The following is a 54,817-nucleotide window of genomic DNA, read 5'->3' as shown; positions in this document are numbered from 1 at the left end:
GGCCGTACACGTCAAAGCCTGCGAACTTCGGCGATTGCCACGACACGTTGTTGCTCGATTGCGGCCAGTTGCGGCCACGCACCAGCGACGCCGACGACCAGTTCGACTGACCGAACGGGTCAAAGTCCCACACGCCGTTCGAGATGAACAGTTCGCGACCCAACAAGAAGGTACCGAACTGGTCGTTGGCGATACCGACTGTCGCCCAACGATTGAAGAGACCGTTGTTGCCCGGGCCCTGACCCGTCATGGTGTTGAAGCTGCCTTCCAACTGGAACACGGCCTTGTTGCCGCCACCCAGGTCTTCGACGCCCTTCAAGCCCCACAGGCTCGTACCCCAGTCGCCGCTTTCCGCACGGAAACGATTTGCGCTGCCAGTGGTCACGCCATTAGCGCCACCTGTAGGCGCGCCCGACATGTATTCGATACCGGCGTCGAGCCGGCCGTAGAGCGTCACGCTACTTTGAGCGTGTGCTGCAACGCCGACCGTCAGCAGCGAAGCCGCGAGCAAAGCTTTCTTCATCATCTCCTCCAACCCTGTCAAAAAATAGAAGCCCAAGTGCGGCGGTATTGGTTCGGCGCCAGTGCACCGAACCGGAAACTATTTAGAGAGATGACACGCAAAGGGGTGGTGTCCATGACATCAGGCGGGACGTTGACTGCCCCCTAACATCACAACCAACCCTTGGGATTGGTGTCTCCTCAGTTCTTTTTGAAGTAAAACTACTTTTAATGAACTTCGTTTCCGTACTTTGATTACTAATTTAGCAAATTACCTTTGTGCCGCCAAGAAAATTGTTGTCAACCCATTTTCTGTCTCGAAAATGCAATGATTGATGTGTTGCGGGTTTGCACGAGGTAGGTGAAAAATGGCGCAAACCCTTATGGGGTAAGGATGCGATGGATTTTTACTCTCTACGCTATGGATTGCCTCTATTGACGGACGATGCGCGCGAGGTTTATACACCGGCGGCTTAAAAACGTTTGCGTGTTTAGATATACAAACTAAAAAAGCGCCCCGAGGGGCGCTTTCAGTTTTGCAACGTGGCTGGGCTGTAGTTTTACTTCAGGCTGCCGGACAGGAATTGCCTGAGCCGTTCGCTGCGAGCATGGCCGAAAACGGCGTCGGGATGGCCTTCTTCTTCTATGCGTCCCTGATGCAGGAACACCACGTGATTCGACACGTTGCGGGCGAACGCCATTTCGTGCGTCACCACGATCATGGTGCGGCCTTCCTCGGCAAGCGTCTGCATTACCTTCAGCACTTCGCCCACCAGTTCGGGATCAAGTGCGGAGGTTGGTTCATCGAAGAGCATCACGTCCGGGTGCATTGCCAGCGCCCGTGCGATAGCCACACGCTGCTGCTGGCCGCCCGACAAGTGCGACGGATACTGTTGTTCCAGTCGCGGTGCGAGGCCCACTTTCTCCAGATAGGTGCGCGCGCGGTCGAGCGCTTCCTGCCTGGACAATCCCAGCACCTTCAACGGCGCCTCCATCACGTTTTCCAGCACGCTCAGGTGCGACCACAGGTTGAAGTGCTGGAACACCATGGAGAGCCGCGTGCGCATGCGCTGCAACTGTTTGGGTTCAGCCGCTTTCAGCGCGCCGTACTTGTCCTTGAGCGTGCGGATTTCCTCGCCATCGACAAAAATCCGGCCCTGGTTCGGCTGCTCCAGGAAGTTGATGCAGCGAAGCATCGTGCTCTTGCCCGACCCGGACGAGCCGATGACGCTGATTACATCGCCGGCTTTCGCCCTTAGCGAGACGCCCTTCAGGACTTCGTTGTCTCCGTACTGCTTATGCAGGTCATCGACGAAAAGCTTGGATGCCGCTGTGTTCATGATGTGCCGATCCTTGAGGCTTATTTACCCTGCGGCCGCAAGTAAGCGAGCCAGCGGTACTCAGCACGGCGAAACAGCCACACGAGCGCGAACGAGATGCACAGATAAAGCAGGGCGGCAATGCCGAACGCCTGGAATGATTGATATGTCGCGGAATTCACGTCGCGGGCAATCTTGAGGATGTCCGGCACGGTGGCGGTGAACGCGACGGTGGTCGCATGCAGCATCAGGATCACTTCATTGCTGTAGTAGGGGAGCGCCCGGCGCAGTGCCGACGGCAGGATCACGCGCCGGTAGAGCGTGAACGAGGACATCCCGTATGCGCGTGCCGCTTCGATCTCACCGTAAGGCGTCGCCCGGATCGCGCCGGCGAAGATTTCGGTGGTGTACGCGCAGGTGTTCAGCGTGAACGCGAGCAGCGTGCAGTGCATGCCGTCGCGGAAAAACTGATTGAGCAACACATGGTCGCGAACCACTTGCAGGCTGTAGAGGCCCGTGTAGCAGAGCAGCAGTTGCACGTAGAGCGGCGTGCCGCGGAAGATATACGTATAGACCCAGACGCCGCGCGACAGGAATTTGTTCTTCGATACCCGCGCGACCGACAACGGGATCGACAGGCAGAATCCGAGCACGATCGATACAACCAGCAGCCACATGGTGATGGCAAGGCCGGTGATGCGATAACCGTCGGTGAACAAATAGTTGCGCCAGTATTCCTGGATGATTTCGAGCATGGATTCCGCCGCGTGGGAGTTGCTTGGGTGGTGTCTGGGTTCGCTGGGTTCTTCTTCAAGCCAGGGCGTGGCGGGCGCAGGAACAGATGCGCCGCGTGCCGGCTATGGCTGCTTTCGGCAGCGTGTGGGTTCTCATGACTACAGGTCGGCCTTGCGCACGCCCGACGAGTAGCGCTTTTCGAGCCACATCAGCACGAGATTCGATACCGTGGTGATCACGAGATAGACCGCGCCCGCGAGCAGCGTGAAAAAGAAGAACCGCAGGGTGCCCTTGCCGGCGTCCTGGGCGGCCTTGACCACGTCCGCCAGACCGATGATCGACACCAGCGCGGTCGCTTTCACCATCACCTGCCAGTTGTTGCCAATGCCCGGCAGCGCGAAACGCATCATCTGCGGGAACATGATGCGCGAGAAGGTTTGCCACGGAGTCATGCCGTAAGCCGCGCCCGCCTCAAGCTGGCCGCGCGGCACGGAGAGGAATGCGCCGCGGAAGGTTTCGGTGAAATACGCGCCATAGATAAAACCGAGCACGATGACACCGGCCACGAACGGATCGATATCGATCTGATCCCAGCCCAGGAGATCGGTCAGGTGATTCAGCCAGATCTGGATGCTGTAGAACAGCAGCAGCATCAGCACGAGGTCGGGAACGCCGCGCACCAGGGTGGTGTAGATCGTGCCGGCGCCCGACGAAATGCGGTTTCTCGACAGTTTCGCCGCCGCGCCGAGGAGCCCGATCACGAATGCGAACACGAGCGACAAGACCGCCAGCTTGACGGTTTGCCATGTGCCCGAGAGGATAAGCGGCCCGTAGCCTTGCAGAAACATGGTGATCCCTTGATGACGTGCGCGTGTGCCGTGGCCTTCGCTGTTTTTGCTGTTGCCTGTTCAGCCGCGCTTTTTTTGCCTGAATTCGCATAACCGCTTTCTGGCGGCCTGCTTCGGGTGTTCGGTGAGCCCGGGCCTCTCGCCTCGCTTGTTGCTGGTTGCACCTCGGCGTACCTGGTCCTACCTTTCCCCGCCGTGCTGCTTTTGCCTGCCTCTATTCCTGGTCCTGTCTTTCCACGCACCACCAGCCCCTTCCGGGCACCGTCGTCTCGACCGCACCCGGGAGCACTGCTTCCAACCGACCGTCTTCGGCGGTGCTTATTCTAGGTGTCCAAAATTGGTGCGATTTGTCGACAAGGGCCTTTGATCCGAAAAAACGCGACATCGGCTGAAGCCCGTCACGGCGCGCCGTGCGGCTTTCCCCGCGTGGCTTTCCGGCGGGGTGTTAGCACCTCGGGCGCCCGTTGACCCTTGAAAAGGCCGGTATTCTACCCGAAGCCCACCGGTGCGCCAGGACGGGCGCCCGAGTCCCGGCCCGAGCCTCCTGTTGTCCCGACTCTCCCGGTCGTGCCCGGGCAGGGGTGCGATTGCAACCATTTTCAGGACGGTGTGGTGCCCGCGCGGGCGGTTGTCGAGCGGGGTGCGCGCCCTTACATTCTCTCCATCGCAATATCACCGGGAGTTCGATATGTTTGAAATTCGACGCGCCAATGAACGCGGCCACGCTAACCACGGCTGGCTTGATTCGTATCACAGCTTTTCTTTCGCCGGCTATGACGACCCGAAGCACGTGCATTTCGGTGCGCTTCGCGTGATCAACGAGGATCGCGTCGCGGGTGGCCAGGGTTTCGGGACGCACGGCCATCGCGACATGGAAATCATCAGTTACGTGCTCGAAGGCGCGCTGTCTCACAAGGACAGCATGGGGAACGGCTCGACCATCCGTCCTGGCGATGTCCAGCGCATGAGCGCCGGCACGGGCGTGCGGCACAGCGAGTTCAATGGCTCGGCCACTGAAACCGCGCATTTCCTGCAGATCTGGATCATCCCGGATGCCGCGGGCAATGCGCCGGGCTACGAGGAGAAGCGTTTCGACGACGCCGAAAAGCGTGGCCGGCTGCGGGTAATCGCGTCGCCGGAGGGACGGGACGGCGCGGTGAAGCTGGGTGCCGATGCTGAAGTCTACGCAGGTCTTTTCGACGGCGATGAACGCGCGGAATTCGACGTGCCGGCCGGGCGCAGGGTGTACGTGCACGTGGCGCGCGGCGCGATTTCGGTGAACGGAGAAGCGCTGGTGGCCGGCGATGCCGCGAAGCTGGAAGGGGTGTCGAAGGTCACGCTGGAGCAGGGCACCGGCGCGGAAGTGATCCTGTTCGACCTGGCGTAAGTGTTACTGCGGTTACTGCGTTACCGGCACGCCACTGGCTGATTTTTCCCGGCTTCGGCCGGGGAGGACGGCAAAACGACAAAAGGCCGCGGAAGTAATCCCGCGGCCTTTTGCGTTGGCTGGTGCGCTTCGATTGCCCCGGGTGTCCCCGGACAAACCGCTGCAAATTGCGCAATCGTGTCGGTCATGACTTCCACGCTAAAAGCAATACCGCCAAGCCGATGCAAAAAAAGGCCGCTCCAGGGTTGACCAGAGCGGCCTGTCCGGCGCGAGGCGATTGAACTGGCGGGCTACCCCGCCTCAATCACCGGCTCCGGGCTCCAACCTCAAACCATGCTCACGGATTAGCGGCGGATGCCCCAGCCGGCGCACCGTGCATGCCGCCGTGCTGACCCCAGCGCTCATGCATCTTTTCCCGGCGCGCTTCCATTCTTGCAAAGCGCTGCTTGAGTGCCGTGCTGACCGTGGTCTTCTGCTGGTCGTTCAGCGTGTTATAGAAGTTCAGCCACGCGGCGCTGGTCTGGTCGCGCAACTGGGCATTCTGCTGCTCGATCTTCTGGTGCGCCGCGTACATGGCGTTCAGGTCGAGAATGGGCTGCTGCTTCATTGATTCCATTTGGGCGTGCATCTGCTTGTGGCTCTCACGCATGGCTTCATGATTCTGCTTCATGGTGTTGAGCGCGGCCTGCCACGCTTTTTCCTGGTCTGCGTTGAGATTCAGCTGGCTGCGCAACTTGTCCAGCGCCTTCTTCATCTGCATTCCCCCACGATGCCCGTCCGGGCCCCCGGGACCGCCCATCATGCCCGGGCCTCCCTGCGGCGGCACGTCGGGCGCGGCGGCGCTCGCGGCGTTGACCGCGCCTATCGACAGGGCGAGCGCAGCGGCGGTGACGGCGAGGAATCGGGACTGCTTGAACATGGTCTACTCCTTTTTTGATTTCCAGAGCCGATCTGGCGGCGCCGTTTCGGTGGTCGCGCCTTCGGTAAGACACAGCGTAGACAGTCACAGCCAAGCGCGTGTTACGAGCGGGGATCACGTTATTACGCCGGTTTACTCTCGCCTTTCGCGGTAACACCTAGTAAACGTTTCCCGAGCATTTGCAACGTAGAGGCGGCGCGCAGGCGTTAAACTGCGTCGCATGGCTACTCAAATACTTGTCGTCGACGACGACGCTGAACTGCGCGACCTCCTGCGCGACTACCTGGTCCGGCAAGGCATCGAGGTATCGGTGCTGCATGACGCGGGTACGCTCGAACGGCGCCTCGAACGCGAGCGCCCGGATCTGATCGTGCTCGACCTCATGATGCCGGGTGTGGACGGACTGACCGCGTTGCGCAAGCTCCGTGCATCGGGCGACGACATCCCGGTGATCATGCTGACGGCGCGCGCGGACGACGTGGACCGGATTGTCGGATTGGAACTTGGCGCCGACGACTATCTCGGCAAGCCGTTCAATCCGCGTGAATTGCTGGCCCGCGTGCAGGCGGTGCTGCGCCGGCGCCGCACGATTCCGTCGGCGGCGCCCGAGCAGCGCGAACCGTTTTCGTTCGGGCGGTTCCGGCTCGACTTCCAGTCGCGCACGCTCCATCAGGACGAAACCCCGCTCACGCTGTCGGGCAGCGAGTTCGCATTGCTGAAGATTTTCGTCAATCACCCCATGCGCACGCTGACGCGGGAGCGCCTGCTCGAACTGCTGCATGGTCCCGAATACGACGGCACGGACCGGGGTATCGACGTGCAGGTGTGGCGTCTGCGCCGGATCCTCGAAACCGATCCGTCCACGCCGCGCTTCATCCAGACGGTGCGCGGGCGCGGTTATGTGTTCGTGCCGGACGGCGAGCAAAATGCGTCGGCCCATTGATTCCCTGTTCGGCCGGCTGGTTGTCCTGGTCATTGGCGTGTTGGTGTTGTCGCACGTCGCATGGTTCACGGTTATCCGGCTCGAGCGCGATCAGACGCAAACGCGCTACGCGGTAGAAGAGGCCGCGTTCCTGGTCGACGCCGTGCGCCAGCACATCGCGAATTCACCGGATCAGCCGCTGCCGTCGAGCGTTCGCGTGGTTGAGCCCAACAGTCCTGACGTTCCCAAACCCATCACCGACGCCGATACCAGCCGCGTGCCGCCGCAGTTCGCGCGGTTTATCGACGACTTGCGGGATCGTCTGCCGGACGGCACCGACGTTCGCATCGGCGAGCCGGGCGGCCCGCCGCGCCTGTGGGTGCGAGGCGCGAAGGACGCCAACTGGATCGTCGTACCGGTACAGCCTCTGCGTCCGCCGCGTTCGCGCGACCGGATGCTGCTCTGGCTCGCGATTATTTTCTCCACCGCCGTGATGGCCGCGTTGTTCGCTGCGTGGCAATTACAGACGCCGTTGCGTTCGCTGGCGCAGGCGGTCGGTCGCTTCGGTCGGGGCGAACCCACTCCGCCGGTGCCTGAGCGGGGTCCCCGGGAATTGCGGCAGTTGACCCACGGTTTCAACCAGATGGTGCGCGAAGTGGAGCAGACGGAAAGCGATCGCGCGGTCATGCTGGCGGGTGTTGCCCACGACCTGAAGACGCCGCTTGCGCGCTTGCGCCTGCGGGCTGAAATGATGGATGAGGCGAAACTGCGGGACGGCGTGGTGCGCGACGTGGATTCCATGGCGCATATCGTCGACCAGTTCCTCGTGTTCGCGCACGACGGCTCGGATCGCAGCGAGCCCGCCGAGGTGGATCAGCACTGCGAGCGGATTGCGCGCAGTTATCGCGCGGTCACGGTGGGGGCGCCGTCAGTACAGACCCGGCTCACGGCCGGGCGGGATTTTGCGTTGCCCGCAGCAACGCTCGACCGCTTGTTGTCGAACCTGCTCGATAACGCCCATGCCTACGGCGCGCCGCCCGTGGTGATCGAAACGCTGCGCGGCTCGAACGGCTGGGTGTTGCGCGTCATGGACAACGGCAAAGGGATCGCGGCGCAGGATCTGGTCAAGGCCAGCCGTCCGTTCGTGAGGCTCGATCCGGCTCGGGGCGGCAGCGGTCACAGCGGGCTCGGACTGGCGATTGTGGAGCGGCTGGTGCGGCGGGCGGGCGGCGAGTGCGAAATTGGCAATCGCGCCGAAGGCGGCCTGCAGGTCGTGATGACCTTTCCTTTTGACGTAGTGGCACGCTCGGCCGAGATGTTGCACGGCGACGTGCTGCATGAAGCGCGCGTGATGTGATCCGCGGTGTGATCCGTGATGTGATTCTTCTGCCCGGGGTTCTGCACCACCGCCAGAACCCCGCAGCGCGAGCGAACCCTTAGTCGAACAAGGTATTGAGCGCGGAAGCCGCTTCGCTGTCGACCGTGTTGTACGTCACCGTCGCGGCCTCGAAAATATAGTGCGTGGTGTATTTACCGAACCGCGCCAGAATTTCCTCCTGGATCACTTCGGGGGCGACATCAAGACGCAAATACCAGGCGGTAGAAGAGAGCCGCGTCTGGAACGCACCATACTCGGCCAGCAAGTGATCGAATGCTTCAGCGTCCTGATCGCGGCAGACAATGACCAGATTTCCCTTCATGCACCCCTCCTGATAACGGCAGATATCGAACTCGAAGATCGATAATACCTGCTGTCGTGCTGCTGCCGCAGTCCGCCTTTAAGCCAATGTTCCGCCAAATGCCGTTTTGACTTCGGGTCAGGCCGTTTCGGGATGTCGCGGCATGGGGGGCCGGGTGTCTGCCGGACGCACTTCGCTGCGGTCGCGCCCGCCCGATTTTGCCGCATACAACGCCAGATCCGCGCGCTTGAGCAGGTTTTCAGCGGTGTCTCCGTCGCTCAGTTCAGTGATGCCGATGCTCACGCTCAGCGTGGTGTCATCGGGGAGATAAGCGCAATGCTCCTGGTTGAAGCGCTTGCGAAGGCGTTCGAGAACCATGTGGGCATCGACGAGCGTCGTCTGTGGCAGCAGCAGCCCGAACTCTTCACCGCCCAATCGCCCGACACCGTCGCTTGCGCGCAGTTGCTCCTCGCACATGCGTACGAAATGTTCGAGCGCGCGGTCGCCGGTGGCATGGCCGAAGCGGTCGTTCACCTGCTTGAAGTGATCCAGATCCGCAATTGCAACCGACATCGGCACGCCCGCCGAGCGCGCCAGATCGACTTCGCGGCGCAAGGTATCGAGGAAATAACGCCGTGACAGCGCCCCGGTCAGCGCGTCGTGGCGAGCTTCGGCGGACAGCAGCGCATTGGCCGACTGCAACTGGTTGGCCAGATGGCGCGTGGCGCGGTGCAACCGCCGTTCGCGCAGGTATGACACGGTGATCACAATGGCCAGCAGGCTCACGCCTAGCGCCGTCAGGAACACCAGCAGCCGGTCGCGCCGTTGATTGCTCACGATTTCCGCCCAGTTCGGCAGCGGATGGACAATATGCGCGGCCAGTCCCGAGTTCAGGCCGGTACGTTCGTCGTAGAGAGCCGGCGCAGTGCTGTTGCCGGCGCTGAAAAATGTGCTCGCGATAGCAGGCGGCAGCCAGGGCGCATCCGCTCGCACCCGGTCCCCGATGTTCGTGATCGGCAGCGTACGAAAGTCGACCCGTCTATATGCATCCATCCGCTGCGCCCGCGACATCCGCAGCACGGGCGAATCTGGCATCACCTGGTTTTCGAGCCGGCTTTCGTGAGCCATGACGATCACGCCGTTGCTGTCTGTGACGAACGTGCCCGCGCGCGACACCCAGTGGCGCAAGCGGTCGACACTCACTTTCGCGATCACCGCGCCCACGAGGAAACCGTCGCGATACACCGGCGTGGCGATGAAAATGCCTGGGTCGCCGCTCATCCTGCCCACGCCGTAGGTTTCGTTGAACGCGCCGAGCAGCGCTTTCTGGATATAACTGCGCATGCGCATGTCGGTGCCGACGAAGCTGTTCGAGTCGATGCCATTGCTCGACGCCACGCAAAAACCGTCGCTATTGACGACCCACACATAGTCGAGACCCGTAAAACCGCGGGCGTTGCGCAGGAAGTTGTCGAGTTTGGTGAGCGCCGGCACGGCGAGCCACCTGGCCCGCCGCTCGGGCTCGGTCAGTGCGCTTTCTTCAGTGGAACTATGGGATTGGGCGAGCGCGAGCTGGATCATGTCCATTTCGGCGATGGTGGCCGGAATCGCCCGGGACATGGCGAGATCGCTGGCAATGATCTGCGCGGTGTTGTCGACAATCGATGCAGCTATTTGCTGCTCGACCCGTACTGACGTGGTCAGTTCTTGCTGTACCATTCGGTCCGACACCATCCCGGCGGCAACCCAGCACACGCATGCGAGCAACGCGAAGGCGAGCGTCGCGATGGCGCGGTGGAAGGTTGTCTTGTTCATCGATCCTCTGGCCTGTCTCACTGTGGCGCAACCTGGCGCAACGAGCATGTTATGAGTGTTTTACCTGCATGTGAGCATCTTACCGGGCAAGAGCCGCGCATACGCCGGTAGTTCGCCAAACGCCGTTGCCGAAGGCCGGAACCGGCGTCAGCCGCACCTCATGCCTTGTCCGCTGCGCTTGTGACCTGGTGTGACCTGTCCTGACCCGTTGTGATCTCACGCAGTCCGATTTGCCCGGGTTCGCTCCGGTTCACCTGCCCGGTCCACGCCTCTACGCCTCGATTGGACGACGTTTTTTCCCGGCCATCAAGCTGTTATCGGCGTGAGCGCGCTTTTCTGAACGGCGTGTCCACGTCTGCAGCGGGTTAGCCGTTTAGCCAGGGGAGTGCCGAGGTGGGACGCAGCGATATGAACAGGCTTCAATCCCTTGAGAGGAGGTTGTGCCTGAAACGAAGGTTGGTGTACTGTCGTGCGTTTCCGAAATGGTCAAGTTATAGGCCGGCCCCGGCCGCGGAGAACTCCTCCGGCTTAAAGGGTAGGCGAGGGGTAGGCGAGGGGTAGGCGAGCTTATTCGTACTCTTTGTACTCTTGCCGGCGCACGGCGGATGAAGGAAGAGCGGAGTATTCGCTTAAAACCAAGAACATAAGCGGCTAACATTGCCTCACGCGACGGTAGCCTGCTGCAACGAGCCTCAACGGGAAGGGCGTGGAATGGATTTTGGCTTTAACCTGACTCGAACGGCGAACGCTTCAGCGTGGCGTCTATTGCCCAATCGCTGGGACTTCGTCGCGTTCCCACTGATTATCTGCGTGCTCGCGCTGACCGTAGTCGGCTTCCACGAGACGCTCGCGCCCATCTCGACGCTACAGACGCAGGCCATCTCGCTCGACCCGGGCAACCTTCCCGAATACGCGTTGCGCACCACCTTGCGCATGCTCGCAGCCATGGTGGCGTCGCTGGTCTTCACGCTGGTTTACGGCACGCTCGCCGCGAAGAGCCGGCGGGCGTCCATGGTGCTCGTGCCGATCCTGGACATTCTCCAGTCGGTGCCGGTGCTCGGTTATATCTCGTTCACGGTCACGTTCTTTCTCGCGTTGTTCCCTGGCCGCGTGTTCGGCGCGGAACTGGCGGCGATCTTCGCCATTTTCACAAGCCAGGCGTGGAACATGACGTTCAGCTTCTATCAGTCGCTGCGCACCGTGCCGCGCGATCTCGATGAAGTCTCGCGCGGTTTTCACCTGACCAACTGGCAGCGCTTCTGGAAGCTGGACGTGCCGTTTTCGATGCCCGGCCTCATCTGGAACATGATGATGTCGATGTCCGGCGGCTGGTTCTTCGTGGTCGCCTCCGAAGCAATCGTGGTCGGCAACCGCACCATCGTGCTGCCGGGTATCGGCGCTTATCTGGCGACGGCGATCGGCGAGCGCAATCTCGGCGCAATCGGCTGGGTGATCCTGGCAATGACCATTGTGATCCTGGCCTACGACCAGCTCATGTTTCGTCCGCTGGTGGCCTGGGCCGATAAATTCCGCATGGAAAACACGAGCTCGGGCAACGTGCCGGAGTCGTGGCTGCTCGACCTGATTCGCCGCACGCGTTTGATTCACCGCTTGCTGGTACCGGCGGGCTGGATGATCGGCAAGATGGCGCGGGTGCCGCTGAAGCTGCCCTCGCTGCAAGGCCGCCTGCCGAAGTTCCCGATCGGTCGCGCCCTTGCCGGGTCACCCCCTCGGGCGCGCAGCAAGTCCGCCAATCCGTCCCGTGCCGGCGACATTGCGTGGGCCATTGTCGTGCTCGCGCTGACGGCGTTCGTGGTGTGGAAGGTGACGGTTTTTGTGAGTGCCGGCGTCACGTGGGGAGAAGTCTGGCACGTCATCTGGCTGGGATTGATCACGTTGTTTCGCGTGATGCTGCTGATTGCGCTGGCTTCGGTGATCTGGGTGCCGGTGGGCGTGCTGATCGGCCTGCGACCCGCGTTGGCCGCCAAGATCCAGCCGATCGCGCAGTTCCTGGCCGCGTTCCCGGCAAACCTGCTGTTCCCGGTGTTTGTCGTGGTGATCGTGAAGTTCGACCTGAATCCGGATATCTGGCTCTCGCCGCTGATCGTGCTCGGCACGCAGTGGTATATCCTTTTCAACGTGATTGCCGGAGCGACGTCGTATCCGAACGATTACCGTGAAGCGGCCACCAATTTCCAGATCAAGGGCTGGCAGTGGTGGCGCCAGGCCATCTTGCCTGGCATCTTTCCGTACTACGTGACCGGTGCGATCACCGCGTCGGGTGGAGCGTGGAACGCCAGTATCGTTGCCGAAGCGGTGTCGTGGGGCAATACGAAGATCGTGGCGCACGGGCTCGGCGCGTATATCGCGCAAAGCACGGCCGACGGCGATTATCCGAAAATCATTCTCGGCATTGCAGTGATGTCGCTGTTCGTAACACTGTTTAACCGGCTCTTGTGGCGGCCGATGTTCGCTTATGCCGAATCGCGTCTTCGGCTGGACTGAGTCGGAAGCCACTCATCCGACCGTTATCCGGCCGTTTATGCGGCGCGCACTGGTAACCGACTGAATCCCCGCCGCCAGCGGCCCCACCGTGAAATTTCCGTAATCAGCAACACGCGAGCGCCTATGTCAACGCAGACGAATACGACCACCCAAACGCCGCCAGCGCCGCCGCGCCCCGGCCAGGAAATCCTGCGGGTCCAGGACGTCAGTCGGGGCTTCAACAAGACGCAGGGCGAACTGCTCGTGCTCGAAGACGTGAACCTGACGCTCAACGAAGGCGAGATTGTCGGGTTGCTGGGCCGTTCGGGTTCCGGCAAGTCGACGCTGCTGCGGATCATCGCCGGCCTGATCGAGCCGACAGGCGGCGAGGTCACCTATCTGAACGAGCCATTGCACGGCCCGGCGAAGGGCGTGGCCATGGTCTTCCAGACCTTCGCGCTGTTTCCGTGGCTGACCGTGCTGCAGAACGTGGAAGCGGGGCTGGAGGCGCAGGGCGTGCAGGCGAAGGTGCGGCGCGAGCGGGCGCTGGCGGCAATCGACCTGATCGGTCTCGACGGTTTCGAGAACGCGTATCCGCGCGAGTTGTCGGGCGGCATGCGCCAGCGCGTGGGTTTTGCGCGCGCGCTGGTGGTCGACCCCACGCTCTTGCTGATGGACGAGCCATTCTCCGCGCTCGACGTGCTGACCGCCGAGAACTTGCGTACCGACCTGCTCGACCTCTGGACGCAAGGCAAGATGCCGATCAAGTCGGTGCTGATCGTGACGCACAACATTGAGGAAGCGGTGTTCATGTGCGACCGGATCCTGGTGCTGGCGTCGAATCCTGGTCGCGTGATGGCTGAAATCCGCGTGCCGTTCAAACATCCGCGTAACCGGCTGGACCCTGCGTTCCGCCGCCTGGTCGATGACATCTACGCCAAGATGACCGCGCGTCAGCTTGACGAAGGGAAGAAGAAGGGCTTGGAGCTGAGCAGCTGGCTGCCGCAGGTGTCGACCAACCTGATGGCCGGTCTGATCGAAACGCTGGCCGCCGATCCGTACCACGGCCGTGCCGACATGCCGGAGATCGCGCGGTCGCTGCATCTGGAAGTGGACGATCTGTTCCCGGTGGCCGAAGTGCTGCAGCATCTGGGTTTCGCCGATGTGCGGGAAGGCGACATCTTCCTGACCCCGCCGGCGCGCGTGTTCGCCGAGTTCGGCACGCAGGAACGCAAGATGATGTTCGCGGAGCATTTGCTGCGGCACGTGCCGCTCGCTGCGCGGATCAAGAAGGTGCTGAACGAACGGCCGGGGCATCGCGCGCCGCGCGTGCGCTTCGAGCAGGAGCTGGAAGATTTTCTCTCCGATAGCGCTGCCGAGGAAACGCTTGACGCGGTGATCAACTGGGGCCGTTATGGCGAGATTTTCTCGTACAACGACCAGACCGAAATTTTCAGCCTGGAAGACGTCGAGTCTTGATGCGGGGAAATTGAAGGGCGCCAGTCGGCGCAAAAAAACGCGGCTGATCCGGAAACGGGCGCCGCGTTTTTTTGTGCCTGTCGATAGCGGGATTCATCGACCGTGGTCGTGCGTGCATGGCGCGCTAACGTAAGCGCCGCGCGCCGCGCGTCGCGAGACAGCGGATGGCGACGCGCCTTTTTGCATCGACGACGGTTAGCTACTACTGCAGGTTGCCCCAGCGCTCGACTGCCGGTTCCGCCGATGCCCACTTCCAGCCGCCGCTATCGTCATTGCCCTTGCACGCCTGGGCGAGGAACCAGTCCTCGTGCGCGTCCGGCTTATCGCCGTCAGCCACCGAGAACGCGAACTCACGGCACGTAGCCAGTGCGCTGCTGAATTCACGCAGCACCCGCACGTCGCCATGACCGTTCTCTACCGGCAGCGTATGTTTCACGCTCCAGGGTTTCGTTTCTCCGATCGGAAGATCCCCGGCGGTCGTCGCAATGGCGATCTGCTGGTCGCTGTGCAGGCGCTTCATCAGGCGATTGACGGCTTCGTCGGTGGCGGCCTGGACCGCGATACCCACGCCGAAACCAATCGCCGGATTGCTGGTGACCGCACCGGTGGACACACCCGCGACCGCGCCGGCCGCAGCGCCAATCGACGAGCAGCCGCTCACCAGAACGCAGCTCGCCGCCACGCCGGCCGCGAGCATCAGGCTGAGGCCGGGCCTCATTGCAGCGCACCCCAGCGCGGCGTGGCGGGTTCCGCCGACGCCCACTTCCAGGTCTGTCCATCCCGGCAGATGGACGCTACGTAGAAGCCGCTGTCGGAGGGATGATCCTTGGTGGCGTCGGTATCGACGGAGAAGACGATTTCCTTGCAATCGAGCGTACCGGTACTGATGACACGGCTGACCGTCACGCGGCCTTTCTCATCCGGTTCGATAGGCACGGTATGCACCGCGGCCCATGACGCCACCGCACCTACGGCAAGCGGCCCGGCTGCGCCGGCGATCCGGTCTTGCGTATAGGTGTGCATCACGCGCTCGCTGTACTGAACGCCGGCTTTCGCCGCAGCGACGGCGCCAAGACCGATACCGGTCGCCACCGCGGCATTGCGGGTCACGCTGCTCGCGATAGCGGCGCCGCCTACACCGGCGCCTGCCACGGCACCTTCGGTATATAAGGAGCTACACCCCGAGAGGGTGGCGCATGCGAGTGCTCCAATCAGGAGCGTTGTCAGTGCAACGGCGTGGGGGGGACGCCGGTGAATCGTTTTCTGCATAGTGCTGTACCTTCCTCGCCTTTCCTTATTCTTTCGATAACGGCAACCGGCTTGTCTGTGCCTGCACTGAAGGAACACTAAGCAATCGGAGCGCCCGCGCATTTTGAAGGACGCAGAGAGATGACGGGCAAAGAAATTTGCAAGAAATTGCAAATGCGGGGAACGTAGTGCGGAAAATGAAAAACTACCGTGACAATCATCGCTGATGAGCGCGTCGCCGGGGGATAAGCCGATGAGTCGAACCGGGGCTCATCGACTTGTTTGAGACTTAGCTTTCCGAGCCTGCCGACGTCGATGAATCCGCGTCGCCGCCTTCGTTCTCGTACATGCCGAGGCGGTTGTACAGCGTCTTGAGGCTCACGCCGAGCGCCTTGGCGGCGCGGCGTTTGTCTCCTCCGCAATGCTTGAGCGTGCCGAGGATGATTTGTTTCTGCGCATCGGCGAGTGGCGTGCCGACCCACACGTTCATCGCATCGCCTTGCGTGACCGGCTTTTTAACCCGCGATGCCAGGTGAGGATGCGCGATCTCCACCGTCTTCTCAGCCAGGATGAACGCGCGATACACGGTGTTCTTCAACTCGCGCACATTGCCCGGCCATGAGTACGTGCGCAGCATGTCGAGCGCGCGTTTGCTGAAGGATTTGTTCGTGCCTTCCTGCGCGTTCATCTCCGAGAGGAAGTGCTGCGCGAGAAACTCGCGGTCGGTATCGCGTTCACGAAGAGGCGGTGCGCGCAGGGGAAACACCGCGAGCCGATACATCAGGTCCTCGCGCAAGCCGTTCTCCTTGACCGCCACGATAGGATCACGATTGGTCGCTGCAATCACGCGGACATCGGAGTGAATCAGGTCATTGCCGCCCACCCGAAAGAACGTTCCTGTTTCCAGCGCGCGCAGCAGCTTGACCTGTCGAACCGGCGACATCTCGGTCACCTCGTCGAGGAACAGCGTGCCGCCGTTCGCGTGCTCGAAGTAACCGAGGCGTCCCTGCACGGCGCCCGTGAAGCTGCCTTTCTCGTGACCGAAAAGCTCGGGTTCGATGAGGTTATCGGGGATCGCGCCGCAATTCACGGCAACGAACGGGGCATCGCGACGGGCGCTCTGGTCGTGGATCGTGCGGGCAATCAGCTCCTTGCCCGTTCCCGACTCACCAATGATCAACGCGGTGGCATCGGTTGCCGCAACGCGCTCGATTTGGGAATACAGCTCCATCATCACGGGCGATGAGCCGTACAGAAGTCCATACGATTTCAGCCCGGCAATTTCACCCGCGTTGCGTTTTTTCTGCGATGGCGTGTCGCCGGAGGCGACGGCCGGCGAGTCCAGATCGGTTGACGCCATGAGTCTTTTGTCCTGCAAATGTGGTTCGGGCGACAGCTTCGCCGCTGACTGAAGACAAGGCGGTGCCGCTAGGTCGAGGCGGTCACCGCCAGTCAGATGGCAGGCCGGTTTGACTGCCGCTCGAGTGGGGAGCATCGTTCGACGGGCACCTGTCCCGTTATTTCGGGGGCCGGCGCGTGCATGCGGCTTATCTCATAAACCGTATTTAACCATCCGTAAGGACCCAGCGGCAATGTGCTTTGCATGGGCTTTGCCCTTCTTTGTCCTTTGTCGCGCAATTGCATCCGCGAATCTGCATACGAATTGAAAGCGCTGGCGAGAAGCCGGAAAGCTTCACCGATATCGTCTGAAATTGCGGGCGCCAGACGTAATTGTTACGCGTCAGACGTGTTGTCCAGCCGGTCTGCTTGCGTACAAGCGGAGGGCCAATGTCACCGCCGTATGCGCTTGACCGGGATGGAACGAAACCTGCGTCCATGGGTGGCATCTGCAATTGAAAGGCCGGTTTCCGGCACCAAGCCATGGAAGATTCCCTTCATTTCGACATTCCCGTGCAACAGCGCGTGCGGCCCGTCCGCCGGGCTCGAGTGCCGCAGCGCGCGGCAGGACGTCCGGAACTCGTGGCGGCCGAACCGATCAATCTTTATCACTGGGCCGCTGTCGCGCTCGTGACTGCGCTGATGTGCACGGTGATGGCGTGCGCTGCCGGCACACCGGCGCTGACGCGGGCAGCGAGCATCACCAGTGCGGTGTTCGCAGCGCTCGGTGGCGCGCTTGTGCTTGGCGCCATGCTGCGCGCAATGCGGCTGCGGCGTTCGGAACATCAGGCGCCACGGGATACCCGGGCATCATGATGCGAGCGCACCCGACGGCACATTCATCAGAGATATTCGACGTTAATGGCAAGGGGTTTCATAACATGAGTCAAACCACGGCCCAGATGTCGCTGGGCAAGCAAAAGATCATCGAAGACATCAAGGTCTTGCTGAACGATTCCGAAGAGCTCGTCCGGCTCAGTGCGTTGTTGCCCGCCGAAGGGGTCGACGCGCTGCGCACGCGCCTGCGGGATCACGTTGATGCAGCGCGCAATGCGCTTGAAACAGCGCAGTCCAGTGCGCAGGAGCGGTATCGCGCGAGCCTGGACGGCACCGTGCAATACACGCGCGACAACCCGTGGCAGGCGCTCGGCATTGCCGCGGGCATCGGCTTTCTGGCCGGCATCCTGGTTTCGCGATAGCCGCCTGAGCGTCGTAAGCGCTCTAACTGCTTTAACCGCTCCAACCACTCCACCCGTTCCAACCGCGATAAACGGAGGAAACACAATGGCACGACCCAAACTCGGCCTGTTCGGTGCGCTGTTCGCCATAGGCAGCGTCCTTGCCTGGCGATGGGCGCAAGCGCAGCGCGATGCGGCAAAACGCGGTACGCGTGAACTACATCGTTGGGAAGGCGAGGGCGGCAAGGTCGTCACGCCGGCCAGCGCTTCAAGTGCTACGCCTGCGGCGCCGGTCAAGCCGTCGAACAGCCCGGGCAATGGCGCGCTCGGCAGCACGCCGGAAGCGTGGCATTTTCCGCATAGCTGATACAGGCACGCATCTGCCCGATCAATTGCGCCTTCGGCACTCAGCCGGAGTCCCGGCTCATGAGGTGAATGGGTTATTCGAAACGCACGCCCCGGCGTGCGTTTCATCTTGATAAAGCCTTATAATCGACTAACTCATAGTAATAAGTTCGCTATATGGCAATAATTGCGCGATGCAGCCAGGCGCCATTCGCGAAACCGGAAAGACTTTCATCTTTCGGCGTACTTGAGTTTCTCTCAGTGCGCATTCGGCCTGGCGGCGTACTGCTCTCATAAGCACCGTCCCAGAGATCTCCACGACGCTTTCTGCGCCGTGTGACCCTCAACGCTTTGGATAAATTCGAGACGCATGCCACACGTATTGATTGTCGATGACGATCCCAGTACCCGCGAGGCACTAGCCGCGATCATCGGCGAAGACGGACTGACGACGGCTACGGCGGGCGACCTGCGCGAAGCGCGGATTCAGCTTGTGCGCCAGACGCCGGATGTCGTATTCACCGACCTCAAGTTGCCCGATGGTTTGGGCGTGGACCTGTTCGAGGATCTCGATCCCCGATCCGGCGTGGAAATCATCGTCATCACCGGACACGCCACGGTGGAGTCCGCGGTCAGCGCGCTCAAGATGGGTGCGACGGATTACCTCGTCAAACCCATCAACATGCAACGCGTGAAGGCGATCCTGAGCCGTCTGCCGCGTCCCGGCGACCTCAAGGCGGAGATTGGCACGTTGCGTGGCGAGCTGCGCCGCATGGGCCGCTTTGGCCTCATGCTCGGCAATTCGCCCGCGATGCAAACGGTCTACGACCAGATCGGCCGGGTAGCGCCCACGGCGGCTTCGGTCCTGCTGATCGGCGAATCGGGTACGGGCAAGGAAGTCGCGGCGCAGACGCTTCATGAATTGAGCCTGCGCCGCAAGCATTCGTTTATTGCGGTGAACTGCGGAGCCATCTCGCCGAACCTGATCGAGTCCGAGATGTTCGGGCATGAGCGCGGTTCGTTCACCGGCGCGGATCGTCAGCACAAGGGGTACTTCGAACGCGCGAACGGCGGCACGCTGTTCCTCGATGAAATCACCGAGATGCCGATCGAATTGCAGGTGAAACTCCTGCGCGTGCTCGAGACCGGCATGTTCATGCGGGTAGGTACGACGAAAGAACTCGAGACGGATGTACGCCTGATCGCCGCGACCAATCGCGACCCGGAGCAGGCGGTACTCGAAGGCAAGTTGCGGCTCGACCTGTATCACCGGCTCAACGTGTTCCCGATCAACCTGCCGCCTCTGCGCGATCGCGGCACGGACGTCGAATTGCTGGGCCAGGCGTTCCTAGACGAGCTCAATTCCCGCTACAACACCAAGAAGACGTTTCCGGCTTCGGTGCGCGACATGCTTGCGTCGTATCCGTGGCCGGGTAACGTGCGAGAGCTCAAGAACTACGTGCAGCGCGCGTACATCATGTCGGGCGCGGAGTCGGACAGTACCGCTACCGTGCCGCTGCAGATCTCGCTGGCGAAGCCGTCGGCGGGAACAGCCGTCACCATCGCCTTCGGCACGTCGCTCGCCGAAGCGGATCGCCAGTTGATCCTCGCCACGCTTGAACAGTGCGGCGGTGTGAAGACACGGGCGGCGGAGATTCTCGGGATCAGCCTGAAGACGCTGTACAACCGGCTGGTCGAGTACGGCGAGGACGCAGCGAACAAGGCGGCGATAAGCGAAGCCAGCGAAGTAGGCGATGCCGACGCGGGTCGCTCCTGAGCGTCAGGGTTGATTGGCGATGTAATCGCTGACGTAATTGCCGGCGACGTTTAGTGGATGAAGTGAGACGCCCGTGTCATTGGGACTTCGAAAGATGTCCGCTTTGGACGGGCGATTTTCGTTGGTGTGCGCGAATGCAGCGCCGATAATGTTTTAAGGCCCGTGGGTTGAATGAGAGAGACTTGAACCTGGGGAATGGCCTTTGCTGTGACGCAATGGCCTGGTTCGCGGGCGGAGCGCTACCTCGCCGGCATAGAGCCCGGCCGAGAGTCCTTGGCCGGATTGGCCGCTGCGCCCGAGCCGAACGAGTGTCATCATCATAAGATCCAGGGGGCCCGCCATGACCGATCTCGTCTCGCATCAACGCCAATCCCGGAACGTACTGCATGTGTCGCGTGTTGTGTGGCCGGCGTACTTCACGCCAGTCCGCGCTCAGACACCGCAGCCACCCGACCCGCCATTCAATCCCGATACGCCGCCGCCACCGTCGCCGCAAGAACCCCCGGACACCACTCCCGAACCGACGCGCGAGCCGCCGTCACCGCCGAGTCAGCCGATCGGCGATCCGCCTCCGGGGCCGAACGAAACGCCGCATTTTTCGCCGCATGTCCCGGGAACGCTGCATTGAAACCGCTCGTTAGCGGAGACTTTGAACATATTTCATCGCCGCTGTAGGCATTACAACGCATTAGGCAAGAATGACCGGATTTAAACATTGGGTCCGGTCGTTTCTGCAGGATTTTGTTAGTAATTCGCCGCCGAACACTTCTCCGACGGCCTTCTTTTCTGGAGGCACCCATGAGGCACCCCGCACTTCGTCGTTCAGCACGCCATTCATCGAAGCGTGAGCCGCGGCCCGATCCAGCCAAAATGATCCCGCCCGACGTTGCTGCTCCAGCCGATCCGGCCGATCCAGGCGCCTTGCCGCCGTCCCATGATCCAGCCGGGCAGAACCGCCCGGCGCCGGGCGTGCCGCCGGACGGCGACCATAACCAGGGTGGCATCCGAAAGGAAGGAATCGACTACCAGCGGGATCTCGGGTCCGAGCAAGACGCCTGAACCGGCCCTGAAGCAGCCGGATTGCGCGATGTGCGCCACCATGAAAATCTTCTGCGTGGCGCGTTATCGCCGCATGTTTTCGTTCGCCTGTCACATTTATACACAATTTTTATTTTCCAAATTGTAAAAAAGGCACGTGTCTTGCATTGCTATGTCGGTCAATTCGAACGAGCAACGACAACTGATGAGGTGAAGCAGTAATGAGCAGATTGATCGTGGTATCGAATCGCGTGGCGCCGATCCAGGAAGGCAAACCTGCCGCAGGCGGTTTGGCGATCGGGGTTCTGGACGCGTTGAAGGAGACAGGCGGTGTGTGGTTCGGCTGGAGCGGCGAGATTGTGGGTGAGGCCTCGGCGCCGGTCATCGAGAAGCGTGGCAACGTGACGTATGCGACCGTCGGGCTCACCCGGCGCGATTACGACCAGTACTACCGCGGCTTTTCCAACGCGACGTTGTGGCCGACATTTCACTACCGCAACGACCTGTCGCGGTTCGATCGTGAGGAATATGCCGGCTACGCACGGGTCAACGAGGCGCTGGCCAAACAGCTCAAGCCGCTGCTCGAACCCGACGACATCATCTGGGTGCACGACTATCACTTGCTGCCGTTCGCGCAGGAATGCCGGGCGGCGGGCATCATGAATCCCATCGGGTTTTTCCTGCATATCCCGTTTCCGGTGCCTGAGATCCTGCGTACGGTGCCGCCACACGAGGAGCTGATCAAGGCGATGTGCAGTTATGACATCGTTGGTTTCCAGACCGAGTCGGACAAGCAGTCGTTTGTCGACTACATCGAGCGCGGGCAGTTGGGGCATCTCAGCGAAGACGGGATGCTGCAGGCCCACGGGCGCATGCTGAAGGTCGGGGCCTATCCGATCGGCATTTATCCGGACGCCATTGCAAAGGCCGCCGAGCAATTTTCGAATCGCAAGCCGGTGAAGAGCCTGCGCGACAGTTTGCGCGGCCGCAAGCTGATCATGAGCGTGGACCGGCTCGATTATTCGAAGGGGCTTGCCGAGCGTTTCCAGGCATTCGAACGATTGCTGCTGCACGCGCCGGGGTGGCACGGGCGGGTGTCGATGGTGCAGATCGCACCGCCAACGCGTTCCGACGTGCAGACGTACCAGCGCATCCGGCAGAACCTGGAAGGGGAGGCTGGACGCATCAACGGCCGTTTTGCCCAGCTCGACTGGACGCCAATCCAGTATCTCAATCGCAAGTACGATCGCAGCTTGCTGATGGCCTTGTTCCGGTTGTCGCAGGTTGGGTACGTGACGCCCTTGCGCGACGGGATGAACCTCGTGGCGAAGGAATATGTGGCGTCGCAGGACCCGGCCGATCCGGGGGCGCTGGTGCTGTCGCAGTTTGCCGGCGCGGCGGATCAGTTGCCGGGCGCGCTGGTCGTCAATCCGTTCGACCTGTCGCAGATGTCCGAGGCATTGGAGCGGGCGCTGTCCATGCCTCTCGCCGAGCGGCAGGCGCGTCATACGGACATGATGGCGCCGCTGCGTGAGAACAATCTGTCAGTGTGGCGCGATTCGTTCCTGAGCGATTTGCGCAGCGTGGCAACGGCTGCGTCGGTCACGAAGAAAGCGGTGCGGCAAGTGACGGAGGCGAAACGCCCGGCGCGCGCGTCGAGCTAAATGCAGAGCTAAAAACGTAAGACGAATCCAGCCCCGCGCCGATAAAACGACGCGGGGTTGTTTGTTTACGGGAAATAATAAGAAATACTAAATAAACTGGCAGGAATCTCCGCCAATCCGACAGCCGCGGCCAAACTTAAAATTCGCGCTACCATCGCGGAAGCGATATATGCGGGAGCGCCAAGCCTTGAACACAGCAGCCAAAGACCAACGACTAAAGTCCTTCTGGTCCTGGATACAGGACCCGATCGTCCAATGGTCGCAGGACCACGGCGCGATGTTTTCGGCTGCAATCGCATTTTTTGCGGCTTTCTCCCTGGCGCCGACGCTGGTGATCATCATTGCGGTGGCAAGCATCTTCTTCGGCGCCGACGCGGTCCAGGGGCGTCTGTTCGGTGAAATTGCCGGAATAGTAGGCGCCGACGCCGCGCACGGCCTGGAAGCGATCGTCGCCAACGCCTGGCATGCGGACATAGCCACGCGCACTGCAATCTTGTCGGGGGTGGGCGTGCTGATCGGGGCGTCGGCGACCTTTTCATCGCTTTACACCGCGCTCAACGTCATCTGGCCCGCGCCTATCACCGGCACTCGCGCCAGCATCATCGCGCTTCTGCGGGTCCGGGCGATCTCCTTCGCGTTTGTCCTGGGGGCGGCCTTGCTGATTGTCGCGTTGCTCGTGCTCGACGCCCTTGTAGTCCTGGTCGGTCAATGGGTGCTCGGCACGAGCGGCCCGTCCTACCTGATCGCGGCGGTGGCGCAGCGCGCCATTTCCTTGCTGATGATGGTGCTCGCTTTCGCGGTGCTGCTTAAATTCCTGCCAAGCGCGCGTATGCAATGGCGTGATGCCGCGCTCGGCGCATTGACCGCGGAGGTGTTGTTCGAGGGAGGGAAACGGCTCTTCGCGTTCTATCTGCAGCACGCGGGCACGGCGAATACCTTCGGTGCGGCGGGGTCGCTGGCGATCATCCTGATGTGGCTGTACTACTCGGCGGCGGTCTTCCTGCTGGGCGCGGAGGTATCGGCAATGATCGCGCGCAGACGCACGCAAAGAGTCTCCGGCTGGCGATAAAAAAAGCCCCCGGAAGTCTTCCGGGGGCGTTTTTTACAGGCCGTGCAGACGGACGTTTTTACTTCAACCGCGACGCAGTTCCGCCGGCGGCACCTTCATCAAATGGCGGTACTTCGCCACGGTCCGGCGCGCCACAATCACGCCCTGATCCGCAAGCATCTTCGCGAGGCTCACGTCGGACAGCGGGTCTGTGCTGCTCTCCTTCGCGATCATTTCCTTCAGCAGGGCGCGCACGGCAGCGGCCGAGCAGGTGCCACCGCTTTCGGTGCTCAGTTCGCGCGGGAAAAAGTGCTTGAACTCGAAAATGCCTCGTGGCGTGGACATGTACTTGTTGCCTGTCGCGCGGGAAATGGTCGACTCGTGGAGTTCGAGTTCATCGGCGACATCGCGCAGTACCAGCGGCTTCAACGCGATTTCACCGTAGTCGAAAAACGCCTTCTGATGCGAGACGATGCATTCCGCCACGCGCTGGATCGTCGTAAAGCGTTGCTGCGCGTTGCGGATCAGCCAGCGCGCTTCCTGCAGTTGCTGAGCAAGCGGCGAGCGGCTTGTGCCAGCCGACTGCGCGAACAATTCCGCGTACATGCGATGAATACGGGCGCGGGGCAGCACGGCCGGATTGATCGTCACGACCCAGTTCTTCTTGACCTGGCGCACGATCACGTCGGGGACCACATAGTTGTCTTCCGCCGCGCCGTAGTTCGCACCCGGCTTCGGGTCGAGCTTGCGCACAAGCGCGCAGGCAATGCGCAGTTCTTCCGCGCTGCAGCCGATCTTCTTTTGCAACTCGGCTTGCTCGCGTCGCGCAAGCCGCTCGAGATGATGCGTGACGATCTCGAGTGCGACTTCGCGTCCGGGCGTTTCCGGATCCAGCGCGTCGAGTTGCAGCGACAAACATTCGGACAGGTTGCGCGCCCCCACGCCAGGCTTGTCGAGCGATTGCACGAGCTTCAACGCAATACTCAACTCTTCTTCTGACAGCGCCGGCTCGATATCCACAAGCTCCGACAGTTCCTGGAGATCCTGACGCAGATACCCGTCGTCATCGAGTGCTTCGATGATGAGCTGCGCCACTGCCCGGTCGCGATCATTGATGGGATAGAGCCGCAGCGTATCGTGCAGCGTTTCATGCAGCGACGGTTCAATGCGAACCCAGTCAGCCGGGTCGGAGCCTTCGCCATCGCCGTTATTGCGTGTCGATGTCCGGCCGAACGGGTCCGACGAGAACTCGTTCATCGAATCCTCGTGCGACGACGAGTCGCTGCTGTCCGATGTGTCGGTGTTGCTCTCGGCGCTCATGGGGGCGTCGACAGGCGCGGTCTGGTCGCTGGCCACAGGCGTGTCGCCCATGGAGTTGCCGTTGTCGGTGGAGAGCGCGTTGTCTTCCGCTTGCGTCTCGTCGTATTCGAGGAAGGGGTTCGTATCAAGCGCGTTGCGCAATTCCTGCTGAAACTCGAGCGATGAAAGTTGCAGCAGACGGACCGATTGCTGAAGGCGCGGCGTGAGCGCAAGACTTTGCTTGGTGCGTAGTTCGAGGGAAGGCGGCATTGCGTGTTGTTCCTCAATGTTGGGACTTTCGTGGGTCCTTTAAGAGCAACAGTCATGCCATGCACACTGCAGAGTGCGTGAGCACTAGATTTCAATACGATTTTCGTTCGTCGGCGGCATGCCGAGGCGTTCGATCGGCGGCCAAATGCGCGCACTTTTTACACGCGAACAGGCAAAAGCACTGCGGGTATGAAGGGTCAGGCCGAGTCCTCCTCCATGAATAAACATTGCATCGATAAAAAAGCGGCCAGGCGTTGTCGCGCGCGGTCTCAACGCGCTTTCGGGTTACATTTGCCCGTTGCAGCGGACCATGCGGCACGCTGATTGCGTATGACCTATCACTACCGGTAGCGTCCTGGCGCTACCGGTATGAAAACGAGCAGGGCTTTGCAGCAAGGATGCTGCGGCCGTACGAGGCGGCCTGCGCTCGAATAAGACAGCGGTAACGCCGCAGTTTTTTTAAATCACTCTAGAAGGAGAGCAACGATGAAATCGACCCAAATCCTGAAGGCAGCCTGCGGTATCGCGTGTGTCGTGTTCGCACTCAACGTCAGTGCACAAACCGCCACGACGTCGACAGGCGCCTCCACGTCGATTGGCACAAAGGTCGATGACACGGCAATCACCACCAAGGTCAAGGCGGAATTGCTGGGCGCGAAGAACGTAAAGTCGACGCATATCCATGTGAAGACGCGTGCAGGCGTGGTGTCGCTGACCGGTACGGTGCCGTCGGCTGAAGACAAGAGCGGCGCGGAAGACGTGGTGTCGAAGGTGGACGGCGTGGCGTCGGTGCGCAATCACCTGAAAATCGTAGAGTAAGTGTTGTAGAAAAAACGGGCAGCGTGCTCGCTGCCCGTTTTGTTTTTGTCTGGTTGCCAACCGGGCTGCGGCAGGAAGTAATTAGTAAGAAGTACGAATTTTCATAACGACGATGTCCGTCACTCGTAACTGCTCTGGTCTCGATTCAATATCAACGAACCAGATCCTCAGGAAAAGGTGATTCCCGTGACTCGGACGAAAAATATTGCTGTGTCTGGTGCGCTGTCTCTCGCGCGGCGAGTCGGTCATCCGAGAATTTACTACGTATAACGAATCGGTATATGAACATGCGCTCCAACAAAAAAGCCGCCGCGGATTTCAACGCAGCGGCTCGATGGTGGCATACGACCAATAACTACGGCTTGGCGACGGCGTATTGGTCTCGCAGATTGCGGATACGGTCGTGATTTTCAATTACGCCCTGGTATTGGCGCTCGACGATAGCGCGCACGTCCGCCGGTAGTTCCTTGTCCAGAGCGTCACGATAGTTTTTCTTCGCGACGTCTTCGCCGCGCTCGCATTCCTCAAGGATTGCGTGATCGGTACGATGGGCCACCGCCGACTTGATGTCCACCCAGCCGCGATGCAACGCTCCGCCCACCGTGCCGCCGGTCTGCGGCTTTCCGCCCAATCTTGCGACCACATCCTGCAACTCGTGTGCACCCCGCGCGCAGTCATCGGCGCGGTCTGCGAAGAGTTGCTTCAGGGTCGTGTTCTTGGTGTCTTCCGCGGCCTTCCGGAAGCCCTTTTCGCCGTCCTTCGACGTTTCAACCAGATCGTTCAATACCGATACGACTTTTGTGCTCATATGAACCTCCTGTGAGTGATCGAAGATAGCCCGCGGACCTCTGAATCCCTGCATCGCGGTCCACAGGGGAGTCGCAACGGCCGTGCCCGATATCGCCTGACCGACGGGGCCCGACGTCGCGAATCGGTACAAACAAGCCGCGACAAGCCGCGCTTCGTGCTCACGCATTGTCTTGAAGGAGAGAGCCAATATGTAGCATGTGCTTTGCGTGAAAGTGATCCAGGCCGCCCGGGAAGCGACCTGAATCACCTGACCTTATGCACCAACTACCTACCAACTGACGCACGCGGTTCGGCGAACTCGCGAACCGGTTCCGGCGGCTTGACCGGATCGAAGTCGGCCCAGCGGCCATTGCGCCATTGGCCCGATGCACGTTCGACTTCTATGCCGCCCGCGTCACGAAGAATGGCTGCTGCCTGCGCCTGCAATTCCGGTCCGACATGCACGGCTACGACAACACCGGAATGCCTCGCGTCAAGGGCGTTGGCCGACCCGTGATTCTCTGCGCTAGTCCACTGGGCGGGATCGCGTTTGCCCGAACGCGCATGCGACATGGCACCCATCAGCGACCCCACATAAGCGCCTGCTCCGGCAGCAAGCACCGCGGCGAGCCAAGGCGCCTTGGTCAACACGAAAATGCCTGCACCGACAATTGCGCCGAGCACCGCGCCAATCGTGACGCCCTTGCCCGCTCCCTTCGATGCGTCCTTGGCACCTGCGTCGGCGTGGTGGTCGCCGCCCGTTTCGATCAGTGCGTGCTGGCCGCTCGGGGCGACATAAAAGAGCGTGACATCTTCTTCGACAAACCCGTTCGCGAACAGGCGCTGGGCTGCGGCTTCTGCTTTGGGAAAGGTTTGAAACCGTCCTGCAATGATCAGGGACATGAGGACCTCCAGGAAGCGTTTGTTTCAATGAAACGCGTTGATGAACCATGACGGACGAAGCGCGCGCTCACTCCGGTTCCATGCCCGCCACGCGGAACAATCCGCTACGTAATACGACGCTCTCTCCGCCATTGCTGTCAAGCGCTTCCGCACACACCGCGCGGATTCTTGCGCGGCCCCGTTCGAACGCCGGGAGCAGATCGTCTTCCCGTGCGGAAGCGGCGCCGAAATGATCCTCGAGCGCTTCAGCGGTGATGGAACACACGACCGGCTGGGCGTCGATCAGCGCAGTGAAATGAAGCGCCAGATCGTCGCCGTCGTAGGTGGGGGCGTCGTCGGAAAACCGGATATGCATGGTCGAGTCCTCGTAGGCCGGCCGGGGTTGCGGAAAGGATGAGGGGGTGAGCGAAGCGGAGGAGGCCGTCATGGCGTCACCCCGTTGAGCCTGTCGAGTTGCTGCGCCATTGCGTAGTGATGCTTGATAATCGGCAGCGCGTGGACGTCGACCTTGACCATGTCGCGCTTGTCGGTCTGCACGAAACCCTGAGTTTGTCCCGGCTTTTGCGAGATCGCGCGGACTTGCGTGCCGTTTGCTTTCAGCGCGTTCCGCGGCGCGACGGGTTTGGCTTGTTCGAAGCCATCCACAGCGAGAATCACGACCCTGCAACTGGCGAGGGAATCAGCCATGAATAAGCTCCCTGATGCATTGAACAAAGCGGCCCCCAGGTGCGGGGCCATGTTCGTTCAATTCAGCAAAGGGTGTGCCTACAAAGCTGTAATGCGAAGCTGTAGTGCAGGTCTGGATAAGAGAAGCGGATGCGATAGCTTCAGGCGGTCGCGGGCGTCCCGCTGCGCGAAATGCGCATCAGGCTGACCATCGCCGCCGCGGCAGCGAAGCCCGCCGCGACAACCAGCGTAATGGTCGTGCCGTGCTGCGGTGCAATGCCGAAGATCAGGGCGACGAGCGCCGCACCCAGTGTCTGTCCGGAGAGCCGTGCAGTGCCGAGCATGCCGCTTGCACCGCCGCTGCGATGACGCGGCGCCGCCGACAGCATCTGGCGATTGTTCGGCGACTGGAACAAACCGAAGCCGAGGCCGCACAGCGCCATGCGCCACGCGATATCGAAGGGCGCAGGATGCGCACCGGTCGTCGCGAGGAGCAGCAAGCCAAGCGTCATGATGGCCAGCCCGATGCCGCCGAGCATGCCCGCCGAATACCGGTCGGACAACATGCCGGCGAGTGGCGCGATGAATACGATCACCAGCGGCCACGGCGTCATCAGGAATCCTGTCTGCACCTGGCTCATGCCGAAGGTCTCCTGCAGCAGGAACGGCAGCGAGACGAACGTCAGCATCTGCGCGGTGAACGAGCAAAAAGAGGTGGCGATCGACAGCGCGAACACGGGGATTCGCAGCAGATCGATAGGCAGGAGCGGCGCGGCCTGCGTCAGTTGGCGCCGCACGAAAAAGTATCCGATCGCGCCGGCCACCAGGAACTCGGCGACCACATACAGACGATGTTCGCCGTGGCCGAGCCCATCGACAGCGGTGATCGCGAGGCCGAACACCGCCGCGTTCATCACCGCGCTGAGATAGTCATAAGGCTGCCGGTGTCCCAGCGTGCGCGGCAACGCTCGCCAGCCAACGGCGCATGCGGCAACACCGATCGGCACGTTGATCGCGAAGAGCCACGGCCAGGGTGCAACCGCGAGGACGCCGGACGCGACCGTGGGTCCTATGACCGACGAGATCGCCACCACGGAGGCGTTGATGCTCACGCCGCGGCCCAGATGCTCGGAGGGATAGATCATGCGCACCAGCGCCGTGTTGACGCTCATGATTCCCGCCGCGCCGAAGCCTTGTATCACCCGTGCAATGGCGAGCGACGTGAGCGAGCCCGAGAGCGCGCATCCGAACGACGCGATGGTGAATAGCGCGAGTCCGGACATATACACCCGCCGGTAGCCGATCCGGTCGCCGAGCGAGGCGAGCGGCAGCAGCGAGACTGTGATGGCGAGCTGATACGCGTTGACGACCCAGATGGAGTCGGCGGGACTGGCGTTCAGATTGCGGGCGATGGTCGGAAGCGCGACGTTGGCGATGGCGCCATCGAGTACCGCGAGCGTAATGCCGAGCGCCACGACCAGGATGGCCCAATAGCGCTGGGGAAGAGGAAGACCGCGTTCTGCGTCCATCGGTAGGGAAGAAGAGGGGAGCGGCGAAGTGTAAGGCTCGCGCCTTTCAGACGGGTTACTGCAAGACGCGCAGGGCCGCGCGCGGCCAGGCTAGCCAACGCGCGGCCCCGTGTTCCGGCGCTTATTTCAACTGGTACAGGCCGGTGTAGGTCGCCGAATCGATCTCATTCAGATGCGTCATGAAACGCGCGACTGCATTGGTCGCGGAGGCATCGAGCGACAGGTGATCTGCCTTTAGCGCATGGATCCGGAAAATATACCGGTGCGGTTTGTCGCCGCGCGGCGGTGCGGCGCCGCCGAAGCCGACGGTGCCGTAGTCGTTGCGCATTTGCAGCGCGCCGGCGGGCAGCAGGCTGCCGTCGGCCTTGCCGGCGTTTTGCGGCAGCGAGCGCGTGTCCACCGGAATGTTCACCACGATCCAGTGCCAGAAGCCGCTGCCGGTGGGCGCGTCGGGGTCGTAGACGGTGACGGCGAGGCTCTTGGCCTCGGGCGGCACGCCGTCCCATTGCAGCGCGGGCGAGACGTTTTTGCCGTCTACGCCGAATGCTTGCTGATCGAACTCGTGATTCTTCGTGAGATGTCCGTTGGCCGCGAATTCATCGGACCAGATGCGAAAGTCAGCCATGGAAGGGTGTCTCCTTTGACGGGGTTTAACGGAGTTTGACGGGGTTTGAAACCCCGGCGCCTGGCCGCGTTCAGTCCGTTCGCGCGGGCGTTTGGAGGCCGCATGGCCTGCGGCCGTTCAGCGCCTTCGTGCAGCAAACATGCCTGTAGTGCATCCATTGTTGCTCAACGTTGCCGCGAGTGTGTCGCCTGCGCTATTTCGTTCAGCTTTTTTCCGCCACGTCTGCGCATAAAATGGCGGAACCGGACCATATCAAGCTGGATCATCGGAAAAGGATGGACATGCCGAGCAACCAGGGGCGCGTTTTGCAGACTGTGGCAGCGGCATTGACAATGGCGTCGAACGCACCGGCGGACGATGCCGATATGTTCGACCTCGCGCCCGTTTCGCTGTGGCTCGAGGATTTCAGCGCCGTGCGCGAGATATTCGAAGGCTGGCGCGCGCAAGGCATTGCCGATTTACGGGCTTTTCTGCTTGAGGACCTGGCCCGGGTTGCCGAATGCTCGTCGAGTATCCGGGTGATCAAGGTCAACCAGCGCACGCTCACGCTGTTCGGCGCGAAGGATGTCGACCATCTGGTCAGCAATCTCGGCACCGTCTTCCGCGACGACATGCTGCTGACTCACGTCGATGAACTCGAACAATTGTGGTCGGGCCTGTCGGCCTTCACCAGCAAGACGGTGAACTACACGCTCGACGGCAAGCGGCTCGACGTGTTGCTGAAAGCGGTGATCCTGCCGGGCCACGAAGCAACCTGGGACCGCGTGCTCGTGACGGTGGAGGACATTACCGAACTGGAGAATGTGCGCCGCAAGGCCGCGCTGAGCGAGCTTTATGCGCGCGGCCTGTTCGAGCATTCGCCCGTTTCCCTGTGGGTTGAAAACTTCAGCACCGTGAAGGCGCTGCTTGACGATATACGTGAACGCGGGATTGTCGACTTCCGGACCTTCACGAATGTGCATCCGGAATTCATCGAGCGCTGCATGCAGGAAATTCATGTGCTCGACGTGAACCAGCACACGCTGACCATGTTCTGCGCACCGGATAAAGCCGTTTTGCTGTCTCGCCTCGGCGACGTCTTCCGCGACGAGATGGTGGGCCATTTCCAGGAGCAGCTCATCGATCTATGGGAGAACCGGCTTTTCCATCAGCGCGAGGTGGTCAACTATTCGCTGGAAGGGCAGCAGTTGCACGTGCATCTGCAATTCTCGGTGTTTCCCGGTCACGAGGCCGACTGGGATCTCGTTCTTGTCGCGCTCACCGACATTACCGCGCGCAAGAAGGCGGAGGCGTACCTGGAATTTCTCGGCAAGCATGACGCGCTGACGAAGCTCAAGAACCGTTCGTTCTACATCGATGAAATGAACCGGCTTGAGCGCAAGGGGCCGTTCCCTGTGACCGCGGTAGCCGTTGATTTGAACGGTCTCAAGGCCGTCAACGATCAACTCGGCCACGCAGCCGGTGACGCGTTGTTGCGGCGCGCGGGCGAAGTACTCAGCAAGGCGGTGGAGAAGCCGAGCCACGCCGCGCGTATTGGCGGCGACGAGTTCGTGCTGCTCCTGCCCGGCATGGACGAACGCGGCGGCGCTGCGGTGATCGAAAGCATCCGGCAACTGCTTGAGGTGAATAACCAGTTCTACTCGGGTATGCCCTTGAGTTTTGCGATGGGGGCGGCTACCGCGCAGGACGGCGAGCGGCTGGAAGTCATGCTGCAGCGCGCCGATGCCGTCATGTATGCCGAAAAGCGCGCTCATTACGGCGCATCCGGCTAAGCCCTCGCGGCGTCACTTCGTCAGGTCGTCGATACCCTGGGTCAGCGCCGGGCACGCCTCGCCGATCTCTTTTGCATACTCGGTGGGGTTATTGGTTTTCATCGCCGCGAAGCGATCGACGGTCGATTGCGCTTCCTTGTAGCCGAGATTCCACTCGCCGTCGAAATCGGGTGCGGCGGGAAAATTCTTGCGCGTCAGCACCTTGAACCGATCGATTTTCTTGCGGTCGATGTTGCAGATATCTGCTGCGCCGCGCGCAATGTTGGCGCTTGTCCGTACGCCTTCGGCCGCGAGACTTTGCGGTGACGGCTGCTGCACTCCGGGATGGCCCGGCGGCAGCGCCTGAGCGGGAAACGGCTGCTGGGCAGGCGCGGTTTGTGCGTTGGCATTCAACGCCTTGGCGTACGCGCTACCTGCGATCACGCATGTAATCAGCGCTGGCCTGAGCATCGAGTTGAAGGCCGACGCAATGCGCGGCAGGGCTTGCTTGTGAGTCATTCGGGTCCTTGTGGGGGCGTGCAGCCGGGGTCTGCAAAATTCTGCGGAAGTATAGCGAAACCCCGGAGAAACCCCTTGAAACAAGGGTTTGCGTGAAGAATTCCCCCGCGATCAATGCCCAAATGCCCATGCTAAAATCTTTTCTACCCCAAGGCGCTCTGCACAATAAACGATGAAAAAAGCAAGCAAAGTGGCAGCGCCGGTTCGTTCGAGCAAGGTACGGAGCCAGGCACCGGACATCAAACGAAAGTACGACCCGGAACAAACCAAACGCAACATCATCGACATTGCCACCGAGGAGTTCGCGGCAATGGGTTTGAGCGGCGCACGGGTCGACGCTATTGCGGAGCGCACCAATACAACGAAGCGCATGTTGTATTACTACTTTGGAAGCAAGGAAGGGCTGTACGAAGCGGTTATCGAGGAGGCGTACGGCAGGATCCGCGCGCTTGAACAGTCGTTGCATCTGGACGCCATGGACCCGCGCGAGGGCTTGCGCGAGCTCGTCGAATTCTCGTTCGACTTCCACGATAAAGAGCGCGATTTCGTCCGTCTCGTGACGATCGAAAACATCCATGGCGCGAAGTACGTGAGCCAGTTGAAGACGTTCAGGGCACGCAACGCAAGCGTAGTGAAAACCATCGCAGACCTGATCGCTCGTGGCGTCGCGGCGCGGCAATTTCGCAGCGACGTCGATCCCGTGGACCTGCATCTGTTTATCAGCTCACTGTGTTTTCATCGCGTCTCGAACCGGCATACCTTCGCCGTCGCTTTCGGGCGTGATCCATCTGGAGCGAGATCGCGGGCCCGGCATCGCGAGATGATTGTCGAGGCCGTCATGCGGTTCATGCAGCGCTGAATCCAGCGCCGCCGCGAAGACTGTTCGATGACACGCGACGTGCGGATCAAGTCCGCGGTCTGCGCCCCCAATTACGGGCGCTTGACCTATGCTTGAATCATGGCAGTCGACCGACATGGAGGGCGCCATGGAGGGTTTAGCGAATATCCTCGTTGGGCTTGCGGCTCTTGCCGTGCTTTCGATCGCGGTGCTGGCGCCCGACTGGCGTGGTGGATTCCGCAAACGTATGCTGGGCCGCCGCAGTCATGGCAGCTACGGCACGTTACGCGACTGGTGGCTTCGGCACCGGCACTGAGCGCCTGGAACCTGCTTACGAACCGTCGTTTCCTGAGGGACGTGCCGGGTTCGGCTGCAGAACCATACGTGGCACGGGAAGTATTGGCGACGTGAGATTGGGCGTGAATTCGGGGGCAGTGTCGCGCGTCCGGTTGCTGGCTTCGTGTGCATCGATCTGCAAATACAGCCGGTGAACCGTCTGGATCTGCGTGTGCGTAAGATGCGAACTCCGCGCGACCAGTGCAAGCCTCTCGCGCCAGTAGGTCGGCGGCATGATGGGGCTCAGGGCATCGTCGATCAATGAACGCCGCATCACCAGTTCGAGGTGCGTCAGTTCCTGGTCCGCAAACAGCGCGGACGGCGTGCCTTGGAGTTTGATGTCGATGATTGAGTCCATCAATGCCTAACGGTAGTGGTGGAAAAAACTTTAGCGAATTTCAGGTCGGTACAAACCCGAATTGGCGGCTTATCGAATGGGCCTTGCCATTGCCCGGTCCAGATCTGAGCGCGCACGCTTCACCTTGCGTTCCCAGGCCGCAATGTTGAGTTGATCCGTGCCTTTTTTCCTGGCCCGCTCCAGTTCGGCTTCCCAATCACGCAAGCGATTCCTGGCCTCGGCTATGGCGCTGTCGTGGCGTCTCAATGCATCCGCACGTTTTTGCGCAATGGCGTCGGGCGTGCATTCGGCATTGGTCTTGTTGAGTTCGGCTTGCAGTGCGTCAAGTTGGCCCGAGTTGTCCTGTTCCAGCGCGGTGGCCATTTGCCTTTCGAGTGCCTGGCGATGGGCATCGCAGGCATCGGTTTCCTGCGATGCGCGTGCGGTCGACAAACACAGGCTGAAGGCGACAGCGGCAAGCAATTTCATATCGGAATCCGTGGCTGACGAGATTGGGCAGGGGCAAACGGTGTCTAATCCGACACGAGGTATTTTCTCGTTCGGTCGCGACGGGGCGGGGTATTAATAAATAGCCCTCGCTTATCCGTTCATCCCGGCAGAGTCGGCGTATTTTAACGAGTTTATGGGGACCGATGGGGCCAATACGATAACCGTGTGCGGGCCAGTAATGCACGTGATTGCGCGTCCATGCGGAACGCGTCTTGCGCGAACCTGCTGGAACCTGTCAAACGTTCACATTTTCGCGAGGAATACGCCGATGCGTTTCGATTACAACGGTTTTCACATCGACTGCCGCTCTCGACACGATCAGGATGGCTTGTATTACGCGCAGGCTCGCCTGATCCGTATGCCGGCAACGGGCGAGGGGCATCCGGAGAAACATGAGTCGGGCGACATCGACGCGTTCGATAACGACGGTGACGCCATTGCATGCGCCCGGGCGTGGGCGCTCGACTGGTGCGAGGCGCATGGCGCTTGATGGCGAGCCCGAACGCACCATCATGCTAGGATCGCGCCCTGCCAACGGGAGACATCATGCGTTATATGCACAATGAACATGTCATCGACGTGTTCGTCGAACAACGCGGCACCCGCTGGGACTGGTCCGTGCAGGCGGGGAGCTTGCCGCTCAAGACGAATGCGGGCGAGATGGCGCCGACCAGCAATGTCGCGGAAAACGAAGCGCTGCACTGGGCGAAACGTGAGTTGAACCGGCGTTTTCCGGTGGAACCGGAGTGACCGCTTGATTGACTCGACGTCGCTCATGAACACTGCCCGGTGCTGCCGTTCAGGTAGTGGCTAATACGGGCTTAAAGTTCCTTGCGTCGACGCCGTTAGTGTTGGCATGGATACCAAAGAACCCACTCCCGAAGCCTCCCGCGCCCTCATCCGGGCTGCGGGTGAAACCCTCGAATTGATCTGCCGCCTGCGTGGGGTTGATATCGAAGAACTCTCCGATGACGAGTTAGGCGAATTCTTTTCCCATGCGCTCGGCGATAACATCGTCGGCCCCTGGTGATTGGGATCAGCGGTTCTTCAAGCTTCAGCGAGACATCAAAGTCCGATAGACGTGCGCCATTATTCCGCTCATGAACCTCGACAAACTGGCTTATACCGATACCCGCAGCGCATTGAATGCGGCCGACGAAGCGTTGGAATTGTTTTGCCGCTTGCGGCAGATTCCGCTCGACAGTTTGTCGGACGCCGAATTGGGCGAGTTCTTTTTTAATGCACTTGAAGACGAGCTCGGTGGGGCCGCTTATCTCGGCGATCGAACTTAAGGATCGTATTGGGACCGATGTGACGGCGTTTGCAATGGGCGCCAGGATGTTTTTTCGCGGAGCGCCAGGGCGTGGACTGCTTACGTTTTATTACGGTGGCACGTCAGGATCCGGTCTGGCGTGGTTAATCGAAAATATCACGCATCTGGGTCTAAAGTTTCGTTCGCAGAGGCCGTTAGCGGATGCATGGACACGACCAACCCCACTGCCGCCGCGTTTAGGAATCTCGTCATTGCCGCCGACGAGACGCTCCACGTGCTTTGCCGCATGCGCGGCATTACGCTCGACGATTTGTCGGAGGACGCACTGGAAGCGTTTTTCTTCCAGGCACTCGATGACGAATTCTGGGTCGGCGCCCGGTAGATATCAGCGCACGGATCTCCGCCGGCATTGAACGGCGGCTTCTCCCGTTTCCCCTTTATCTATGCAAGCAGGTCCGGCCGCCTTGTGAAGCGCGGATTGGCTAGCCACGCAACAAACTCGTCACGCCACTGCTCGAAAGCATTCTCGTCAAGGTCGAACACTTCGTCGACATGGCCTGCGTCTCGCAGATAGGCTCCCACCACCTGACGCCCGTCCCAATAAGCAACCGCAAAATCGGTCAGGTCCGCGGTCATGCCGCGCGGCTGATCGCGAAGCAGCATGTTGAGTTGAGCCTTGAAAACGGTGAAGGTCGTGGCCATGGTCGGGTCCCGGAAAAAAATCGAAACCCTGCGAGGCGGTACAGGGTTCGCTAAGAGTAGCGCTTTCTGCGGCCCTCGTGCAGTGGGATAAGCGGGCCGGGCAACAAGCCGTGCAGAGACGGATACAGGAAATCCCCTAAGACCATAACGACACAAAAAAGCCTCGCGGCACGAGGCTTACGAGGCTTGGAAAGTCGGTGAGACGGTGTGAGATAAATCGATGCGAGAACTCTGCCGCGCCGTTGCTTAAATCGCACCTCGTGCGATTGCATGCACATTCGATCCACTTTCCTTTTTGCTCGGTGGGATGAAGTCAGTTGCGTGAAGTGCGACCGTGTCCGAACTGGCAATCGGACGCCTCTTGCTGGCTCGAACGAGGATACGCTCTAGAAATTCGTAGAAGAGTTCGAGTTGTCTCGCGTCTGAAGCTCGTGGCTCGAGGTCGAACACATCTTCGAGCACGCGGCGCGACATATGGAAACGTTGAAGTCCGTGGACCATACGAACCTGGAAGACGACGCCGTCACTGCTGTGCGGCACCGCTGCCCAAATAAGCACATGGCTACTCATGGAACCCCCGTGATCACAATCTTAAGATGAAAAGCTATTCAATTCATAATCGCATAAGCAAATGCGGGTGAATATATTTCAAAATTGTGACGTGAGCAGATTTGACATTTTCGCCACGGTCTCATATTGCGATGCAGCAAAATATGTATAAACTGGAAAACGGGCGTCTGCATTTGCGCTCGCAGTTCTGTTCTGACGGGAGAATGTGCCATGACGACTTCTCAGTCCTCACATACTCCAACCGCCCCCGCATTGCATGTGTTCGAGCAAGCCGGCGGCTGGCATTGGGGTATTACCGTCCCGCGAATGATGGGATCCGGATTCAAAGTAATTGCGTTCAGTGAGAAAACCTTCTCGGTTGAAGACGCTGCACGCACCGACGGGAGCCAGGCGCTAGCCAGCCTTGCAGATAACAGCACATGCAACTGACTTGCCTGCAACGGCGCTTGTAAATAATCTCTACCCGGGGGTAAGCGGATCCTGGCTGCGTTCGACGGTATTTTGTTGCGGTAGTATCACGCGTAGGTGAGTTGTAGCTCGCTACCTTCCACGTCTTTCACCCGTGAGCGATGCAAAAAAACGCCTCGTGTCGATGCCGGGAATGTTCTCGCAAGCAGTACGCGTTGGAGCGTCTGCGTCTCGCGACCGACCGTCTCAACCTCGCCGAGTCAGAGGTTGAGAAGACTCTCGCTACTCGCTGGGTAGCTGCGTGGGCCAGTGCAATTGGCAATCGCCGCTTTCCCGCATTCGCCGATGGACGACGGGCTTATAGGCCGAGAAGGTGATCGGTCGGAGCTCGGATTCGCGAGGATGGGTTCGGAGTTTGATTACGCCAGAATCACGCCTGATGAAGCCGCGTTGCTTGCGGATAAAGGGCGGCTGGCATGGGACTGGTCCCCCGGCAGGAATCACGGATTCAACACTGATATGGATTTGTGCGGGATCGTTTGGATTTATACCCCCAAAAATACCCCTTTGCGTATGATCGGTGTCGCTCAAACGTTGAGCGACACCTAACAAATGGTCTGCTAGACTCGCGCGAATTCCAAAAAGAAATTATAAAAAGACGCCATGTACCGAGAGCCCCTCCCAGACCAATGCCCGCCTTCGTCGGCTGTAGCACCGAACGGCCTTGCAGTTTATCGAGCCGTCCGATCAAATCCTCCTTTGCTGGACGATTTCGACTCACAAGTAAAGCTCAAGACGATTGACCTTACAAATCGGCCGGCGGAATTCGTTTGTCGCGCTTCGGCTTGTTCAGTTTTTACGGATATCACTGGAGCAAAGCAGCTGAAAAAACTCCCGAAGCTCCGTGATCGAATTTACGTCGCCTGTCTGCAACTGAGTGCCGACGCCGGCGTCATCGTAAAAAAAGGACATCATGTCGACTGGTGGATTTTCTCTGATTCGACGTAATCGCGGGAGTCGGTGGAGTGTGCGATGCATAGGTCCGACATAAATATCGACGAGACCCTCCTCGAATACGATGGGCCACAAATTATCGTTGGTAAGGACTTCTATAACGCGTCTTTTCTTTGCGTGGCGATCCCTGACGCTAAAGATGCTGGTAGGTTCCTTGGCGCTCGAATCGGTGAGGAGCACCTCGGCCAATTTCTTACCGGCCGGATCGATTTGCACTATGCCCTAACAAGCAATCGAAAACCAAAGTTCGTCCTTTTTTCATATTTTGGACACGAGTCAGTTGCTCGTTTTCGCAGGTATAAAGATCCGCTCCCAAACGAATGGTTGCCGGATCGCGGTTTCTTTTGGGAAGCCACGCATGGCTATCAAACTGAGCATGCCGCATCACAGTCTGTCAGCGTAGCTATTGACGGACGATGGGACATTGAAGACCTTGCTGAATATCCGCAAGTCCTGGCCGCCCCCTATGCGTTCCTCCATGCTGTAATGCGCGGCGTGAGTGAGCATGTTGCTGGCGTGGCCGACATGTTTCAGCGGTATCCATGGCGGGGCGGCTACAGCACAGTAAACTTTTACCGCGATCTTTACGACGCTATACCGGCGCCCGAACGTGTCGTTGTGTCGAAAATCAAGTATGCGTCTCCGGGAAAAATTGAACTCCGGGCTGCAACCGACGTAATCGAGGCCCTTCATAGAGAGATCGCGACGTTCGGAGACAGTAAGTCTTACAAGCTCTATCAGGAACTGCGTAGACAGATGTCCAGTCGAGAATTGCTCGGCCGGACCAGCGAAGAGGCGGCCGTTGACAGCGAAACTGATGTCTTCCTAAGAGACAGCTGTGTGCAACTTGCTGAAGCTATCTCTTTCGAACAAATGGATCGGCTGTACGCGTTGTGTGGCGATAGTTGGGTCCTCTCTGCAAAACTCTTGCTTGCCTACTATCGTCGCCTGCTGGAACTATCTGATTTCTACCGCTCAGGAAAGGCTGCTTATCTGGGGCATGTGGAGAATGAAGCGGGTCCCTCGATCGAGGGTTGATCACACCGACCTCCGTTAGTTCGTAAAACGGTTTTCATTGGATCGTAGCAAAGATCTTGACCACTCACACTTGGACGGGGATAAGCTTGAGGCGCTTTTTGGCATCTCCACTCCGGGAGACGGGCGGATACCCCTCCGACGCTTGCGCAGCGTTTGATCGCGCAGGAGCGGGTAAAAGGGAAGTAGGGCGCTCAAAAAAATCCCGCCGTTTAAAGGGCGGGTCGGGCATCGACGCTGAGAGGGCCATCGCCTAAGGACAGGCTATCGTAGCGCAGGGATGGTCGCGAAGCGATAGCTCAGGCCGTAACAGCGAAGAGGGTTTCTTGAAACAATCCCTTGTGAAATCATGCGGCTCCAAGGGGGATGACATGCTGTGGCGAACGCGGAACCAACGGAACGCCGCCGCTTGCTGCAAGCATTGGCTGACTATCTGAAATGTTTGAAAGCAGAACTAGCCGAACCACCCCAGAAGCTCACAGTTCGAGCGGTATGCGCCGAACTAGCTTGCGGGCTCGCTCAAACGTATCGCCAAGAAGGATTCGAAAACGGACTGGAACTACCAGTTCGACCACTTGTGCCGCATTCTCGGCGTGAGCCGTGCACCGTATTACGGCACCCGCTTCGCTTGCATCGAACTTAGTAGGACGTATCGATAGGGAAAATTGCTCTGGTGCGTGTTTGTGCCGAAAAGACGAACACTCGAAGGCCAGCGTACTTGTCGAAGCGGCAGTGCTGCCGTCCTTCGGATAGAAGCAATTCGGATCACGTTCTTTAATTCGGTGCATCTCTGGAAGCTTGTACGCCGTAAAGTCCATCGCCGGTATTTGTCTCGTCATCGCCCATTCAGCCATCACCGAAGAAACTATCGGTTTGCGCTTCGGTGGCGACGGTGGACTCGCGATGGCTCGTGGCGTTGGTTCGCTCTTTTCAGCCTCGGGCGAGATAAAGACGGCAGAGCCGTCAATACTAAACTCCACCAGTAGGTTATTTGCTGGACGGCTACCATCGTTCAGCATCGATATGGTTACCGATGCCAGGAGATCGTTAAAGTCGTCGTGTACAGTTTCCAGGTGCCGCTCAAGGGCGGACAACCATTTCGGATAATCAATCTCTTGATACCGCTGTATATCGGCATCGCTCGGAGGCAATGTGCCGATCGCCGCGTATGCAAACCCTATGGCCTCCGTGCCCCGGAGATGAGCGGGCCAGCCCTCCATAGAAGGTTTTCCGGAAAAGTCAGTTTGCATCGGATAGCTGGACTTCGCCAGTTCGATCAGCCTCAGAATGCTCGCTTCATCCAATGGTTCGAAGAAGGTGAATTCGAATATAGGTGGCCCGGATGTTTCGTTGGCGTGCTCGAAATGGAGCACGGGCGCTTCGCTTTCCAATGCCGCGATGCGTTGCCGCATTTCTGCGATCGCTTTGTCTCGCTGGTCCGGTTCTGGAGCCAGCATCCATTCGGCAGGGAGTTTCGCATATAGTATGCCCACTGCACGAGCCGTTTGCTTCGCCGCTGAATCGTCGGTTATAAAAACGACCTCATTCTCGGGGTGCTCATTGGAGAACCATTGAATTTCGGCAATGATCCGGTCATCAGGATTCGATAGGTCTAACTGTGGGTATAAGTCTGCGACCAACGCGGGCGGAAACAGTAACTCGATCGTAATCGTTTTCCCTCTAGCCTGTGCCTTTGTCATTCGACAGCCGTCCGCTTCGAGCACCTCGTCAATCATCGATGAGATTTTTCGCGCCCTGCTGGCTCGTCGCGTATTGCCGCCGCTTTTATGTTTGTCGAGTTCGCGTAGAACGGTCCTCGGAACGACAAGGCGAATTTCCTCGTCGCCTGAAAGCAAAGACCAGTCGAGCGTTAGATAGTCTTTACACTGAAGGAAGAAGTTCGTATCAGGCGAAAAATATTTCATTGTTGTGCGGGTCTTAATTTGTCTAGTTGTCGCATTAGGACGCGGATTTCTATTCGCGCGGCAGGTAATCGTACACCTCGCCTTTCGGTCACGTTTTGATTTCGTCAACATACCCGTGCTGCCACCTCATTGCTGGAAACGCTTCGCGCTCAACCTAAAGTTCTCACGACAAGGTCCGTTAACCCGAGATGACAAAACCTTTTTAACGTGCGAATAACCACGGAGAACAATAATGGATGAGAGAACTTTTTTTGACGAAAACGGGCTGCGAATCACCAACGCGCGATTCATTACGCCCGCGCAGACGTACGCAATGAGCGGCGTGACCTCGGTTAAACGGGAGATAAAAGCGGCTAACCGAGGACCGGGGATCATAATCGCGATCATCGGTCTGATCGTGTTCTTCGCGATGGATAGCGGAACGGCCAAGCTCGCCGCCGGTGTTGCATTCTGCTTGGGCGTAGCACTCGCCGTGATGGTCAAGGACTTGCACTATGTGGTCATTCATAGCGCGTCCGGCGAATCGCGAGCGACAGAAAGCAAAGACAAGGGCCTTATCGACCGCATCATTAGGGCGTTGAACGATTCGATCATCGCTCGCGGCTGACAAGCTGTGGTGAGCGCGGAGCCAACGGAGCGCCGCCGCATGATGCAGCGGCGAGCCGACTAGGAACACGTCATGTTTTTCGTCTTTATCGTTGGATGGCTGTTTTTCATCATCATCACCGCGTTGATCGCCAGTTCGAAGAACAGAAGCGCGGGAGGATGGGCGGCACTAGGTGCGCTATTCGGAATCTTCGCCACGGTTGCGATCGCATGCTGCTCTAAGCTGCCGACCGATGCGGAGCTAGCCGCTATCCGCGAAGCATCTCCCGATGTAACAAAGGTGTGTCCGCGTTGCGCGGAAAAGGTGAAGGTTGCGGCATTGGCCTGTCGCTTCTGCAACTACGAGTTTGATCCGGCTTCAATACCGAAGAAGCTGGAAGTCACGCAACTTCCTTGGACTCTCGTGCACGATCACGGCGGCGGCTACGGCGTCTATAGCTACAGGGGCGACAAGTTGATTTATAGCTCGGATGGTGTCAAATGGAAGACCAGCAGTTTTGACAATCCCGCGCAGGCGATTGCTGCTGTAGATGGGTATCGATAACCGCTCATCGACGAGTTATCCAGAGGCAAGCGAAGTGGCGCTCCTGATGCCACTGCACAGCGAGCAAAAATCTCCGATCTCGGCCTATTGCTTGGGCCGTTCTTCCCACGGCGGATAGTCATACGTCTTGCCATCATCGACGTATTGTTCTCCTACCGTGACGCACGGCTTTTGGTGTTGCTCGAAACGGGAGATTGCACCCGCGCCCGGTTTCGCAACGGCCTTGACCCTGCCAGTATGCCTGCCGCGCCTTCCGGCTGGCTTGCTCGTGGCCTTGTCGGGCACGTCCTGATACTCGGCGTCCCCTTTGTGCTGCCAGCGGCGCAGAGCGTCCGTGAGCGTGTACGCATACCATGTGCGCTCTACGGGGTCCCACCTTGCACCGAGCGCCTTTGCCTCGTCTTTCTGGCTGTAAGGAACGTCCAGCTTGATGCGCACGCGGCGAATCTTCCCGTCAAACTGTTCAGCAATGCGCCGCTCCACGATGGACGGTGCAGCGTAAAGGCTTTCTCGATTGTTCCATGCGCTAGCAAGTTCGTTGGCCTCAGACATGGCGCGCTTCAGGGAAGGGCGGCTCATCGCTGCACCCCCTCGAATGCGAATTCGCCGTGCAGTTCTCGCGCCGCCTGTTGATAAGCCTCAGATGCTTTACCGGGATCAGTGAACATGCCGAGATGATGGCGCTTGCCGTTCCGCTGAATGGCTGCGAACCATTTTTTGCAGCCCTGCGCCCGGAAGACCCCGCGATATCCTGAGCCGTTTGGCGACCGGTTCGCGTTGGCCTGATTTTGCGAGGTGGTCGCTAGCCGGAGATTTTTGATTTGGTTATTTGTTCTACGCCGGTCGCGGTGGTCCAAAAGCGTGGACGGCCAGTAACCGTAGTGCAGTGCCCACGCGATGCGATGTGCGTAAATGACGGTTCCGAATACGCCGATTCGAAGGTAACCCGTTGTCGGGTCAATACACCCAGCAACGCTTCCGATTGGAACGCTTCGGCAAAGCCTGACTTTCCATCGCAGTACGCCCGTCTTCGGGTCATAGTCCAGCACGCGCCGCAACTCTCTAATAGAAACCTCGCGGAATTCCGCATCTCGCTTCATCGCACCACCCCAAGGAAAAGTGACACATCCGGCCAAGGTCTGATGCCTTGGCGCGGTCTGTTTCACGTGTTCCTTGAAGGACCTGCTTAATACCCTCGCTGCTCTACTGGCCGCGATGTGAACGTATAACTAACAGCATGTCATCCTTTGAACTATAGTTCGGTTAGGACTACTTTTCGTATGAGGGTGACATGCTCGTATTCTGGATACTTCTTGTATGGTTCGTTGCTTCCTATTTTCTAAATGAAAATCAGCGGAAGATCAACGAGCAACGTCAAAGAGAAATGGACGCGCAAGATGCCAGATGTGACTACCGACGCCCCTACGGTCACACCCAACGAGCCAATCCTATTTCCCGAGATTCTGCCCATTGACGGCCGCCGCTCCCACTTGCGGAGCGAGCGCGCCCATCCCACCGCCAATTTGCTGCAACAAATCGGGCCTTCTCGCTAGCAACGCGAGCATGGCCGCACGGCCTGCCTGAGTTCCGTAAGCTGCCGTTCCCCCCAACAAGCCCGCCCCGGCACCGGCAGCCATCGCAGGATGGCCGTGGCTCGCCAGTTCCCCCATCATCACGGGAATCCCTATCAAGGCGCTACGACCTGCCGTTCCTGAGTCGGGATAACCGCCGCCAAGGACTTGCTGAGCAGACTGGGCCACATCTGCATTCAATCCGCTGTTTGTGGCCTTCTGATATGCAGTTGATCCCCGACGAATCGCGGCCGTCAATTGGGCAGGCGTAAAGACGTTGCCGTTATTGCTCGCACCCGTGCCACCCGCCGCCGATTCGATCTGCTTATAGCGCGCCCATGCGGAGTTAGCCTGCTGCAATTGAGGTTGAACAGTAGGAGGACTATTGCGGAAAACTTGGTTGTTAATCGCCTCGTTCAAATCGCCGAGAGCATCGGCAAGCATGCGATTATCAGGGGTTGCATTTCCGGTTCGCTGATTACGAGCAATCCCGTTGATTGCGGATCGGGTGTTGCCCCACTGAGCACCGGTAAGATAGCCATTGCCCTGAGTGCCCTGAAGCTTATTCTCGATTTGGTTTTGGACAATGCTGTCGAATTGATCGAGCGAAGCAGGGGAGTTCTGCGCGAGATCGGCACGAATGCTGTTCAAGTCCTGAAGGAACTGACCACGCGGCGCAAATGTCACTTGGGGTTCGATGGCCTGATAGACGTTCCCGATTTGGGTAGCAACATGGTCGATACCTTCTGAACCCGTCTTTACCGCTTTTGGCAGTGTTTGACCAATTGGCGCAAGCGCGTTTTGATACATCACGCGATTGAATTGATCAATGGCATTGTTTTGGGCCGATTTGACCGCATCACCCACAACCGGGACGCTCGTTAGCTTGCTTTCAGTGGACTTCGCCAAACCACCCAATGCCTGACCGGGGGTAAGCGTTACGCCCTGATCCATCAAGGCGCGTGCTTCCGGGCTGACGTTAGCGCCACCAATCACTTTTCCGAGTGCACCGGCCGCGCCGCCTACGGCCGCGCCGGTACCCGCTTGAATCGCCTTCTGCGTCCAATAGTTCTGTGTCGGGTTGTTAAGCACGGGCTGCGCAACGCCCATAGCCGCGCCACCTGCTGCGCCGCTCACCAATCCATTCCCAGGCAGTGGCAATGCCGCTGCTCCAACCATCCGTCCGACTTGTCCGGCAACGGAGTTGGGCGTGTCCTGGTTAAGGAACTGAGCCGCAGTATCGCCAGCGCCAGCGATTTTTTGCCCCAAGCTTTGGGGTTGCTGGCCTGTAATCAACCCAGCCAAGTTTTGCTTGGGCGGATTGAAATAATCAAGCGCCGATCCCACACCGTGCGCGATTAGCTGACCTGCACCGCCGACAAGATTGGCTGCACCGCTGGCAATGCCGTGCGTGAATTGATTCAATGGACCGCCTTCCAATGCCTCTTGGACGGCTCCCGCTGCTTTCTGCCTGTCTGTAAGAGGAGGTGCAGGCTGTCCAGTAACGTCCGTTTCACCGGGCGACAATGACGCAGCCGTTGAAACCGTTGACGGCACGCCGCCTTTCGGTGGAACCGGAAGATTCAAAGATGCCATTAGATCGGCATCCGAAACTTGTCCTAGACTGGATTGAGCAGGTGTAGATGTGGAAGCAGTGGGCGGCGCGTTTCCAGCAGAAGCGGTAGGATTCAAAGAGGACATCAGATCGGCATCAGAAACCTGTCCAATAGCAGGTTGAGCAGGAGCATTACTTACGGCTCCCGTAGGAACCGACTTAGCCGCCGCTGCAATTCGCAATGCATAACTAGGGTCTTCAGCGTACCTGGCCAATCCTTTCGTGAATTTACTTACATCGCTCCCTGCACCTACCGCACCGGGATATCTACTCTGGATAAGACTGGCGTACGCATTTCCAAAGTCTTGCGGCGTGTTATAAGCCGCGTATGAATCCTTCGAGCCGTTGGCGTTGTCAGTGGCCGTTGGTCCCTTGCCGTTTGGGTCCTTGATGTTGCCAAGATTGTTCGTGCCGGGAATGATGTGCGCGCCCCAGCCGGATTCGTGCCCCCACTGGCCTAGCAGCAACTGAGGATCGACACCGATTTTCTGTCCCACTTGTTGAGCGACAGGCGCGTACAGAGCCGCGAACACTTGCGGCGAAGGCGGCAAGCTGCTTAGGAGATCAGCATTCGAGACTTGCGCAAGATCATCAGCCATTATTTGATCAACCCCCGGCGACGTGCTTCCGCCAGTCTGTCAGCTTGCGAAAAGTTAGATGCGGGATTCGCAGCGCTAGGCGTTTGAGCCTGCGAGCTACTTCCGATTATCGGGAATCGAGACTCGAAATCGGTCCGGCCTGTTGCCGTTTGATACTGTTGTGCAAGCCCTTGGCGCTGACCGTATAACAATCCCGTGTACTGGTTGAGAACACCTTTCAATTGAGGTGTGGTCAACGCGCTATCGAGTGCTTTCTGGGCCGTATCGCGATCGCCCAAAGCGCCGCCCGCGCCAAGCACGGCTTTCATCACTTCGTCCGTAACGATAGGCTTAGCGGCGTCGAAGTTCGTAGGGGCAGTGCCGCCGTTTTGCTTAGCCCATTCATTCGCGACCTGATTGACGATAGGCATGTTGCCGTTCCCCAGTGCGTCCACCAGCGTATTTAGTTGCCCAAGGTGGTTAATGGCAACGGCTTGTGAACGGAGGATATCGCCGTGAGGTCCAGACGCAAACGAGTTGACCGCCTGTTGCTTGGCTTCGTAGTCCTTTGCGTCGTAATTCGGATTGATCTGAAGCACACGAGCTTGAAAAGCCTGCGTGGCTGGCGTCTGAGTGCGGTTCGATGGCGGGGGCATTTGTCCTTTGGCAACGGCTTGAGCGTAGGGTTCATACAAGGCCGGATCGCCATACGTCTTCACATTTTCGATGTTTTGCTTCTGCTGCGCGAGCGATTGTTCCTGCGCACCGGTTGCCTTGGTCAACGCGGCATCCAAAGACGCAAATTTAGCTGGATCGGGAGTGGGACCATTGGGTGCGTACATGTCGCGAGCGCGAGTCAGATTCATCACCTGCGCTGCTTGCGAATCGGGCGGCAAGTTGGTGTTGGTGAAGAGCGCACCGGGTTGTGCACCGGGCGCACCCAGAACACTCGGTTGCCCAGCGCCAGCGTTCCCAGCAGCAGGTTGCGCACCTCCCGCGCCACCGCCTTGGGGGTTCTGCATCGCCTGAATCTGAGCGAGTCCGGGAGAGACGAGCGATGCACCCGGCGCGACTGAGACGGCCGGTTGCGACATCAGCTTCATGCGAATGGCGGTCATCGGGTCAATGACGCCTGCCATCTGTTGGGCTTCCTCCGGAGACATCCCGGCCTTGGCCGCGCCCGAGAGCAACCCGGCCATATCGACGTTGCCGATCGCACCCGGAGGGGCTTGATACGGGGTCGTCGTGTTGCCTGCAATCTGCTGGGCGTTGCTCGCCCCTTGCTGGCCTGCCAGCGCCGCTTGCGTTGCGGGGCCTGCCGCTTGCTGCGGCTGTTGGGCCGCTTGCTGAGACAAAAGGTACTGCATAGGATTGAAGTTCTGCCGCGCCTTCAACTGCGCTAACTGTAGTTGCTGCATTTGGTTCTGGTTGTTAGCTTGACGGGCTTGTAGTGCATTTTGAAGTCCACCAGAAAATGCAGCGGCCGGATTCTGGTTAGAACCGATCATCGACAAAAACGTGGTCAACATCGGATTGTTTGCTAAGCTATTGAAGTCAATCCCGCTAGCGTTACTGCCTGCGTTAAGCGGGTTGGGGTCCATTGGATCGGGTATTTGCTCAGCCATGATCGTTCCTTATGCTGCCATTGCCATAGGTGCGGCATCGGCCATAAAGCCACCGAGACCCATCAACGCAGACATGCCGCCCGTATCTGCTGCCGTGCTCCCTACTGCCGCCGTGAACAGCGGCGTACCGAATGCGCCTGCGGTACTGCCGCCGCCCAACAAACTAGACAAGCCACCCAGCGCGCCGCTTTGATACAAAGCGCCCGTGCCGCCGATCGCAGTCGTGTACGGATTGATGGTAGAGCCGGTTGTGCTCTGACCGGAGGTACCGATATTCGCCGTACCGCTCAAGATCGATGAAAGCCAATTCATGTCGTTGTACGGCTGCATTGCATTCTGGTTCAACTGATTAATCAGCGACGTCAACTGCGCTTGGCTCTGTTGCTGCTGCGTCGAACCCGCACCGAACTGAAGGTTCGCATTGTTCGCGCCCTGGAGGGCTGCGGTCTGCAATGCGCTCTGTCCGGCCAACTGGCTGTTGGTCAGCGCGCCGCCTGCCTGGGTCTGCGCATTGACCAGCGCATTGTTGGCGTTGTACATCGAGCTATTGAGATCGTTCGATGCTGCGGTCTGGTTGGCGTTGAGGTCGTTCCCGGCCGTCGCTTGGTTGGCCGTGTAGTTCTGTGCCGCCGTGCCCTGCAACTGACCGATGTTCGCCGCCGCACCGGACTGGAGTCCGCCCAGCGCACTGGCGGCTCCTGATTGCAATCCGCCCAGCGTGCCAGCATTGGCACTTTGCTGGCCGAGCATTTGCATATAGTCCTGATTCGCCAGCCCGGAGTTGGTGTTGGCGAGTTGCGTTGCCAATGCGTTTTGCGCAAGGCCACCGGCTTGCACCTGTGCTCCCGATCCGAAACGTCCTGCTGCCGAGAACTGCGACGCCAAGGACGGAGCAACGGCGTTCGTATAGTTCAACGTCGTGTTGTAGTCCGCCGCCTTCATTGCTGCCTGAAGGTTCGGATTGCTTGCGACGTTCGTATAGTTCGGGTTCAGCGTGCTTTGCAAATACTGATCGGCCGCATTCGAACCGTTAGCGATGCCGGTCAATGCCTGGGTGGCTGGCGTCGATCCATTGACGATGCCCTGCAAGCCCTGGATGCCAGCGTTCGAACCGTTGAGGATCGAACCCAATCCTTGCATCCCCGCGCCCTGGCCGTAGAGGATTTGCTGAAGCAGCGTATTGCCTACGCCGCCGCCCTGCGCGAGCGTCGAGAGAATCGAGTTGCCGGGTGTGCCGTTGGCTTGACCCTGTGCCCAGAGCGCCTGGGTACCAGCGTTCGAACCGTTGGCGATGCCCTGCAAGGTCATCTGGCCGTTGGTCGTTCCGTTGGACAGGTTATAGGACGTGCCCAGCGCATTCGCCTGGGCGTCCGTGAGATTGCCGTATGAGTTACCCGCACCGATATTCGCCAGTGTGGTGAGCGCCGCTTGCTGGTTGGCATTGAATGGGCTGACTTGGCCCGTGTTGATGCTGGGTCCGCCAGTGTTAGCAAGTACCTGTGAACCGTTATAGAGGTCGCCCAAATGTCCAGCGACAATATCGTTCGGCTGGCTTGATTGGACTGTATTCGTTCCCCCTCCGCTCACAGCACACCCCCTCAATTTTTAAATTGAATGGGTCGCCGGGCGAGACGATGACGGCATCAGGCCGTCTTCGCTTCCGTTACAAACTCATAAGATGGCCGCTCATCACGAGTCGGCGTTCAACTGTTAAAACTAATTCAATGAACCTTCGCTTCCGCCTTGGGCGGAGCGTTCCAGATCGGCCAACGTCAACTCGCCAGAATCGATACGCGAGCGCATGTCTGTGATCAAGCCGGGAATCTGTTCATCGATAGCGAGCATAACTTCGTGCGGCAAGCGCTTATGAAGCTCTGTGAACGATTCGTTAAACTGGTTAGCCGACTCCGGGCTAGGGCCACGAACACATGCACCGACCATGCCGCCCAAGTAATAGAGACAGGCTGGCTCAGTCAACAATCGCGTGTAAAGCTCATCACCGGTCATTTCATCACCTATCCGAAATGAACAAATAAAAAAACCGACAAATCCAGCCGCAAAAACGCAGCCGCAATTTATCGGTTTTCTCCGTGCCACTACCGCCACCAAGGCAGATTGAAGTTTGAGACTTAAATCAACGTCACGTCGATTAGCTCAATGCCATTCTATTACATCCCCGTCACGAAGGATTTAATGCCTATTCGTTGCCGCATTTACTTCATAAGCACACGCTCTACCAACAATAATTCCTCAAGGAGTGCTTGCCGTCTGATTAGTGCCGCTTTCTCGAATTTCTCAATCATCGCTTGGCGTGGAGTCGTTTGCCCATGACAAACACGTAGCGCAGTTAAAGGCAAAATACCCGCAGAACGGGCAATCGCGGTGCGATCCCCATACGCCGCGTTCTGAAGCCAATCACGTACCGCTTCCGTCTTATTGGGCATTTCCCAACTCCAAGTGATAGGCATCAGAATACTCGCCCAGAGTGAGAAATCAAGTCTACTTTAGAGAGAATTGGTGAAAAATTCTCTGTGCATGCATTTAATGCACATAGGAATGACACGAATACCTTGGACGCGCAAAAATCGACTTCATGTTACGAAGCGCAAGCGTATCATTCTCGACATCGGCGGAATAGATCGTCGATGGAAGGACAAAAAAGAAAGCCGCCGGATTTCTCGGGCGGCTCTTGGAGTGATGCTGTACGACAACAGGGATGCGAACCCTGCATTACATCAATGAATCACGGATAAGTGAGTCATTAGCGATGAATATAGCACAAATCGATCAGCCCGTAGTGCAGATTTTCGATGGTTTTAGGGAAATTGGGCCTGAAGATCAGGGCATTACGTCGAAATTTGTATCCAATCGATTGGCGGGGTCCAATTATTTGGACTTTTGGTCACCGCATGTCTTCTATCCCGCTCATCAAGGGTTTCGGCAACATGATCTTGTCGTGCTGGTCGGGGAAGATCACCTCGCAAACGTGCTGCGAGTGCCGTCGATAGGTTGCGCAACAGAACGGGCGTGGCGGCGCGCTGGCGTACCGATTCCAAGCATGGTGAGCATCGAACGCGCTGGCGTCTATCTGCGCTGGAAGCTAACAGAGCCGGTTTGGACGCGGAAAAATGACCGCTTAGCCCCGAGACAGTTCTTGTATCAGGTCGCCACTGGCCTAATGCGGGCGCTTGCGCCGTGCCGGTTGGTCGGCGGGATCGGTGACGTTATTCCCCATCCGTTGCGATTCGGGGCAAACACGACTCAACTTAGCGGGGATCACAGCCTCGAATCCATGGCTGACGACATGGGTGTCCTTCCAGCGCCGGATCCAAGATTCTCGAATGTGTTCATGTGGACACACCGTCGCCCGATCTTCTGCTTTTCACCTGGAATCCTTTGCGACGATGACGGCGTGATTCTGGAAAGGAAGCCGTCCAAGCTGCAAGCGGTTTCACCAAAGGAATACAGCCCTGAGCAGATGTCGAGAGGCGGACAAACACGAGCGCGGAAGATTCAGTATGCGAATCGGCAGGCCCTTCTAGAACTGTTCTCAGACGGCAAATGGCGCACTGTGGCAGAGATGCAAGCGCAAGGAATCAAGGGAGCACGCAAGGCAATCACTAACCAATTAACCGAAAACGGGTTCCGAAAACGGCGGCGTGCGGGACGCGGCACGGTTCCGGAGTGGCTTCCTCAGAGCCTTGATGGGTAAAGGTTTGGCGAATGGTGGGACTAGTGGTATTAGATGCTTTTATTAAGGTGTTTTTAAGCGAACGCTTTACTGCTGAGCTGCTGTCGATTTTTCCTCTCCTGGCGTCGGTCGCGAGAGCGCCGAGCGCCACAAAGTGGGTTGTTACGCCGACGAGCGGAGCGACGCAGGCGGAACGGTTCAAAAGCATCTCCAGCGAAAGGAACCGCCGTTCCATCAATCATCCCAACTGGCGGGGCCTTGAGCGGCCCGCCCTTCAGACTGCAACCGTAGTGTGCAGTCTGCAATAGGTCGACACTGATTCACTTCGCTGCATATGAGTCAGCCCGTCGCTCCAAGCGAAAGGGCGATCTAAGCAAAAATTCAGCATCTGGCGGGCTTGGGTCACTGAATGAGTGGTAGCGCCGTATAAAGGCCAGAAACGGCACGGCAGCCCGATTTACACGGAATCCGGAGAATTTTCGGTGGTCTAACTGGATGCTATCCAAGCACGCAATAGCGAAATGTCTTGTCGGTAGATGCGCTGTTACCGTGCGTCAACGTGAAGTTTTCTCGTCCCGTCGAGGAAACGTACACGGTAGGGATAGCCGAGAGCGCGTTCGCCGTCATTGGCATCAACTTAACGAAGCTCTGCGCACCTACTCGTGCATCCGACACAAACGTGGTTGACGTGGAAGCCGCCAGCGTGACATTGCCGACATTCTTGATGTGGCCTTGATTAACCTCTTTGGCCCATTCGGAAATCTTTTGGCGATGCTTCACTTCGTCCGATTGGAACGTTGGAACTGTGACGCCTGCATTAGCGGAGAGCGGCATTTTTGTGCTCCTCAGATCGGAAATGATTTAACCGATCTCAGTTTATGACATTCGCTTGATGGACGATGCGGCGGTGGTGGACGCTGTGGCAACCTGAACTGACCAATGCGGCGAATCCAAGCTGGATTTCCGCAACGCGTTTTGCCTTCGCGCAGACTGTCCGCCGTGGCAATATGCAACTCCACAAAAAACGATCTGACAAACCGGGGGGCTTCATGACGGCCGTCGATATTCTTCGCAATCTTGGCTTGGTAGCAATCCCTTTCACGCTGTACTTCGCCTGGACGAAGATAGGGTATCGGATCGTAGTGCAACCGACCTGGAGCAGCAGGCGTCACGCGGCATCGAGCATTAGTCGTTTGACGATAATGAACATGAAAGATCGTTCGCTCGCGGTTTTCAAAGCCCATGCAGTATTTGATGGAATGGTGCTTCCTCTCAAAGATTTCGATCCGCCGCTCATTTTGAAAGCGTATGAAGCAGTCAACGTCGAAATACCGGAAGTGTCCAACTATTATGTTGGAAACCGACCATTCGAATGGAGCCCAGGGATAGAGTTGCATAAAATCGACATATTTCTATCCACCGCTTCGAAAATGGTGAAGTGCAAGCACGGCGCACCGCCCAGTCAGTTTAGCTTCGCTAAACGCAGTAACAACACGCTCGTTACCACGCATACCGCTACGTTCAATGATCGGGTTTATAACGACAACGTTAGGTATGCGATTGTCTACCGCTTTGATGGCGTTGATCAAACTGCCTTCGTTGATCAGGCCGGATTCATCGATTGGCGGTTGTCGCCCAACCTGCTACGTCCGGAAGAGTACGGCAGCGCTGAAGCTGTCAAAAATACACTCGATTCGAGTGGGACCGGGCGGATCATTGGGCCTTATTTCGTGGAAACTCTTCAGAAGGATGGGAACCACGCAGTCAAGCTTTAGACCGTCGCGCATTGCCGCCCAAGCGACAACGGTAGAATGCGGTAAATGGGTGCCCTTGAGTTTTCGAACCAAGGGTACTCTTCGTTTACTTGGGGGAAATCATGTACCCAACCTATGAAAAAGTCAGGCAGGAACTCGCGCAGCAAACGAATACCAATAAGGCCCTCGCGCTTCATCTCGTGCGCACTCAGTCATTCGAATTTTACAAGCAGGAACGCCACGAACCTGAGTTGGTTAATCAGGCGTATCCAAACTGGATTTGTCCATTGCCATAACGCTTCGATGACTGTCCCGTTATCGCCTTTGTTAGCCAGCCTATACAGTCCAAAAAAATTTTTAGGATTCGACTCTTCGTGTTCCTGCGTTGATCTATCGCCGAAGCATGCATTTTATGCATGGTCTCTTTGGAATATCCCAGAAAAATTTCTGGTGGAGATGATGGATAGCCAGACACACGGGTACCGGTACCGCTGCGTTTCTGGGTCCTCTTTGTGGAATCCCCTGAGAGCCCAAGAAGTCCGCCGAGTCGGAAAAGACGAATGCTCGATCCTGCCCAAAATTTGTGCGAACCCCGACCGTCCAGCCTTGCTGTGATAGCCCACTGACAAGGGAAGGGCGGCGCACTCTTGACGAATATGATTATCGATTTGCCTTGCCATTTTCTGGGCACAAGCTACACTTGAACTCATACTAAACGAACGTTATGCCCGGGCGGTCACCCAAACTCCTCCGGGTGTGGTCGCTTCAAACTCCTCCACCTTCCGGTCTGAGATAAGCAAGCTGTAGCCGCTAATCGCGCCGTGTAGCAGGACGTTATTTTTACCTCCTTGGCCAGCCTTGGAGGTGGGAGTTGAACGTCTTGAAGCAGCATCAGCAAAGTACCGTGTTCACGCTACTGGAGCTCAAGAAG

Annotated in this window: 59 protein-coding genes (1 of these 59 cut by a window edge); 28 read left to right on the top strand and 31 right to left on the bottom strand. The window is 59.0% G+C overall.

Going from position 1 to position 54,817, the window contains the following annotated elements; translation table 11 throughout:
• The 4 genes from AWB69_RS19075 to AWB69_RS19060 all read right to left on the bottom strand — a co-directional run.
• Positions 1-523: the 5' end (the start) of a porin gene (locus tag AWB69_RS19075; protein WP_062087504.1), read on the bottom strand. The gene continues 584 nt to the left of window position 1, outside the view; only the first 523 of its 1,107 coding nucleotides appear in the window; its start codon is at positions 521-523; its stop codon lies beyond the left edge, outside the window.
• A 538-nt stretch (positions 524-1,061) separates the two neighbouring features.
• On the bottom strand, positions 1,062-1,841 hold the full coding sequence (locus AWB69_RS19070) for an ABC transporter ATP-binding protein (RefSeq protein ID WP_062087502.1): 780 nt from the start codon (positions 1,839-1,841) through the stop codon (positions 1,062-1,064).
• A gap of 20 nt (positions 1,842-1,861) precedes the next feature.
• The gene (locus AWB69_RS19065; protein ID WP_062087500.1) at positions 1,862-2,575 is read right to left on the bottom strand and encodes an ABC transporter permease; all 714 of its coding nucleotides are present in this window, start codon (positions 2,573-2,575) and stop codon (positions 1,862-1,864) included.
• Between the two features lie 138 nt (positions 2,576-2,713).
• Positions 2,714-3,403, bottom strand: coding sequence for an ABC transporter permease (locus AWB69_RS19060; protein ID WP_062087498.1), 690 nt, complete (start codon positions 3,401-3,403; stop codon positions 2,714-2,716).
• A gap of 688 nt (positions 3,404-4,091) precedes the next feature.
• On the opposite strand from AWB69_RS19060, the gene AWB69_RS19055 reads away from it, so the two are divergent.
• Positions 4,092-4,790, top strand: a complete 699-nt coding sequence (locus AWB69_RS19055; protein ID WP_062087496.1) for a pirin family protein — start codon at positions 4,092-4,094, stop codon at positions 4,788-4,790.
• Positions 4,791-5,127: 337 nt separating this feature from the next.
• Here the strand turns inward: AWB69_RS19055 and AWB69_RS19050 are convergent, their stop codons facing one another.
• On the bottom strand, positions 5,128-5,709 hold the full coding sequence (locus tag AWB69_RS19050) for a periplasmic heavy metal sensor (protein WP_062087494.1): 582 nt from the start codon (positions 5,707-5,709) through the stop codon (positions 5,128-5,130).
• A gap of 220 nt (positions 5,710-5,929) precedes the next feature.
• Between AWB69_RS19050 and AWB69_RS19045 the strand changes: the two genes are divergently transcribed.
• Both AWB69_RS19045 and AWB69_RS19040 read left to right on the top strand, forming a co-directional pair.
• Entirely contained in the window at positions 5,930-6,652 is a 723-nt protein-coding gene (locus AWB69_RS19045; protein WP_047896230.1) for a response regulator, read from the top strand.
• Positions 6,636-7,988 (top strand): ATP-binding protein, encoded by a 1,353-nt coding sequence (locus tag AWB69_RS19040; RefSeq protein ID WP_062087492.1) that lies wholly within the window; start codon positions 6,636-6,638, stop codon positions 7,986-7,988. Before AWB69_RS19045 ends, AWB69_RS19040 begins: the two co-directional genes overlap by 17 nt.
• A 79-nt stretch (positions 7,989-8,067) precedes the next feature.
• On the opposite strand, the gene AWB69_RS19035 is transcribed toward AWB69_RS19040, so the two are convergent.
• Together AWB69_RS19035 and AWB69_RS19030 are read right to left on the bottom strand one after the other, a co-directional pair.
• Positions 8,068-8,331 (bottom strand): double-stranded DNA-specific endonuclease, encoded by a 264-nt coding sequence (locus AWB69_RS19035; RefSeq protein ID WP_050381213.1) that lies wholly within the window; start codon positions 8,329-8,331, stop codon positions 8,068-8,070.
• 117 nt (positions 8,332-8,448) lie between these two features.
• Positions 8,449-10,125: a sensor domain-containing diguanylate cyclase gene (locus AWB69_RS19030; RefSeq protein ID WP_062087490.1), complete on the bottom strand. Its 1,677-nt coding sequence runs from the start codon at positions 10,123-10,125 to the stop codon at positions 8,449-8,451.
• 711 nt (positions 10,126-10,836) lie between these two features.
• Between AWB69_RS19030 and AWB69_RS19025 the strand changes: the two genes are divergently transcribed.
• Together AWB69_RS19025 and AWB69_RS19020 are read left to right on the top strand one after the other, a co-directional pair.
• Positions 10,837-12,630, top strand: coding sequence for an ABC transporter permease (locus AWB69_RS19025; RefSeq protein WP_062087488.1), 1,794 nt, complete (start codon positions 10,837-10,839; stop codon positions 12,628-12,630).
• Between the two features lie 123 nt (positions 12,631-12,753).
• Entirely contained in the window at positions 12,754-14,088 is a 1,335-nt protein-coding gene (locus tag AWB69_RS19020; protein ID WP_062087486.1) for an ABC transporter ATP-binding protein, read from the top strand.
• 202 nt (positions 14,089-14,290) lie between these two features.
• Here the strand turns inward: AWB69_RS19020 and AWB69_RS19015 are convergent, their stop codons facing one another.
• The 3 genes from AWB69_RS19015 to AWB69_RS19005 form a co-directional block, all read right to left on the bottom strand.
• On the bottom strand, positions 14,291-14,806 hold the full coding sequence (locus AWB69_RS19015) for a hypothetical protein (RefSeq protein ID WP_062087485.1): 516 nt from the start codon (positions 14,804-14,806) through the stop codon (positions 14,291-14,293).
• Positions 14,803-15,357 carry a hypothetical protein gene (locus tag AWB69_RS19010; RefSeq protein WP_062087484.1) on the bottom strand — a complete coding sequence of 185 codons (555 nt, stop codon included), beginning with the start codon at positions 15,355-15,357 and terminating at the stop codon, positions 14,803-14,805. The genes AWB69_RS19015 and AWB69_RS19010 overlap by 4 nt, the downstream gene beginning before the upstream one ends.
• 268 nt (positions 15,358-15,625) lie before the next feature.
• Positions 15,626-16,696, bottom strand: a complete 1,071-nt coding sequence (locus AWB69_RS19005) for a sigma-54 interaction domain-containing protein (protein WP_062087483.1) — start codon at positions 16,694-16,696, stop codon at positions 15,626-15,628.
• Between the two features lie 521 nt (positions 16,697-17,217).
• Between AWB69_RS19005 and AWB69_RS19000 the strand changes: the two genes are divergently transcribed.
• From AWB69_RS19000 to AWB69_RS18965, 8 genes are all read left to right on the top strand, one after another.
• On the top strand, positions 17,218-17,550 hold the full coding sequence (locus AWB69_RS19000; RefSeq protein WP_062087482.1) for a hypothetical protein: 333 nt from the start codon (positions 17,218-17,220) through the stop codon (positions 17,548-17,550).
• A 65-nt stretch (positions 17,551-17,615) separates the two neighbouring features.
• A complete protein-coding gene (locus tag AWB69_RS18995) occupies positions 17,616-17,933 on the top strand; it encodes a DUF883 family protein (RefSeq protein WP_062087480.1) in 318 nt (105 codons plus the stop codon).
• Between the two features lie 85 nt (positions 17,934-18,018).
• Positions 18,019-18,279: a hypothetical protein gene (locus AWB69_RS18990; RefSeq protein ID WP_062087478.1), complete on the top strand. Its 261-nt coding sequence runs from the start codon at positions 18,019-18,021 to the stop codon at positions 18,277-18,279.
• Positions 18,280-18,627: 348 nt separating this feature from the next.
• Positions 18,628-20,034: a sigma-54-dependent transcriptional regulator gene (locus AWB69_RS18985; RefSeq protein ID WP_062087472.1), complete on the top strand. Its 1,407-nt coding sequence runs from the start codon at positions 18,628-18,630 to the stop codon at positions 20,032-20,034.
• Between the two features lie 340 nt (positions 20,035-20,374).
• Positions 20,375-20,662 carry a hypothetical protein gene (locus AWB69_RS18980; protein ID WP_231937168.1) on the top strand — a complete coding sequence of 96 codons (288 nt, stop codon included), beginning with the start codon at positions 20,375-20,377 and terminating at the stop codon, positions 20,660-20,662.
• Positions 20,663-20,832: 170 nt separating this feature from the next.
• Entirely contained in the window at positions 20,833-21,093 is a 261-nt protein-coding gene (locus AWB69_RS49500) for a hypothetical protein (RefSeq protein WP_075643946.1), read from the top strand.
• Positions 21,094-21,293: 200 nt separating this feature from the next.
• Positions 21,294-22,736 carry an alpha,alpha-trehalose-phosphate synthase (UDP-forming) gene (gene otsA, locus AWB69_RS18970; protein ID WP_062087468.1) on the top strand — a complete coding sequence of 481 codons (1,443 nt, stop codon included), beginning with the start codon at positions 21,294-21,296 and terminating at the stop codon, positions 22,734-22,736.
• Between the two features lie 169 nt (positions 22,737-22,905).
• Positions 22,906-23,805, top strand: a complete 900-nt coding sequence (locus tag AWB69_RS18965) for a YihY/virulence factor BrkB family protein (RefSeq protein WP_062087467.1) — start codon at positions 22,906-22,908, stop codon at positions 23,803-23,805.
• A 63-nt stretch (positions 23,806-23,868) separates the two neighbouring features.
• Here AWB69_RS18965 and AWB69_RS18960 read toward each other — a convergent pair whose 3' ends face one another.
• Complete coding sequence (locus tag AWB69_RS18960; RefSeq protein ID WP_062087466.1) at positions 23,869-25,353, bottom strand: RNA polymerase factor sigma-54; 1,485 nt, start codon at positions 25,351-25,353, stop codon at positions 23,869-23,871.
• Between the two features lie 486 nt (positions 25,354-25,839).
• Here AWB69_RS18960 and AWB69_RS18950 point away from each other — a divergent pair, with 486 nt between their 5' ends.
• Positions 25,840-26,172, top strand: a complete 333-nt coding sequence (locus AWB69_RS18950) for a BON domain-containing protein (protein ID WP_062087464.1) — start codon at positions 25,840-25,842, stop codon at positions 26,170-26,172.
• Positions 26,173-26,527: 355 nt separating this feature from the next.
• Here the strand turns inward: AWB69_RS18950 and AWB69_RS18945 are convergent, their stop codons facing one another.
• From AWB69_RS18945 to AWB69_RS18920, 6 genes are all read right to left on the bottom strand, one after another.
• Complete coding sequence (locus AWB69_RS18945) at positions 26,528-26,980, bottom strand: PA2169 family four-helix-bundle protein (RefSeq protein ID WP_062087463.1); 453 nt, start codon at positions 26,978-26,980, stop codon at positions 26,528-26,530.
• 266 nt (positions 26,981-27,246) lie between these two features.
• Positions 27,247-27,864, bottom strand: a complete 618-nt coding sequence (locus AWB69_RS18940; RefSeq protein WP_062087461.1) for a hypothetical protein — start codon at positions 27,862-27,864, stop codon at positions 27,247-27,249.
• Positions 27,865-27,931: 67 nt separating this feature from the next.
• Positions 27,932-28,291 (bottom strand): DUF1488 family protein, encoded by a 360-nt coding sequence (locus AWB69_RS18935; protein WP_062087459.1) that lies wholly within the window; start codon positions 28,289-28,291, stop codon positions 27,932-27,934.
• The gene (locus AWB69_RS18930) at positions 28,288-28,551 is read right to left on the bottom strand and encodes a type 1 glutamine amidotransferase family protein (RefSeq protein WP_062087457.1); all 264 of its coding nucleotides are present in this window, start codon (positions 28,549-28,551) and stop codon (positions 28,288-28,290) included. Before AWB69_RS18930 ends, AWB69_RS18935 begins: the two co-directional genes overlap by 4 nt.
• 140 nt (positions 28,552-28,691) lie before the next feature.
• Positions 28,692-30,059, bottom strand: a complete 1,368-nt coding sequence (locus tag AWB69_RS18925; RefSeq protein ID WP_062087455.1) for an MFS transporter — start codon at positions 30,057-30,059, stop codon at positions 28,692-28,694.
• A gap of 121 nt (positions 30,060-30,180) precedes the next feature.
• Complete coding sequence (locus tag AWB69_RS18920) at positions 30,181-30,684, bottom strand: YbhB/YbcL family Raf kinase inhibitor-like protein (RefSeq protein WP_062087453.1); 504 nt, start codon at positions 30,682-30,684, stop codon at positions 30,181-30,183.
• A 332-nt stretch (positions 30,685-31,016) separates the two neighbouring features.
• On the opposite strand from AWB69_RS18920, the gene AWB69_RS18915 reads away from it, so the two are divergent.
• On the top strand, positions 31,017-32,456 hold the full coding sequence (locus AWB69_RS18915; RefSeq protein WP_062087601.1) for a sensor domain-containing diguanylate cyclase: 1,440 nt from the start codon (positions 31,017-31,019) through the stop codon (positions 32,454-32,456).
• Positions 32,457-32,468: 12 nt separating this feature from the next.
• On the opposite strand, the gene AWB69_RS18910 is transcribed toward AWB69_RS18915, so the two are convergent.
• Positions 32,469-32,954 (bottom strand): hypothetical protein, encoded by a 486-nt coding sequence (locus AWB69_RS18910; RefSeq protein WP_231937166.1) that lies wholly within the window; start codon positions 32,952-32,954, stop codon positions 32,469-32,471.
• 172 nt (positions 32,955-33,126) lie between these two features.
• Between AWB69_RS18910 and AWB69_RS18905 the strand changes: the two genes are divergently transcribed.
• Positions 33,127-33,813, top strand: a complete 687-nt coding sequence (locus AWB69_RS18905; RefSeq protein WP_062087451.1) for a TetR/AcrR family transcriptional regulator — start codon at positions 33,127-33,129, stop codon at positions 33,811-33,813.
• A gap of 88 nt (positions 33,814-33,901) precedes the next feature.
• On the top strand, positions 33,902-34,108 hold the full coding sequence (locus AWB69_RS18900; RefSeq protein ID WP_062087449.1) for a hypothetical protein: 207 nt from the start codon (positions 33,902-33,904) through the stop codon (positions 34,106-34,108).
• Positions 34,109-34,123: 15 nt separating this feature from the next.
• On the opposite strand, the gene AWB69_RS18895 is transcribed toward AWB69_RS18900, so the two are convergent.
• Together AWB69_RS18895 and AWB69_RS18890 are read right to left on the bottom strand one after the other, a co-directional pair.
• Entirely contained in the window at positions 34,124-34,486 is a 363-nt protein-coding gene (locus AWB69_RS18895) for a hypothetical protein (RefSeq protein ID WP_063977854.1), read from the bottom strand.
• Between the two features lie 69 nt (positions 34,487-34,555).
• The gene (locus AWB69_RS18890) at positions 34,556-34,954 is read right to left on the bottom strand and encodes a DUF1090 family protein (RefSeq protein WP_062087447.1); all 399 of its coding nucleotides are present in this window, start codon (positions 34,952-34,954) and stop codon (positions 34,556-34,558) included.
• Positions 34,955-35,243: 289 nt separating this feature from the next.
• Here AWB69_RS18890 and AWB69_RS18885 point away from each other — a divergent pair, with 289 nt between their 5' ends.
• From AWB69_RS18885 to AWB69_RS47815, 5 genes are all read left to right on the top strand, one after another.
• A complete protein-coding gene (locus AWB69_RS18885; RefSeq protein ID WP_062087444.1) occupies positions 35,244-35,465 on the top strand; it encodes a hypothetical protein in 222 nt (73 codons plus the stop codon).
• Positions 35,466-35,521: 56 nt separating this feature from the next.
• Entirely contained in the window at positions 35,522-35,725 is a 204-nt protein-coding gene (locus AWB69_RS18880; protein WP_031361269.1) for a hypothetical protein, read from the top strand.
• Between the two features lie 106 nt (positions 35,726-35,831).
• Positions 35,832-36,005 (top strand): hypothetical protein, encoded by a 174-nt coding sequence (locus tag AWB69_RS47820; protein ID WP_156528899.1) that lies wholly within the window; start codon positions 35,832-35,834, stop codon positions 36,003-36,005.
• A gap of 70 nt (positions 36,006-36,075) precedes the next feature.
• Positions 36,076-36,267, top strand: coding sequence for a hypothetical protein (locus AWB69_RS18875; protein ID WP_062087442.1), 192 nt, complete (start codon positions 36,076-36,078; stop codon positions 36,265-36,267).
• Positions 36,268-36,453: 186 nt separating this feature from the next.
• Positions 36,454-36,630, top strand: a complete 177-nt coding sequence (locus tag AWB69_RS47815) for a hypothetical protein (protein ID WP_156528898.1) — start codon at positions 36,454-36,456, stop codon at positions 36,628-36,630.
• A gap of 59 nt (positions 36,631-36,689) precedes the next feature.
• Here the strand turns inward: AWB69_RS47815 and AWB69_RS18870 are convergent, their stop codons facing one another.
• Positions 36,690-36,950, bottom strand: coding sequence for a hypothetical protein (locus AWB69_RS18870; RefSeq protein ID WP_062087440.1), 261 nt, complete (start codon positions 36,948-36,950; stop codon positions 36,690-36,692).
• A 246-nt stretch (positions 36,951-37,196) separates the two neighbouring features.
• Positions 37,197-37,520, bottom strand: coding sequence for a hypothetical protein (locus tag AWB69_RS18865; RefSeq protein WP_062087439.1), 324 nt, complete (start codon positions 37,518-37,520; stop codon positions 37,197-37,199).
• 210 nt (positions 37,521-37,730) lie between these two features.
• Here AWB69_RS18865 and AWB69_RS45880 point away from each other — a divergent pair, with 210 nt between their 5' ends.
• Both AWB69_RS45880 and AWB69_RS18855 read left to right on the top strand, forming a co-directional pair.
• On the top strand, positions 37,731-37,949 hold the full coding sequence (locus AWB69_RS45880; RefSeq protein WP_075643945.1) for a hypothetical protein: 219 nt from the start codon (positions 37,731-37,733) through the stop codon (positions 37,947-37,949).
• 1,011 nt (positions 37,950-38,960) lie between these two features.
• Positions 38,961-39,980: a hypothetical protein gene (locus AWB69_RS18855; protein ID WP_062087437.1), complete on the top strand. Its 1,020-nt coding sequence runs from the start codon at positions 38,961-38,963 to the stop codon at positions 39,978-39,980.
• A 473-nt stretch (positions 39,981-40,453) separates the two neighbouring features.
• On the opposite strand, the gene AWB69_RS18850 is transcribed toward AWB69_RS18855, so the two are convergent.
• The gene (locus AWB69_RS18850) at positions 40,454-41,902 is read right to left on the bottom strand and encodes a PIN domain-containing protein (RefSeq protein ID WP_062087436.1); all 1,449 of its coding nucleotides are present in this window, start codon (positions 41,900-41,902) and stop codon (positions 40,454-40,456) included.
• A 232-nt stretch (positions 41,903-42,134) separates the two neighbouring features.
• Here AWB69_RS18850 and AWB69_RS18845 point away from each other — a divergent pair, with 232 nt between their 5' ends.
• Positions 42,135-42,509 carry a DUF6232 family protein gene (locus AWB69_RS18845; protein ID WP_062087435.1) on the top strand — a complete coding sequence of 125 codons (375 nt, stop codon included), beginning with the start codon at positions 42,135-42,137 and terminating at the stop codon, positions 42,507-42,509.
• Between the two features lie 72 nt (positions 42,510-42,581).
• A complete protein-coding gene (locus AWB69_RS49495; RefSeq protein ID WP_062087433.1) occupies positions 42,582-43,052 on the top strand; it encodes a zinc ribbon domain-containing protein in 471 nt (156 codons plus the stop codon).
• 84 nt (positions 43,053-43,136) lie between these two features.
• Here AWB69_RS49495 and AWB69_RS48725 read toward each other — a convergent pair whose 3' ends face one another.
• From AWB69_RS48725 to AWB69_RS18810, 7 genes are all read right to left on the bottom strand, one after another.
• Positions 43,137-43,604 (bottom strand): DUF5710 domain-containing protein, encoded by a 468-nt coding sequence (locus AWB69_RS48725; RefSeq protein WP_062087431.1) that lies wholly within the window; start codon positions 43,602-43,604, stop codon positions 43,137-43,139.
• 23 nt (positions 43,605-43,627) lie between these two features.
• A complete protein-coding gene (locus AWB69_RS18830) occupies positions 43,628-44,218 on the bottom strand; it encodes an HNH endonuclease (protein ID WP_156528897.1) in 591 nt (196 codons plus the stop codon).
• A 282-nt stretch (positions 44,219-44,500) separates the two neighbouring features.
• Positions 44,501-46,837 carry a glucosaminidase domain-containing protein gene (locus AWB69_RS18825; protein ID WP_075643944.1) on the bottom strand — a complete coding sequence of 779 codons (2,337 nt, stop codon included), beginning with the start codon at positions 46,835-46,837 and terminating at the stop codon, positions 44,501-44,503.
• Positions 46,837-48,234, bottom strand: coding sequence for a hypothetical protein (locus AWB69_RS18820; protein ID WP_156528896.1), 1,398 nt, complete (start codon positions 48,232-48,234; stop codon positions 46,837-46,839). Before AWB69_RS18820 ends, AWB69_RS18825 begins: the two co-directional genes overlap by 1 nt.
• A gap of 216 nt (positions 48,235-48,450) precedes the next feature.
• Complete coding sequence (locus AWB69_RS18815) at positions 48,451-49,965, bottom strand: beta strand repeat-containing protein (protein WP_062087424.1); 1,515 nt, start codon at positions 49,963-49,965, stop codon at positions 48,451-48,453.
• 192 nt (positions 49,966-50,157) lie between these two features.
• A complete protein-coding gene (locus tag AWB69_RS47805; protein WP_156528895.1) occupies positions 50,158-50,448 on the bottom strand; it encodes a hypothetical protein in 291 nt (96 codons plus the stop codon).
• 206 nt (positions 50,449-50,654) lie between these two features.
• Entirely contained in the window at positions 50,655-50,885 is a 231-nt protein-coding gene (locus AWB69_RS18810) for a hypothetical protein (protein ID WP_062087422.1), read from the bottom strand.
• 272 nt (positions 50,886-51,157) lie between these two features.
• Between AWB69_RS18810 and AWB69_RS18805 the strand changes: the two genes are divergently transcribed.
• Positions 51,158-52,153, top strand: coding sequence for a hypothetical protein (locus AWB69_RS18805; protein WP_156528894.1), 996 nt, complete (start codon positions 51,158-51,160; stop codon positions 52,151-52,153).
• Positions 52,154-52,630: 477 nt separating this feature from the next.
• Here AWB69_RS18805 and AWB69_RS18800 read toward each other — a convergent pair whose 3' ends face one another.
• Positions 52,631-52,966 carry a hypothetical protein gene (locus AWB69_RS18800; protein ID WP_062087419.1) on the bottom strand — a complete coding sequence of 112 codons (336 nt, stop codon included), beginning with the start codon at positions 52,964-52,966 and terminating at the stop codon, positions 52,631-52,633.
• 65 nt (positions 52,967-53,031) lie between these two features.
• Here AWB69_RS18800 and AWB69_RS18795 point away from each other — a divergent pair, with 65 nt between their 5' ends.
• Entirely contained in the window at positions 53,032-53,907 is an 876-nt protein-coding gene (locus AWB69_RS18795; RefSeq protein ID WP_062087418.1) for a hypothetical protein, read from the top strand.
• Positions 53,908-54,817: the final 910 nt, after the last annotated feature.

This window comes from Caballeronia udeis (genome assembly GCF_001544555.2).
Classification (GTDB): Bacteria; Pseudomonadota; Gammaproteobacteria; order Burkholderiales; family Burkholderiaceae; genus Caballeronia; species Caballeronia udeis.
Note: the sequence above shows the minus strand (reverse complement) of the source record. Positions and strands in the feature narration are given on the sequence as shown.

What these genes read in the sequence shown, in the direction of transcription:
- AWB69_RS19070 (WP_062087502.1), bottom strand. Translation starts at nt 1,841, where the DNA reads ATGAACACAGCGGCATCCAAGCTTTTCGTCGATGACCTGCATAAGCAG.
- AWB69_RS19065 (WP_062087500.1), bottom strand. Translation starts at nt 2,575, where the DNA reads ATGCTCGAAATCATCCAGGAATACTGGCGCAACTATTTGTTCACCGAC.
- AWB69_RS19060 (WP_062087498.1), bottom strand. Translation starts at nt 3,403, where the DNA reads ATGTTTCTGCAAGGCTACGGGCCGCTTATCCTCTCGGGCACATGGCAA.
- AWB69_RS19055 (WP_062087496.1), top strand. Translation starts at nt 4,092, where the DNA reads ATGTTTGAAATTCGACGCGCCAATGAACGCGGCCACGCTAACCACGGC.
- AWB69_RS19050 (WP_062087494.1), bottom strand. Translation starts at nt 5,709, where the DNA reads ATGTTCAAGCAGTCCCGATTCCTCGCCGTCACCGCCGCTGCGCTCGCC.
- AWB69_RS19045 (WP_047896230.1), top strand. Translation starts at nt 5,930, where the DNA reads ATGGCTACTCAAATACTTGTCGTCGACGACGACGCTGAACTGCGCGAC.
- AWB69_RS19040 (WP_062087492.1), top strand. Translation starts at nt 6,636, where the DNA reads ATGCGTCGGCCCATTGATTCCCTGTTCGGCCGGCTGGTTGTCCTGGTC.
- AWB69_RS19035 (WP_050381213.1), bottom strand. Translation starts at nt 8,331, where the DNA reads ATGAAGGGAAATCTGGTCATTGTCTGCCGCGATCAGGACGCTGAAGCA.
- AWB69_RS19030 (WP_062087490.1), bottom strand. Translation starts at nt 10,125, where the DNA reads ATGAACAAGACAACCTTCCACCGCGCCATCGCGACGCTCGCCTTCGCG.
- AWB69_RS19025 (WP_062087488.1), top strand. Translation starts at nt 10,837, where the DNA reads ATGGATTTTGGCTTTAACCTGACTCGAACGGCGAACGCTTCAGCGTGG.
- AWB69_RS19020 (WP_062087486.1), top strand. Translation starts at nt 12,754, where the DNA reads ATGTCAACGCAGACGAATACGACCACCCAAACGCCGCCAGCGCCGCCG.
- AWB69_RS19015 (WP_062087485.1), bottom strand. Translation starts at nt 14,806, where the DNA reads ATGAGGCCCGGCCTCAGCCTGATGCTCGCGGCCGGCGTGGCGGCGAGC.
- AWB69_RS19010 (WP_062087484.1), bottom strand. Translation starts at nt 15,357, where the DNA reads ATGCAGAAAACGATTCACCGGCGTCCCCCCCACGCCGTTGCACTGACA.
- AWB69_RS19005 (WP_062087483.1), bottom strand. Translation starts at nt 16,696, where the DNA reads ATGGCGTCAACCGATCTGGACTCGCCGGCCGTCGCCTCCGGCGACACG.
- AWB69_RS19000 (WP_062087482.1), top strand. Translation starts at nt 17,218, where the DNA reads ATGGAAGATTCCCTTCATTTCGACATTCCCGTGCAACAGCGCGTGCGG.
- AWB69_RS18995 (WP_062087480.1), top strand. Translation starts at nt 17,616, where the DNA reads ATGAGTCAAACCACGGCCCAGATGTCGCTGGGCAAGCAAAAGATCATC.
- AWB69_RS18990 (WP_062087478.1), top strand. Translation starts at nt 18,019, where the DNA reads ATGGCACGACCCAAACTCGGCCTGTTCGGTGCGCTGTTCGCCATAGGC.
- AWB69_RS18985 (WP_062087472.1), top strand. Translation starts at nt 18,628, where the DNA reads ATGCCACACGTATTGATTGTCGATGACGATCCCAGTACCCGCGAGGCA.
- AWB69_RS18980 (WP_231937168.1), top strand. Translation starts at nt 20,375, where the DNA reads ATGACCGATCTCGTCTCGCATCAACGCCAATCCCGGAACGTACTGCAT.
- AWB69_RS49500 (WP_075643946.1), top strand. Translation starts at nt 20,833, where the DNA reads ATGAGGCACCCCGCACTTCGTCGTTCAGCACGCCATTCATCGAAGCGT.
- otsA (WP_062087468.1), top strand. Translation starts at nt 21,294, where the DNA reads ATGAGCAGATTGATCGTGGTATCGAATCGCGTGGCGCCGATCCAGGAA.
- AWB69_RS18965 (WP_062087467.1), top strand. Translation starts at nt 22,906, where the DNA reads ATGCGGGAGCGCCAAGCCTTGAACACAGCAGCCAAAGACCAACGACTA.
- AWB69_RS18960 (WP_062087466.1), bottom strand. Translation starts at nt 25,353, where the DNA reads ATGCCGCCTTCCCTCGAACTACGCACCAAGCAAAGTCTTGCGCTCACG.
- AWB69_RS18950 (WP_062087464.1), top strand. Translation starts at nt 25,840, where the DNA reads ATGAAATCGACCCAAATCCTGAAGGCAGCCTGCGGTATCGCGTGTGTC.
- AWB69_RS18945 (WP_062087463.1), bottom strand. Translation starts at nt 26,980, where the DNA reads ATGAGCACAAAAGTCGTATCGGTATTGAACGATCTGGTTGAAACGTCG.
- AWB69_RS18940 (WP_062087461.1), bottom strand. Translation starts at nt 27,864, where the DNA reads ATGTCCCTGATCATTGCAGGACGGTTTCAAACCTTTCCCAAAGCAGAA.
- AWB69_RS18935 (WP_062087459.1), bottom strand. Translation starts at nt 28,291, where the DNA reads ATGACGGCCTCCTCCGCTTCGCTCACCCCCTCATCCTTTCCGCAACCC.
- AWB69_RS18930 (WP_062087457.1), bottom strand. Translation starts at nt 28,551, where the DNA reads ATGGCTGATTCCCTCGCCAGTTGCAGGGTCGTGATTCTCGCTGTGGAT.
- AWB69_RS18925 (WP_062087455.1), bottom strand. Translation starts at nt 30,059, where the DNA reads ATGGACGCAGAACGCGGTCTTCCTCTTCCCCAGCGCTATTGGGCCATC.
- AWB69_RS18920 (WP_062087453.1), bottom strand. Translation starts at nt 30,684, where the DNA reads ATGGCTGACTTTCGCATCTGGTCCGATGAATTCGCGGCCAACGGACAT.
- AWB69_RS18915 (WP_062087601.1), top strand. Translation starts at nt 31,017, where the DNA reads ATGGCGTCGAACGCACCGGCGGACGATGCCGATATGTTCGACCTCGCG.
- AWB69_RS18910 (WP_231937166.1), bottom strand. Translation starts at nt 32,954, where the DNA reads ATGACTCACAAGCAAGCCCTGCCGCGCATTGCGTCGGCCTTCAACTCG.
- AWB69_RS18905 (WP_062087451.1), top strand. Translation starts at nt 33,127, where the DNA reads ATGAAAAAAGCAAGCAAAGTGGCAGCGCCGGTTCGTTCGAGCAAGGTA.
- AWB69_RS18900 (WP_062087449.1), top strand. Translation starts at nt 33,902, where the DNA reads ATGCTTGAATCATGGCAGTCGACCGACATGGAGGGCGCCATGGAGGGT.
- AWB69_RS18895 (WP_063977854.1), bottom strand. Translation starts at nt 34,486, where the DNA reads ATGGACTCAATCATCGACATCAAACTCCAAGGCACGCCGTCCGCGCTG.
- AWB69_RS18890 (WP_062087447.1), bottom strand. Translation starts at nt 34,954, where the DNA reads ATGAAATTGCTTGCCGCTGTCGCCTTCAGCCTGTGTTTGTCGACCGCA.
- AWB69_RS18885 (WP_062087444.1), top strand. Translation starts at nt 35,244, where the DNA reads ATGCGTTTCGATTACAACGGTTTTCACATCGACTGCCGCTCTCGACAC.
- AWB69_RS18880 (WP_031361269.1), top strand. Translation starts at nt 35,522, where the DNA reads ATGCGTTATATGCACAATGAACATGTCATCGACGTGTTCGTCGAACAA.
- AWB69_RS47820 (WP_156528899.1), top strand. Translation starts at nt 35,832, where the DNA reads ATGGATACCAAAGAACCCACTCCCGAAGCCTCCCGCGCCCTCATCCGG.
- AWB69_RS18875 (WP_062087442.1), top strand. Translation starts at nt 36,076, where the DNA reads ATGAACCTCGACAAACTGGCTTATACCGATACCCGCAGCGCATTGAAT.
- AWB69_RS47815 (WP_156528898.1), top strand. Translation starts at nt 36,454, where the DNA reads ATGGACACGACCAACCCCACTGCCGCCGCGTTTAGGAATCTCGTCATT.
- AWB69_RS18870 (WP_062087440.1), bottom strand. Translation starts at nt 36,950, where the DNA reads ATGGCCACGACCTTCACCGTTTTCAAGGCTCAACTCAACATGCTGCTT.
- AWB69_RS18865 (WP_062087439.1), bottom strand. Translation starts at nt 37,520, where the DNA reads ATGAGTAGCCATGTGCTTATTTGGGCAGCGGTGCCGCACAGCAGTGAC.
- AWB69_RS45880 (WP_075643945.1), top strand. Translation starts at nt 37,731, where the DNA reads ATGACGACTTCTCAGTCCTCACATACTCCAACCGCCCCCGCATTGCAT.
- AWB69_RS18855 (WP_062087437.1), top strand. Translation starts at nt 38,961, where the DNA reads ATGCATAGGTCCGACATAAATATCGACGAGACCCTCCTCGAATACGAT.
- AWB69_RS18850 (WP_062087436.1), bottom strand. Translation starts at nt 41,902, where the DNA reads ATGAAATATTTTTCGCCTGATACGAACTTCTTCCTTCAGTGTAAAGAC.
- AWB69_RS18845 (WP_062087435.1), top strand. Translation starts at nt 42,135, where the DNA reads ATGGATGAGAGAACTTTTTTTGACGAAAACGGGCTGCGAATCACCAAC.
- AWB69_RS49495 (WP_062087433.1), top strand. Translation starts at nt 42,582, where the DNA reads ATGTTTTTCGTCTTTATCGTTGGATGGCTGTTTTTCATCATCATCACC.
- AWB69_RS48725 (WP_062087431.1), bottom strand. Translation starts at nt 43,604, where the DNA reads ATGTCTGAGGCCAACGAACTTGCTAGCGCATGGAACAATCGAGAAAGC.
- AWB69_RS18825 (WP_075643944.1), bottom strand. Translation starts at nt 46,837, where the DNA reads ATGGCTGATGATCTTGCGCAAGTCTCGAATGCTGATCTCCTAAGCAGC.
- AWB69_RS18820 (WP_156528896.1), bottom strand. Translation starts at nt 48,234, where the DNA reads ATGCAGCAACTACAGTTAGCGCAGTTGAAGGCGCGGCAGAACTTCAAT.
- AWB69_RS47805 (WP_156528895.1), bottom strand. Translation starts at nt 50,448, where the DNA reads ATGACCGGTGATGAGCTTTACACGCGATTGTTGACTGAGCCAGCCTGT.
- AWB69_RS18810 (WP_062087422.1), bottom strand. Translation starts at nt 50,885, where the DNA reads ATGCCCAATAAGACGGAAGCGGTACGTGATTGGCTTCAGAACGCGGCG.
- AWB69_RS18805 (WP_156528894.1), top strand. Translation starts at nt 51,158, where the DNA reads ATGCGAACCCTGCATTACATCAATGAATCACGGATAAGTGAGTCATTA.
- AWB69_RS18800 (WP_062087419.1), bottom strand. Translation starts at nt 52,966, where the DNA reads ATGCCGCTCTCCGCTAATGCAGGCGTCACAGTTCCAACGTTCCAATCG.
- AWB69_RS18795 (WP_062087418.1), top strand. Translation starts at nt 53,032, where the DNA reads ATGCGGCGGTGGTGGACGCTGTGGCAACCTGAACTGACCAATGCGGCG.